At 36.6% G+C, this 57,671-nt stretch carries 55 protein-coding genes, 2 tRNA genes and 1 other RNA gene (2 of these 58 cut by a window edge); 33 read left to right on the top strand and 25 right to left on the bottom strand.

The window, feature by feature from the left end:
* From WBG21_RS05790 to WBG21_RS05775, 4 genes are all read left to right on the top strand, one after another.
* Window positions 1-1,372, top strand: partial view of a 3-hydroxyacyl-CoA dehydrogenase/enoyl-CoA hydratase family protein gene (locus WBG21_RS05790; RefSeq protein ID WP_340075741.1) — the 3' portion only. It extends 1,034 nt beyond the left edge of the window; only the last 1,372 of its 2,406 coding nucleotides appear in the window; its start codon lies off the left edge, out of view; it ends in the stop codon at window positions 1,370-1,372.
* A gap of 37 nt (window positions 1,373-1,409) precedes the next feature.
* Window positions 1,410-1,769, top strand: coding sequence for a four helix bundle protein (locus WBG21_RS05785; RefSeq protein WP_340075748.1), 360 nt, complete (start codon window positions 1,410-1,412; stop codon window positions 1,767-1,769).
* Between the two features lie 35 nt (window positions 1,770-1,804).
* The gene (locus tag WBG21_RS05780) at window positions 1,805-2,995 is read left to right on the top strand and encodes an acetyl-CoA C-acyltransferase (protein ID WP_340075739.1); all 1,191 of its coding nucleotides are present in this window, start codon (window positions 1,805-1,807) and stop codon (window positions 2,993-2,995) included.
* Window positions 2,996-3,079: 84 nt separating this feature from the next.
* A complete protein-coding gene (locus WBG21_RS05775) occupies window positions 3,080-4,882 on the top strand; it encodes an acyl-CoA dehydrogenase family protein (RefSeq protein ID WP_340075737.1) in 1,803 nt (600 codons plus the stop codon).
* Window positions 4,883-5,079: 197 nt separating this feature from the next.
* On the opposite strand, the gene WBG21_RS05770 is transcribed toward WBG21_RS05775, so the two are convergent.
* From WBG21_RS05770 to WBG21_RS05760, 3 genes are all read right to left on the bottom strand, one after another.
* Window positions 5,080-5,153 (bottom strand) — tRNA-Pro (locus WBG21_RS05770).
* Between the two features lie 186 nt (window positions 5,154-5,339).
* Window positions 5,340-6,164: a hypothetical protein gene (locus WBG21_RS05765; RefSeq protein WP_340075735.1), complete on the bottom strand. Its 825-nt coding sequence runs from the start codon at window positions 6,162-6,164 to the stop codon at window positions 5,340-5,342.
* Between the two features lie 233 nt (window positions 6,165-6,397).
* Window positions 6,398-6,472: transfer RNA gene (locus WBG21_RS05760), tRNA-Pro, on the bottom strand.
* 85 nt (window positions 6,473-6,557) lie between these two features.
* On the opposite strand from WBG21_RS05760, the gene WBG21_RS05755 reads away from it, so the two are divergent.
* A complete protein-coding gene (locus WBG21_RS05755; RefSeq protein ID WP_340075733.1) occupies window positions 6,558-7,685 on the top strand; it encodes a PQQ-dependent sugar dehydrogenase in 1,128 nt (375 codons plus the stop codon).
* An 8-nt stretch (window positions 7,686-7,693) separates the two neighbouring features.
* On the top strand, window positions 7,694-8,617 hold the full coding sequence (locus tag WBG21_RS05750) for a BRCT domain-containing protein (protein WP_340075731.1): 924 nt from the start codon (window positions 7,694-7,696) through the stop codon (window positions 8,615-8,617).
* Window positions 8,618-8,620: 3 nt separating this feature from the next.
* Here WBG21_RS05750 and WBG21_RS05745 read toward each other — a convergent pair whose 3' ends face one another.
* Entirely contained in the window at window positions 8,621-9,430 is an 810-nt protein-coding gene (locus tag WBG21_RS05745; RefSeq protein ID WP_340075729.1) for an N-acetylmuramic acid 6-phosphate etherase, read from the bottom strand.
* A 93-nt stretch (window positions 9,431-9,523) separates the two neighbouring features.
* Here WBG21_RS05745 and WBG21_RS05740 point away from each other — a divergent pair, with 93 nt between their 5' ends.
* Genes WBG21_RS05740 through scpA form a run of 5 tightly spaced genes read left to right on the top strand, consistent with a single transcriptional unit; the run spans window position 9,524 to window position 15,121 of the window.
* Window positions 9,524-10,609, top strand: coding sequence for an anhydro-N-acetylmuramic acid kinase (locus tag WBG21_RS05740; RefSeq protein WP_340075727.1), 1,086 nt, complete (start codon window positions 9,524-9,526; stop codon window positions 10,607-10,609).
* Window positions 10,610-10,650: 41 nt separating this feature from the next.
* Window positions 10,651-11,256 (top strand): uridine kinase, encoded by a 606-nt coding sequence (udk, locus tag WBG21_RS05735; protein WP_340075725.1) that lies wholly within the window; start codon window positions 10,651-10,653, stop codon window positions 11,254-11,256.
* A 2-nt stretch (window positions 11,257-11,258) separates the two neighbouring features.
* Window positions 11,259-11,591 carry an FtsB family cell division protein gene (locus WBG21_RS05730; RefSeq protein WP_340075723.1) on the top strand — a complete coding sequence of 111 codons (333 nt, stop codon included), beginning with the start codon at window positions 11,259-11,261 and terminating at the stop codon, window positions 11,589-11,591.
* Window positions 11,584-12,999: a methylmalonyl-CoA mutase subunit beta gene (locus tag WBG21_RS05725; protein WP_340075721.1), complete on the top strand. Its 1,416-nt coding sequence runs from the start codon at window positions 11,584-11,586 to the stop codon at window positions 12,997-12,999. Before WBG21_RS05730 ends, WBG21_RS05725 begins: the two co-directional genes overlap by 8 nt.
* On the top strand, window positions 12,989-15,121 hold the full coding sequence (scpA, locus tag WBG21_RS05720; RefSeq protein ID WP_340075719.1) for a methylmalonyl-CoA mutase: 2,133 nt from the start codon (window positions 12,989-12,991) through the stop codon (window positions 15,119-15,121). Before WBG21_RS05725 ends, scpA begins: the two co-directional genes overlap by 11 nt.
* A 138-nt stretch (window positions 15,122-15,259) precedes the next feature.
* On the opposite strand, the gene rimO is transcribed toward scpA, so the two are convergent.
* The 14 genes from rimO to recR form a co-directional block, all read right to left on the bottom strand.
* Complete coding sequence (rimO, locus tag WBG21_RS05715) at window positions 15,260-16,564, bottom strand: 30S ribosomal protein S12 methylthiotransferase RimO (RefSeq protein ID WP_340075717.1); 1,305 nt, start codon at window positions 16,562-16,564, stop codon at window positions 15,260-15,262.
* A gap of 64 nt (window positions 16,565-16,628) precedes the next feature.
* On the bottom strand, window positions 16,629-18,281 hold the full coding sequence (locus WBG21_RS05710) for an amidase family protein (protein WP_340075715.1): 1,653 nt from the start codon (window positions 18,279-18,281) through the stop codon (window positions 16,629-16,631).
* A 246-nt stretch (window positions 18,282-18,527) separates the two neighbouring features.
* Window positions 18,528-18,974 (bottom strand): hypothetical protein, encoded by a 447-nt coding sequence (locus WBG21_RS05705; RefSeq protein WP_340075713.1) that lies wholly within the window; start codon window positions 18,972-18,974, stop codon window positions 18,528-18,530.
* A gap of 202 nt (window positions 18,975-19,176) precedes the next feature.
* Window positions 19,177-20,130 (bottom strand): signal recognition particle-docking protein FtsY, encoded by a 954-nt coding sequence (gene ftsY, locus WBG21_RS05700; RefSeq protein ID WP_340075711.1) that lies wholly within the window; start codon window positions 20,128-20,130, stop codon window positions 19,177-19,179.
* A 110-nt stretch (window positions 20,131-20,240) separates the two neighbouring features.
* Window positions 20,241-20,393 carry a DUF4295 domain-containing protein gene (locus WBG21_RS05695; protein WP_340075709.1) on the bottom strand — a complete coding sequence of 51 codons (153 nt, stop codon included), beginning with the start codon at window positions 20,391-20,393 and terminating at the stop codon, window positions 20,241-20,243.
* Window positions 20,394-20,401: 8 nt separating this feature from the next.
* Entirely contained in the window at window positions 20,402-20,584 is a 183-nt protein-coding gene (rpmG, locus tag WBG21_RS05690; RefSeq protein WP_340075706.1) for a 50S ribosomal protein L33, read from the bottom strand.
* Between the two features lie 21 nt (window positions 20,585-20,605).
* Entirely contained in the window at window positions 20,606-20,842 is a 237-nt protein-coding gene (rpmB, locus tag WBG21_RS05685) for a 50S ribosomal protein L28 (RefSeq protein WP_340075703.1), read from the bottom strand.
* Window positions 20,843-20,917: 75 nt separating this feature from the next.
* A complete protein-coding gene (locus WBG21_RS05680; protein ID WP_340075701.1) occupies window positions 20,918-22,165 on the bottom strand; it encodes a competence/damage-inducible protein A in 1,248 nt (415 codons plus the stop codon).
* The gene (locus WBG21_RS05675; RefSeq protein ID WP_340075699.1) at window positions 22,165-22,503 is read right to left on the bottom strand and encodes an Hpt domain-containing protein; all 339 of its coding nucleotides are present in this window, start codon (window positions 22,501-22,503) and stop codon (window positions 22,165-22,167) included. Before WBG21_RS05675 ends, WBG21_RS05680 begins: the two co-directional genes overlap by 1 nt.
* A gap of 2 nt (window positions 22,504-22,505) precedes the next feature.
* The gene (locus tag WBG21_RS05670; RefSeq protein WP_340075697.1) at window positions 22,506-23,117 is read right to left on the bottom strand and encodes a fumarylacetoacetate hydrolase family protein; all 612 of its coding nucleotides are present in this window, start codon (window positions 23,115-23,117) and stop codon (window positions 22,506-22,508) included.
* A gap of 31 nt (window positions 23,118-23,148) precedes the next feature.
* Window positions 23,149-23,925 carry a 3'-5' exonuclease gene (locus WBG21_RS05665; protein WP_340075695.1) on the bottom strand — a complete coding sequence of 259 codons (777 nt, stop codon included), beginning with the start codon at window positions 23,923-23,925 and terminating at the stop codon, window positions 23,149-23,151.
* A gap of 71 nt (window positions 23,926-23,996) precedes the next feature.
* Window positions 23,997-25,340 carry a dihydrolipoamide acetyltransferase family protein gene (locus WBG21_RS05660; RefSeq protein ID WP_340075693.1) on the bottom strand — a complete coding sequence of 448 codons (1,344 nt, stop codon included), beginning with the start codon at window positions 25,338-25,340 and terminating at the stop codon, window positions 23,997-23,999.
* An 89-nt stretch (window positions 25,341-25,429) separates the two neighbouring features.
* Entirely contained in the window at window positions 25,430-26,575 is a 1,146-nt protein-coding gene (locus tag WBG21_RS05655) for a glycosyltransferase family 2 protein (protein WP_340075691.1), read from the bottom strand.
* A 6-nt stretch (window positions 26,576-26,581) separates the two neighbouring features.
* Window positions 26,582-27,202 carry a recombination mediator RecR gene (recR, locus tag WBG21_RS05650; protein WP_340075689.1) on the bottom strand — a complete coding sequence of 207 codons (621 nt, stop codon included), beginning with the start codon at window positions 27,200-27,202 and terminating at the stop codon, window positions 26,582-26,584.
* Window positions 27,203-27,286: 84 nt separating this feature from the next.
* Between recR and WBG21_RS05645 the strand changes: the two genes are divergently transcribed.
* The gene (locus tag WBG21_RS05645) at window positions 27,287-28,720 is read left to right on the top strand and encodes a sodium:solute symporter (protein WP_340075686.1); all 1,434 of its coding nucleotides are present in this window, start codon (window positions 27,287-27,289) and stop codon (window positions 28,718-28,720) included.
* On the opposite strand, the gene WBG21_RS05640 is transcribed toward WBG21_RS05645, so the two are convergent.
* A complete protein-coding gene (locus WBG21_RS05640) occupies window positions 28,697-29,056 on the bottom strand; it encodes a CoA-binding protein (RefSeq protein WP_340075683.1) in 360 nt (119 codons plus the stop codon). The genes WBG21_RS05645 and WBG21_RS05640 overlap by 24 nt on opposite strands.
* Before the next feature lie 116 nt (window positions 29,057-29,172).
* On the opposite strand from WBG21_RS05640, the gene WBG21_RS05635 reads away from it, so the two are divergent.
* The 4 genes from WBG21_RS05635 (at window position 29,173) to WBG21_RS05620 (ending at window position 33,021) form a co-directional block, all read left to right on the top strand.
* The gene (locus WBG21_RS05635; RefSeq protein ID WP_340075681.1) at window positions 29,173-31,575 is read left to right on the top strand and encodes a TonB-dependent receptor; all 2,403 of its coding nucleotides are present in this window, start codon (window positions 29,173-29,175) and stop codon (window positions 31,573-31,575) included.
* 139 nt (window positions 31,576-31,714) lie between these two features.
* Window positions 31,715-32,053 (top strand): ArsR/SmtB family transcription factor, encoded by a 339-nt coding sequence (locus tag WBG21_RS05630; protein WP_340075679.1) that lies wholly within the window; start codon window positions 31,715-31,717, stop codon window positions 32,051-32,053.
* A gap of 17 nt (window positions 32,054-32,070) precedes the next feature.
* Window positions 32,071-32,583, top strand: coding sequence for an ArsI/CadI family heavy metal resistance metalloenzyme (locus WBG21_RS05625; RefSeq protein WP_340075677.1), 513 nt, complete (start codon window positions 32,071-32,073; stop codon window positions 32,581-32,583).
* Between the two features lie 18 nt (window positions 32,584-32,601).
* The gene (locus tag WBG21_RS05620) at window positions 32,602-33,021 is read left to right on the top strand and encodes an arsenate reductase ArsC (RefSeq protein WP_340075675.1); all 420 of its coding nucleotides are present in this window, start codon (window positions 32,602-32,604) and stop codon (window positions 33,019-33,021) included.
* Here WBG21_RS05620 and WBG21_RS05615 read toward each other — a convergent pair whose 3' ends face one another.
* Entirely contained in the window at window positions 33,022-34,032 is a 1,011-nt protein-coding gene (locus WBG21_RS05615; RefSeq protein ID WP_340075673.1) for a 3-oxoacyl-ACP synthase III family protein, read from the bottom strand.
* A 462-nt stretch (window positions 34,033-34,494) separates the two neighbouring features.
* On the opposite strand from WBG21_RS05615, the gene htpG reads away from it, so the two are divergent.
* Both htpG and kdsA read left to right on the top strand, forming a co-directional pair.
* Window positions 34,495-36,375 (top strand): molecular chaperone HtpG, encoded by a 1,881-nt coding sequence (gene htpG / locus WBG21_RS05610; protein WP_340075671.1) that lies wholly within the window; start codon window positions 34,495-34,497, stop codon window positions 36,373-36,375.
* A gap of 122 nt (window positions 36,376-36,497) precedes the next feature.
* The gene (gene kdsA, locus WBG21_RS05605; RefSeq protein ID WP_340075669.1) at window positions 36,498-37,316 is read left to right on the top strand and encodes a 3-deoxy-8-phosphooctulonate synthase; all 819 of its coding nucleotides are present in this window, start codon (window positions 36,498-36,500) and stop codon (window positions 37,314-37,316) included.
* Here the strand turns inward: kdsA and WBG21_RS05600 are convergent.
* The gene (locus WBG21_RS05600) at window positions 37,307-37,711 is read right to left on the bottom strand and encodes a DUF1801 domain-containing protein (RefSeq protein ID WP_340075667.1); all 405 of its coding nucleotides are present in this window, start codon (window positions 37,709-37,711) and stop codon (window positions 37,307-37,309) included. The genes kdsA and WBG21_RS05600 overlap by 10 nt on opposite strands.
* 22 nt (window positions 37,712-37,733) lie before the next feature.
* Between WBG21_RS05600 and WBG21_RS05595 the strand changes: the two genes are divergently transcribed.
* Together WBG21_RS05595 and WBG21_RS05590 are read left to right on the top strand one after the other, a co-directional pair.
* Window positions 37,734-38,345, top strand: a complete 612-nt coding sequence (locus WBG21_RS05595) for a Crp/Fnr family transcriptional regulator (RefSeq protein ID WP_340075665.1) — start codon at window positions 37,734-37,736, stop codon at window positions 38,343-38,345.
* A gap of 85 nt (window positions 38,346-38,430) precedes the next feature.
* Window positions 38,431-39,015: a Crp/Fnr family transcriptional regulator gene (locus tag WBG21_RS05590; protein ID WP_340075663.1), complete on the top strand. Its 585-nt coding sequence runs from the start codon at window positions 38,431-38,433 to the stop codon at window positions 39,013-39,015.
* 4 nt (window positions 39,016-39,019) lie between these two features.
* On the opposite strand, the gene WBG21_RS05585 is transcribed toward WBG21_RS05590, so the two are convergent.
* Window positions 39,020-40,225, bottom strand: coding sequence for an NAD(P)-dependent oxidoreductase (locus WBG21_RS05585; RefSeq protein ID WP_340075661.1), 1,206 nt, complete (start codon window positions 40,223-40,225; stop codon window positions 39,020-39,022).
* Between the two features lie 135 nt (window positions 40,226-40,360).
* Here WBG21_RS05585 and ssrA point away from each other — a divergent pair.
* The 3 genes from ssrA to WBG21_RS05570 all read left to right on the top strand — a co-directional run bounded on the left by ssrA (window position 40,361) and on the right by WBG21_RS05570 (window position 42,988).
* Window positions 40,361-40,762, top strand: a transfer-messenger RNA (tmRNA) gene (gene ssrA / locus WBG21_RS05580).
* A gap of 83 nt (window positions 40,763-40,845) precedes the next feature.
* On the top strand, window positions 40,846-41,757 hold the full coding sequence (locus WBG21_RS05575; protein WP_340075659.1) for an alpha/beta fold hydrolase: 912 nt from the start codon (window positions 40,846-40,848) through the stop codon (window positions 41,755-41,757).
* Between the two features lie 250 nt (window positions 41,758-42,007).
* Window positions 42,008-42,988, top strand: coding sequence for an L-threonylcarbamoyladenylate synthase (locus WBG21_RS05570; RefSeq protein WP_340075657.1), 981 nt, complete (start codon window positions 42,008-42,010; stop codon window positions 42,986-42,988).
* A 389-nt stretch (window positions 42,989-43,377) separates the two neighbouring features.
* On the opposite strand, the gene WBG21_RS05565 is transcribed toward WBG21_RS05570, so the two are convergent.
* The gene (locus tag WBG21_RS05565) at window positions 43,378-44,064 is read right to left on the bottom strand and encodes a Crp/Fnr family transcriptional regulator (protein WP_340075655.1); all 687 of its coding nucleotides are present in this window, start codon (window positions 44,062-44,064) and stop codon (window positions 43,378-43,380) included.
* Between the two features lie 115 nt (window positions 44,065-44,179).
* Between WBG21_RS05565 and WBG21_RS05560 the strand changes: the two genes are divergently transcribed.
* The 8 genes from WBG21_RS05560 to WBG21_RS05525 all read left to right on the top strand — a co-directional run bounded on the left by WBG21_RS05560 (window position 44,180) and on the right by WBG21_RS05525 (window position 52,793).
* Window positions 44,180-46,549, top strand: coding sequence for a heavy metal translocating P-type ATPase (locus tag WBG21_RS05560; RefSeq protein ID WP_340075653.1), 2,370 nt, complete (start codon window positions 44,180-44,182; stop codon window positions 46,547-46,549).
* Window positions 46,550-46,621: 72 nt separating this feature from the next.
* Window positions 46,622-46,807, top strand: coding sequence for a cbb3-type cytochrome oxidase assembly protein CcoS (ccoS, locus tag WBG21_RS05555; RefSeq protein ID WP_340075651.1), 186 nt, complete (start codon window positions 46,622-46,624; stop codon window positions 46,805-46,807).
* Window positions 46,808-46,815: 8 nt separating this feature from the next.
* Window positions 46,816-49,014, top strand: coding sequence for a cytochrome-c oxidase, cbb3-type subunit I (ccoN, locus tag WBG21_RS05550; protein ID WP_340075649.1), 2,199 nt, complete (start codon window positions 46,816-46,818; stop codon window positions 49,012-49,014).
* Window positions 49,015-49,017: 3 nt separating this feature from the next.
* Window positions 49,018-49,206, top strand: a complete 189-nt coding sequence (locus WBG21_RS05545; RefSeq protein ID WP_340075647.1) for a CcoQ/FixQ family Cbb3-type cytochrome c oxidase assembly chaperone — start codon at window positions 49,018-49,020, stop codon at window positions 49,204-49,206.
* Entirely contained in the window at window positions 49,203-50,096 is an 894-nt protein-coding gene (locus tag WBG21_RS05540) for a cbb3-type cytochrome c oxidase N-terminal domain-containing protein (protein ID WP_340075645.1), read from the top strand. Before WBG21_RS05545 ends, WBG21_RS05540 begins: the two co-directional genes overlap by 4 nt.
* A 52-nt stretch (window positions 50,097-50,148) precedes the next feature.
* Complete coding sequence (ccoG, locus tag WBG21_RS05535) at window positions 50,149-51,570, top strand: cytochrome c oxidase accessory protein CcoG (RefSeq protein ID WP_340075643.1); 1,422 nt, start codon at window positions 50,149-50,151, stop codon at window positions 51,568-51,570.
* A gap of 65 nt (window positions 51,571-51,635) precedes the next feature.
* Window positions 51,636-52,085, top strand: coding sequence for a FixH family protein (locus tag WBG21_RS05530; protein WP_340075641.1), 450 nt, complete (start codon window positions 51,636-51,638; stop codon window positions 52,083-52,085).
* Window positions 52,086-52,793 carry a sulfite exporter TauE/SafE family protein gene (locus tag WBG21_RS05525; protein ID WP_340075639.1) on the top strand — a complete coding sequence of 236 codons (708 nt, stop codon included), beginning with the start codon at window positions 52,086-52,088 and terminating at the stop codon, window positions 52,791-52,793.
* Window positions 52,794-52,827: 34 nt separating this feature from the next.
* On the opposite strand, the gene hemN is transcribed toward WBG21_RS05525, so the two are convergent.
* On the bottom strand, window positions 52,828-54,192 hold the full coding sequence (gene hemN, locus WBG21_RS05520) for an oxygen-independent coproporphyrinogen III oxidase (protein ID WP_340075637.1): 1,365 nt from the start codon (window positions 54,190-54,192) through the stop codon (window positions 52,828-52,830).
* 174 nt (window positions 54,193-54,366) lie between these two features.
* Between hemN and WBG21_RS05515 the strand changes: the two genes are divergently transcribed.
* Entirely contained in the window at window positions 54,367-55,287 is a 921-nt protein-coding gene (locus WBG21_RS05515; RefSeq protein ID WP_340075635.1) for a polysaccharide deacetylase family protein, read from the top strand.
* Window positions 55,288-55,291: 4 nt separating this feature from the next.
* Here the strand turns inward: WBG21_RS05515 and WBG21_RS05510 are convergent, their stop codons facing one another.
* Window positions 55,292-56,629 (bottom strand): FAD-dependent oxidoreductase, encoded by a 1,338-nt coding sequence (locus WBG21_RS05510; protein ID WP_340075633.1) that lies wholly within the window; start codon window positions 56,627-56,629, stop codon window positions 55,292-55,294.
* A gap of 188 nt (window positions 56,630-56,817) precedes the next feature.
* Between WBG21_RS05510 and WBG21_RS05505 the strand changes: the two genes are divergently transcribed.
* Window positions 56,818-57,671 carry the 5' portion of a hypothetical protein gene (locus WBG21_RS05505; protein ID WP_340075631.1) on the top strand. 322 nt of this gene lie beyond the right edge of the window, so the window shows 854 of its 1,176 coding nt (coding positions 1-854); it begins with the start codon at window positions 56,818-56,820; its stop codon lies off the right edge, out of view.

The raw sequence follows: 57,671 nt of genomic DNA, 5'->3' as shown, positions 1-57,671 counted from the left end.
TGACAAAGTTATTGACCGTTTCCCTATCCTTATAACCGGAAAAGATAAAGCAGGGGATTTCTATCGAAAGAACTTTGCTGCCATGTTTGCCTATGTTCAAAACCGGATCCCTGAAATATCCGATGAACTGTACCGGATAGATGACGCCATGAAAGCAGGCTTTGGTTGGGAAAACGGGCCATTTGAAATTTGGGATGCCATAGGTATTGAAAAAGGAATAGAGTTGATGAAAGCCGAAGGGTTAGAACCTGCAAATTGGGTTACCGAAATGATCTCGGCCGGAAGCAGCTCATTTTATACTGTAAAAGATGGGGCAACCTATTATTATGATATCCCATCAAAAAAACAAGTTAAAAAACCCGGACAAGATGCTTTCATCATTTTAGATAATATCCGGAAAACAAAAGAAGTTTGGAAAAATACTGAGGCTGTTATTGAAGATTTAGGTGACGGAATCCTAAACTTAGAATTCCAGTCTAAAATGAATACTATTGGCGGTGGTGTCCTTCAAGGTATAAATAAAGCTATTGACTTGGCCGAAAAAGATTTTCAAGGATTGGTTGTTGGTAACCAAGCAGCAAATTTTTCTGTAGGTGCCAATATCGGAATGATTTTTATGATGGCTGTAGAACAAGAATATGATGAACTGAACATGGCTATTAAAATGTTCCAAGATACCATGATGCGCATGCGTTACTCTTCCATCCCCACTATCTCTGCACCGCATGGGATGACCTTGGGTGGCGGTTGTGAGCTTTCCATGCATGCCGATAAAGTGGTTGCTGCCGCAGAAACCTATATCGGATTGGTAGAATTTGGCGTTGGGGTCATTCCAGGCGGTGGAGGCTCTAAGGAAATGACATTGCGTGCTTCCGATACCTTCAGGAAGAACGATGTTGAGTTGAATGTGTTACAGGAATATTTCCTTACCATAGGAATGGCAAAAGTATCAACCTCGGCCTATGAGGCTTTCGATATAGGAGTCCTTCAAAAAGGAAAAGATGTGGTGGTGGTAAACAAAGACCGTCAGATTGCGGAAGCTAAAAAACATGCATTATTGCTTGCAGAAGCAGGTTATACACAACCTGTCCACAGAAAAGATATAAAAGTGCTTGGTAAACAGGCTTTAGGGATGTTCTTAGTAGGAACGGACGCTATGGAAGCTAGTAATTATATAAGCGAGCACGATCATAAAATTGCCAATAAACTAGCTTATGTGATGGCCGGGGGTGATCTTTCAGAGCCTACTTTGGTCAGTGAACAATATTTATTGGACATTGAACGAGAAGCTTTTTTATCACTCTGTACAGAACGTAAAACATTGGAACGCATACAACACATGCTAAAAACAGGGAAACCATTGCGCAATTAGATTTGAGAAATTAATATTGAGTAATCAGAAAGAAGCTATGCACAAACTTGAAGATTTAAAAATCTGGCAAAAATCCATAGAGCTTGCAAAACAAGTCTACAACCTTGTTGTTATGCTACCTTCAGATGAAAAATATGGTCTAACATCTCAAATAAAAAGGAGCGCGGTATCCATACCTTCTAACATTGCAGAAGGAGCAGGAAGAAACTCTGAGAAAGAATTTAATTATTTTCTAGGAATTGCAAATGGTTCCGCATATGAACTTCAAACACAATTAATTCTAATAACAGAACTAAAGCTTATATCGGAAAGTGACATTCGATCTTCATTAAACCTATTAACTGAAGTTCAAAAAATGAATTATTCATTACAAAAAAGTTTAAAGGAAAAAACTTAATACTCAATACTAATAGCTAAAATCTATCATAAAAAATGAAAACAGCATATATCGTAAAAGCATACCGAACTGCCGTTGGAAAAGCACCAAGAGGGTTATTCCGATTTAAAAGGACAGACGAATTGGCCGCTGAAACCATCCAATACATGATGAAAGAATTACCACAATTGGATAAAACCCGTATTGACGATGTTATTGTAGGAAATGCAATGCCGGAAGGTTCTCAAGGGTTAAATATGGCCCGGTTGATTTCTCTAATGGGATTAGATATCGTTGATGTTCCGGGAGTAACCGTAAACCGGTTTTGTTCATCTGGGATAGAGACCATTGCCATGGCATCTGCAAAAATCCAGGCAGGAATGGCCGATTGTATCATTGCAGGTGGTGCCGAAAGTATGAGTGCAGTACCCATGACAGGATACAAAACAGAATTAAATTATGAACTGGCCAAGTCTGGCCATGAAGATTATTACTGGGGTATGGGAAATACTGCAGAAGCTGTCGCCAATCAGTTCAAAGTCTCTCGGGAAGACCAGGATGAATTTGCGTACAATTCACATATGAAAGCTTTAAAAGCACAAGCTGAAAACCGCTTTCAAGAGCAAATTGTTCCCATAACCGTTGAACAGACCTATATTGACGAAAACGGTAAAAAAGCCACAAAATCATACACAGTAACCAAAGATGAAGGACCCAGAGAGGGTACAAGTATAGACGCATTGAACAAACTCCGGCCAGTATTTGCAGCCGGTGGGAGCGTTACCGCAGGAAACTCATCCCAAATGAGTGACGGTGCTGCTTTTGTATTAGTAATGAGCGAGGAAATGGTCAAAGAATTGAACCTAGAACCGATAGCCCGCTTGGTAAATTATGCTGCTGCAGGTGTGGAGCCTCGAATTATGGGGATTGGGCCTGTAAAAGCCGTTCCAAAAGCATTAAGACAAGCAGGATTAAGACAAAACGATGTAGAACTTATAGAACTGAACGAAGCCTTTGCTTCTCAATCACTAGCTGTTATAAGAGAACTTGGCTTAAACCAAGATATTGTTAATGTTAACGGAGGGGCTATTGCACTTGGGCATCCATTGGGTTGTACCGGAGCAAAGCTATCTGTTCAATTATTTGACGAAATGCGAAAACGGAACATGAAAGGAAAATATGGAATGGTGACCATGTGTGTAGGGACTGGACAAGGAGCAGCAGGAATTTATGAGTTTTTGAATTAACAGAATTGAGATATGAGAATTGAGTATTGAGAACTTTAATATTAGAGTCTGTATACTCAATACTAACTACTAAAATCTAAAAAAATGGAAGCAATAGAAAAAGATTTAACTAGAGGCGGACAATTTCTGGTCAAAGAAACAAAAGCAGCAGATGTATTCACGCCAGAAGATTTTTCGGAAGAACAGAAAATGATGCGCGACTCGGTAAAAGAGTTTGTTGATAGGGAAATATGGCCTTTAAAAGCGCGATTTGAAAAGAAAGATTATGCCCTTACCGAAGAGATTATGAAGAAAGCCGGTGAACTGGGGCTTCTTGGTATTTCCGTACCAGAAGAATACGGTGGGCTTGGAATGAGTTTTGTAACCACTATGTTGGTTTGCGATTATATTTCCGGGGCTACAGGCTCTGTAGCAACGGCTTTTGGGGCACATACAGGGATAGGCACCATGCCCATCCTTCTTTATGGTACCGAAGAGCAAAAGAAAAAATACATCCCGCGATTGGCCACAGGCGAATGGTTTGGTGCCTATTGTTTAACAGAACCGGGAGCAGGATCGGATGCCAATTCAGGGAAAACCAAAGCAGTACTTTCCGAAGATGGCACTCATTATAAAATCAGTGGTCAAAAAATGTGGATCTCCAATGCAGGATTTTGTAAACTCTTTATTGTATTTGCACGTATAGAAAATGATAAAAACATTACCGGATTTATTGTTGAAAATGACCCTTCTAATGGGATTACCTTAGGTGAAGAAGAGCATAAATTGGGAATTCACTCCTCCTCTACCCGTCAGGTATTTTTTAGTGACACAAAAGTCCCTGTAGAAAATATGCTTTCTGAACGAGGAAATGGTTTCAAAATTGCCATGAATGCGCTAAATGTGGGTCGTATTAAGCTAGCAGCAGCCTGCCTAGATGCTCAGCGTCGGGTTACTACCGAAGCAATCAAGTATGCTAATGAACGCATTCAATTTAAGACCCCTATTGCAAAATTTGGTGCTATCAAGTCCAAAATAGCAGAAATGGCGACTGCTACCTATGTAGGAGAATCGGCATGTTACCGGGCAGCTAAAGACATTGAAGACCGAATAGCTATTCGAAAGGCAGAAGGAAACTCGCACCAAGAAGCTGAATTAAAAGGGGTTGAAGAATATGCCATTGAATGTTCCATTTTAAAAGTAGCCGTCTCGGAAGATTGTCAGGACTGTACTGATGAAGGCATTCAAATTTTTGGAGGGATGGGCTTTTCTGCCGATACGCCTATGGAATCGGCATGGCGGGATGCGCGCATCTCCAGAATTTATGAAGGCACCAATGAAATCAACCGGATGCTTGCTGTTGGCATGCTTGTTAAAAAAGCCATGAAGGGACATGTAGACCTGTTAGGCCCTGCCATGGCGGTTAAAGATGAACTTATGGGCATTCCTTCTTTTGATGCACCTGACTATTCTGAACTTTTTGCAGAGGAAAAAGAAATCATTAGTAAACTCAAAAAAGCCTTTTTGATGGTAGCCGGAGCCGGTGTACAGAAATATGGTCCACAACTGGAAGAACACCAACAACTATTAATGGCCGCTGCCGATATTTTGATTGAAATCTATATGGCTGAATCTGCCATTCTCCGTACAGAGAAAAATGCAAAACGTTTTGGCGAAGAAACACAGAAAGAACAAATTGCCATGGCGCAGCTAAACCTCTTCCATGCTGTAGAAAAAATCAATACAAAAGGAAAAGAAGCCATTGCTTCCTTCACTGAAGGTGACGAACAGCGAATGATGCTGATGGGGCTCAAACGGTTTACCAAATATGCCAACATGCCAAACGTAGTTGCTTTGAGAAATACCATTGCAGAAAAGCTTACGACAGAGAATAAATATTGTTACTAAACAGTATAGAAATATGTCTTTATAAAAATAAAAGCTAGAGAATTCTCTAGCTTTTATTTATTTGTCGGGATGACTGGATTACTTTCAGTGATCCATAAGGAGTTGTTGCAAATTAAAGCGTTGCTTTAATTTAATCTAAAACAGATCGTTCTCTTTAAAAAGTAAACTTTTTACGAGAACTCACTCGCTTTAGCTTGTCGGGATGACTGGATTCGAACCAGCGACCACACGCACCCCATGCGTGTACGCTACCAGACTGCGCCACATCCCGGAAATATAGTCAGAACAAATTATTAACTGTACCTCGTGTATACTATACCCTTTCTATAGCAGAGAGGGCAAATATAATATGCCCCTAATTATTAAACAATATAAATCACAAAATTTCATCTCAATAGAGAAAATGGAGGCTTGAGTTTATATTTAAACTATTAGTTTAATATATACGCTTCATACTTTACCTATACTTTATTTCAGTTATGAATAATGATGGTGGTAAATTAGGAGTTGATGAATTAACAAGAGAATGTTCAATTCTAATTGGTCTATTTTCACTATCAAGAACAAAATTAAAAGAACCCATTGAAGCTGGTTCTTTATTAGGTTCTCTTGCTTCCCATTCGTTTGTTAAATAAACTGTACGATGCATGTTAAAAAGATAAATATTACCAAAAAATGGCGGTAGGCCTGAAAAAGGGTTTAAATATTCCGAAAGTTTATATTCATAAATTAATGTGTTATCTGAAATTAATTTCTCAGTCAATGTATTTTGACCATAAGTAAATTCAGTGACCGATCCACTATCAAGTATTCGCTTTACTCTACCTTGCCTGTCATATTCATATTGTATCTCTCCTTCACTATATGTGTTTGTCAATATATTTAATTTTGAACGATGAACTCTATGTGGTTTATTACTCCCTTCTCTATAAAAGTAAGTTGTTTCTATTGTCTTAATTTCTTCATTTTCAAAAATACCATAGGTGGTCGATTTATTTAATAACCCATTATTGTATTCAAATTCAACCCTTAAAGTTGTGTTATCATCATTAGATGAAAACTCATATGAAATTACATTGCCTCCTTCATCATAAAAAAACTTTGAAACTTGTTTTTCATCAGGTGCAGAAGCTATCCATTCAACATATTCAGAGACTTCAAATTTTTTGGGGTCTGGATAATCAGTAGGGACTGTAGGATCATCATCTTTTTCGCATCCTAGAAATAAAATACATAAAAAGAGGAAATAATTTTTAAATAAGTTTTCCATAATTGTACGCATAAACATTTTTGTTAAAATAGTTTATATATGTAGATGCAGAAAAAATGAAAAGGTTGCGTTAAAATAATAATTATTTTGTTAAAATTCGAAGTCGCACAATCACAAATCACATTTCATAGCGACATAATACTATAAGAGTCATTGCAAATTAAAAACGTTGCTTTAATTTCAATAAACCTCCCTATTTTCTTCAGAAAGTAAACTTTCTACGAAAAACATCCATACTTTATTTGTCGGGGTGGCAGGATTCGAACCTGCGGCCTCCTGCTCCCAAAGCAGGCGCGATAACCGGGCTACGCTACACCCCGAAAAACATGGATTGCAAATATAGCCTTATTTAACATTCATACAAAGTAATTTTATTTGTAAATTGTGTATCAAATGCCTCAGTAGATGAAACTGTGTTATCTATATAAAATCACTCTATTATTTCTTCTGTTTAGCATTTCCTCTTGTGCCCAAAAAAGAGATAATACAATAAAGAAACCTGAAAAAGAAAATTATACTCTTGAAAACATAACAGGCAAGATCAATTTTCCATGGGGTATGGAATTTCTCCCTGATGGCAGCTTATTGGTTACTGAAAAAACAGGGGCACTTTTTCATTTTAAAAATGGAAACAAAACAGCCATTGAAGGACTCCCTGAAATTTATGTAAGAGGACAGGGAGGGCTTCTTGATATAAAATTACATCCTAACTATGTAAAGAATGGATGGCTATACCTTTCGTATGCTTCTTCAGAAAGAGAGGGAAACGGTGGGAATACAGCTGTGATACGAGCCCGTATAGAAAATAACCGGTTAGTTGACCAGGAAATACTTTATAAGGCAGCTCCAAATAGTACAAGGGGGCAACATTTTGGCTCTCGGTTTGAATTTGACAACGAAGGGTTTTTATACTTCTCTATTGGTGACCGTGGAAACCGGGACGTAAACCCGCAAGACATCAACCGTGATGGTGGAAAAATATACCGAATCCACGATGATGGGACAATTCCAAAGGACAACCCTTTTGCCGACCACCCAACAGCTAAAAAAGCAGTTTTCAGCTACGGACACCGAAATCCTCAGGGCATGATAAAACACCCTGAAACCGGAGAAATATGGATTCATGAGCATGGCCCCAAAGGAGGTGATGAAATCAATATTCTGAAAAAAGGCAAAAATTATGGTTGGCCGCTCATTACTTATGGCACCAATTATGATGGTACTTCCATTACAAAGCATACATCTTTGCCGGAAATGGAACAACCTTTCCATTATTGGGTGCCTTCCATAGCCCCTAGCGGTATGACTTTTGTCACCTCTGATAAATATCCGGAATGGAAGGGTGATTTATTGGTAGGTTCATTGGTTTTTCAATACTTAGAACGGTTAGTTATAGAAAATAACCAAATAATCCGGCGAGAAAAACTGTTTGATGGCATTGGCAGGTTACGGAATGTGAAGCAAGGACCGGACGGATATATCTACATCGCTGTAGAAGGAAAGGGGATTATGAAAATCATCCCTAAAAAGTAATTTTCATTATGAAAAATATCATATCGTCACTTATAGGGCTTGCAATGATAATCTATTTAATATCCGTAATAGCTAAAATTGCACGGATTGTTTTAGGGACAACCCCTGATTCTTGGGCAAGTATTAGCGGACATCTAGTAGTTGCTAGTACGCTAATTATTTTAATGATCGTTGGGTATTTTTTGGATAAAAAAGATTCAAAAAAACCTATTCCAGAGAAAAAAACGCAAATTCCTCCTAAAAAAGTAATACAAAAACCAGACTATAACCCTTATGAAGATAAATTGCACCATGCTGTTTACCAACAACATGTTAGAAGCTGGTGGTCTGACAGTGATGGGGATATTCATAGGCATAGCACCATTCATGCTACACTTCGTTTTTATGAAGACGGTACCATTATCGGGATACGTTCTTCAAACATCCCAAAAATAGAAGTGCCCAGTTCTTATACGATGAAAGGAAATTGGACATTGGACAAAAACCGCCTTTCCTTTAACCTGGAAAAGGTATCGGATATAGATGATACTGTAGATATTTATATCTCTGAAGAAGACCGGCGGCAAATGAAATATGCAGGTTCCATTGCAAATGACGATAGCCTCATAAAAGCCGGAAAACACAAAGGAAAAATAAAAGGCACTTTCATATACATTAAAGGTTATACATTCGCAAAAATGGAAACATCAAGACTTATTATTACTGCTTCAGAAGGAGTTTGTAGTACATTAGCATCAAGGTTGAAAAAACATCCCTATGTGATCGATACTTTTGAAGATTCAGGGTATTGGTATTCAAATGGAGAAACAGGTCCTGAATGGTTTACTGCAACCATTGAAACAACTTATAACCACAAAGATGCTGTGGAAAAAGCCGTGGAAGATGAATTAAAAAATATGGGTAAATTTGCTAATAATTTCTATTGGGGATAGGCTTTATCCCTTTGAAGCAATTGCTTTTTTTACGGAGCCATATTTTTTTAACAACGCCTCAGCCTCAGCCTCAGAAACATTTAATTCTTCCATAATAAACCGGATACCACGATCGACCAACTTATTATTGTTGAGTTGCATATTCACCATCTTATTTCCTTCTACCCTTCCTATCCTGATCATCAACGCGGTAGAAATCATGTTCAACACCAATTTCTGAGAAGTGCCGCTCTTCATCCGGGTACTGCCCGTAACAAACTCAGGACCTACTTTAATTTCAATAGGAATAGCTGAAACCATTGACAATGGGGATCCCGGGTTATTGGTAATACAAGCTGTCAAAATACCATGTTCCTTAGCAGCTTTCACTCCACCTACTACATACGGTGTAGTCCCTGAAGCAGCAATACCTACTACGGTATCATTTTCATTGATGTTGTAATTGCTTAAATCTTTCCATGCCTGTCCTGCATCATCTTCAGCAAACTCTACTGCTTTCCGAATAGCACTATCACCTCCGGCAATAAGGCCAATGACCCTGTCGTGTGGCAATCCAAAAGTAGGAGGTATTTCCGAAGCATCTAATATGCCAAGCCGCCCACTTGTTCCCGCTCCAATATAAAAAAGCCGTCCTCCTTTCTTAAATCGCAGTACCAGTTCATCAACAAGTTGGCCAATTGCGGGAATGACTTTTGCTACTGCCTCCGCTACTTTTTTATCTTCTTTGTTGATGTTTAAGAGAATATCGGCGGTCTTCATTTTTTCTAAACTATTGTACAAAGAAGCTGTTTCTGTTATTTTTTTATAGGTCATTCTCCAAAATTTAGCTATCCAAAGAGTTCACAAACAAATCATTATTTTTGTTTGCACGCATCCAATAATACAAATGTACAAACCTAAACGCTTTTGAAAACAACAACTTATAAAGTTATCGGTTTAATGTCGGGGACTTCCTTGGATGGACTCGACATTGCTTATTGCCATATTACAAAAAATAATAATTCTTGGAATTATCAGATTGTAAAAACAAAAAGTGTCGATTATACACCTCAATTTCAAGCACGCTTAAAAACTGCTATTCAATTATCCGCTACTGATTTGCTCGTTTTTCACAACGAATATGGAACGTGGTTGGGAAAACAAGCAGCGCAGTTTATTGCTGAAAATAATTTAGAGGTGGATTTTATAGCCAGCCATGGCCATACGGTACATCACCAACCTGAAAATGGGTTCACTTTCCAGATAGGTTCCGGGCAACACTTGGCAAACGCCTCCGGGAAAAAAGTCATTTGCGATTTCCGGAGCAATGATGTAGCATTGGGTGGACAAGGAGCCCCTTTGGTGCCGATCGGAGACCGATTACTTTTCGGAAATTATGATTTTTGCTTAAACCTTGGGGGCATTGGAAATATTTCTTTTGAAAAGGAAGGAGAACGGATTGCCTATGACATTGCCCCGATAAATATGCTTCTTAACCATCTTGCTCAGAAACTGAATAAGCCATATGATAAAAATGGGCAGCTTGCCCAAAAAGGAGTGCCCAATAATGATTTTTTAGAGCAGCTAAATGCGCTAGCTTACTATCACCAATCACCCCCAAAATCATTGGGGTATGAATGGTTTGAAAACAATATCCTCCCTATCGCAGAAAACATCTCTGATGCTATGGAGAACCTATTGCATACAGCCGTTCAACATATTGCCATACAAATTGCAAAAAGCATTAAAAATGTGCCAACAACTGGCAAAATAAAAACTGTGCTGGTTACAGGAGGTGGGGCAAAAAATGATTTTTTAATCCACGTCTTACAGCAGCAATTGGGCAGTACCTATAAAGTAGTTGTTCCTAAAAAAGATAGCATCGATTATAAAGAAGCGCTTATTTTTGCTTTAATAGGCGTACTCAGGGAACGAAATGAGGTTAATTGTTTGCATTCAGTTACCGGAGCAGCCAAAGATTCCTCATCAGGGGTTATTTACATACCGTGTTAAAAATGTAACTTGCAATCCGTAAATTTGTTAAAAATTCATGTATGCTGATTATCGGAATTGCCGGAGGTACCGGTTGCGGAAAAACAACCGTAGTAAACCAGATCATCAATGAGCTCCCTGAAAATGAAGTAGGCGTTATTTCTCAAGACTCCTATTATAAAGACACTTCACACCTTCCTTATGAAGAACGTACCAAAATTAATTTTGACCACCCCAGAGCCATTGATTTTGACCTTTTGGGTGCACATTTAAAAGACCTAAAAGCAGAAAAACCTATTGAGCAACCCGTATATTCATTTGTAAAACATAACCGTACCAAAGACGTTATACTTACACAGCCCCGAAAAGTGATGATCGTAGAAGGTATCCTCATCTTATCCAATGCTGCCATCCGTGATATGTTTGACATCAAAATATTTGTACATGCCGATTCTGATGAGCGGCTCATTCGCCGTATAAAAAGAGACATTAACGAGCGTGGGCGTGATATTGAAGAAGTACTGTCCCGATATCAAACCACTTTAAAACCTATGCACGAACAGTTTATAGAACCTATGAAAGAATATGCCGATATCATCATTCCACATAATAAATATAACACTGTGGCAATAGATATTGTAAAAACAATCATTAATGACCGGCTTTAACAATGAACCTTAAAAACATCAAAGAAAATAAATGGTTTAAAGTATTTGGCAACATATATGTTATCATACTCACCATTTTTGTAATATGGATGGTTTTCTTTGACACTAATTCTTACTTCATTCACAAACAGTTAAATGAAGAAATTGAAAAGCTTGAAAAACAAAAGCAACACCTTGAAGAAGAAATAGAGCAGGACAAACAAATGATCAAAACCCTTAAAACAGCAGAGGGATTGGAAAAATATGCCCGGGAAAAATACTATATGAAAAAAGAAAATGAAGAAATATACCTCATAGAAGATACCGATAGCATTAACAAAAAAGAAGATGAATAAATATTTTGAAACACTTTCATTTGATGAGTTTGACAATATCAGCGCAAAACAATGGAAACAAAAAATACAAGTTGACCTAAAAGGAGCCGACTATAACAAAACTATGGTATGGAATACCTTGGAAGGCATCGATGTAAAACCTTTCTATACTACTGAAGATATAGAGAAAGTCAAAATCCAAAATAGTGCTCCACCCAACTGGAAAATCTGCCAAAAAATATATGTTGCCAATACAAAAAAATCAAACGAAAAAGCCAGAGATGCCATCCAGCGCGGAACTGAAAGTATTGCTTTTGTTATCCCCACAAAAGAAATTTCCATAGAAAAACTGTTTGGCGGAATTGATTTAAACAAAATTCCTGTTCATCTCCAAATGCAATTTTTAGATAGTGGTTTCATCAAAAACCTAAAAAACTATCTGGAGGACAAAAATGCGGAAATCCATCTCCATATAGACATCATTGGAAACCTTGCACGAACCGGAAACTGGTTTCATAACCTTGATAAAGACCATGAGGTTCTTTCAGATATTCTACAGTATTCCAATACATTTGAAACCATTTTATCTGTAGATGCTTCCCTTTATCAAAACGCCGGGGCTAATAATACACAACAGCTTGCCTATGCCATGGCACATGCCAATGAATACCTTAACTTCGTCAACAACGTCATTTCGAACGACCCGACAACTGCCGGGAGTGAGAAATCTGTCAAAATAAACTTCAACATTGCCATAGGTGCTAACTATTTCTTTGAAATTGCTAAAATAAGAGCACTACGTTTACTTTGGAATACCATTGCATCTGAATACGGGATCACTCATGATTGTCATATTTTTGCACAACCTTCTGAACGCAATAAAACGTTGTATGACTACAATGTTAACATGTTGCGGACCACTACCGAGAGCATGAGCGCTATATTAGGAGGAACTGATACTATTTGTAATCTTCCATATGACAATATTTATCATAAAGACAATGAATTTGCCGAACGAATCAGCCGAAATCAACTGTTGATCCTTAAAAACGAAAGTTATTTTGATAAAACCACCAATCCAGCAGATGGCAGTTATTACATTGAAAGCATTACACAGCAACTTGCTGAAAAAGCTCTCCGTATTTTTAAACAGATAGAAGTAGGAGGTGGTTTCCTAAAGCAACTTAAAGAGCATACAATCCAACGTAAGATAAAAGAGCAGGCAACGGCTGAGCAAACATTATACGATACTGAAAAACAAATACTTGTTGGCACCAACAAATATGTTAATGAACAGGATAAAATGAAAAGTGAATTGGAACTATACCCTTTTGTAAAAACTGATTCCCGAAAAACATTGATCGAACCGATTCTTGAACAACGGCTTGCCGAACAAATAGAACAAAAACGACTGGAAAATGAAGCGTAAAGACTTAAAAAATATTAGTTTAAAGTTAAACGTTGAAAGTGAAAAGTTAGAAGAAAATCAAACTAATACTGACTTTGAAACTGCTGAAAATATTAAGGTAAAATCATTTTACACACCTGATTCTATGAAAACTATGCAGCATCTTGGTTTTGCTGCAGGTTTTCCTCCATACCTTCGTGGACCTTATGCTTCCATGTATGTACAGCGTCCTTGGACTATTCGCCAATACGCAGGGTTTTCTACTGCTGAAGACAGCAATGCATTTTATCGCAGGAATCTCGCTGCCGGGCAAAGAGGGCTGTCTATTGCTTTTGACCTAGCCACCCATAGGGGTTATGATAGTGATCATGAACGGGTAGCAGGTGATGTAGGAAAGGCCGGGGTGGCCATTGATTCTGTAGAAGACATGAAAATCCTGTTCGATCAAATTCCACTCGATCAAATGTCAGTCTCCATGACCATGAACGGTGCCGTATTACCCATTATGGCTTTCTATATTGTAGCTGCCGAAGAGCAAGGTGTTTCTCCCGAGCAACTCTCAGGGACCATCCAAAATGATATCCTGAAGGAATTCATGGTGCGAAATACTTATATCTATCCTCCCGCTGCATCCATGAAAATAGTTGCTGATATTTTTAAGTACACCAGTAAACACATGCCTAAATTTAACAGTATCAGTATTTCCGGATACCATATGCAAGAAGCCGGGGCTACTGCCGACATTGAGCTGGCCTATACGTTAGCTGACGGGTTGGAATACATACGGACAGGTATTGCAGCTGGGATGAACATTGATGATTTTGCGCCTCGCCTCTCTTTCTTTTGGGCTATTGGCATGAACCATTTTATGGAAATTGCAAAAATGCGTGCAGCCCGTATGCTTTGGGCAAAATTGGTAAAGCAATTCCATCCGAAAAAAGAAAAATCGCTGATACTAAGAACCCATTGTCAAACCAGTGGTTGGAGCTTAACAGAGCAAGACCCTTTTAACAATGTAGCCAGAACATGTATTGAAGCAGCGGCAGCAGTTTTTGGCGGAACACAAAGTTTGCATACCAATGCGTTGGATGAAGCCATTGCCCTTCCTACCGATTTTTCAGCACGGATTGCACGAAACACACAACTATACCTTCAGGAAGAAATAAATATTACCAAAACCGTTGATCCTTGGGCAGGTAGTTATTATGTGGAAACCCTGACTAATGAAATTGCTGAAAAAGCCTGGAAACTTATTGAAGAAATAGAAGAGCTGGGCGGTATGACAAAAGCTATTGAAGCTGGCATCCCAAAAATGCGAATTGAAGAGGCCGCTGCCCGAAAACAAGCGCGTATTGACAGCGGGCAGGATATCATTGTAGGTGTCAATAAATACCCTTCCCCTGAAGAAGATTTCCTGCAAATATTAGAGGTAGACAATCAAACCGTTCGAAAGCAACAACTCGAACGTATAGAAAAAGTAAAAAAAGAACGAGACCATCAAAAAGTAACTGCCGCGCTAGAAAAAATAACTGCTTGTGCAAAAACAGGTGAAGAAAATTTATTAGCTTTAGCTGTAGAAGCTGCCAGAAAACGTGCTACCTTAGGAGAAATAAGTAATGCGTTGGAAAAAGTATTTGGCAGGTATAAAGCCACTACGAAATCAATATCAGGCGTGTATTCAAAAGAAATTAAAAACGACGGTAGCTTTGAAAAAGCAAGACAGTTGGCCGATGAATTTGCAGAATCGGAAGGTCGTAGGCCCCGTATCATGATTGCAAAAATGGGGCAGGACGGGCACGACCGTGGAGCAAAAGTAGTGGCTACCGGTTATGCCGATGTAGGATTTGATGTAGATATTGGCCCATTATTCCAAACTCCTGCAGAAGCTGCCAAACAAGCGGTTGAAAATGATGTCCATATCTTGGGAATTTCTTCTTTGGCGGCGGGACATAAAACGTTGGTGCCACAAGTGATTGAGGAACTTAAAAAATACGGCCGGGAAGATATTATGGTGATTGTTGGTGGCGTTATTCCCAAGCAGGATTATCAATTTTTGTTTGATGCGGGCGTAACGGCCGTTTTTGGACCGGGAACGAAGATAAGTGAAGCTGCTATTGAGATTTTAAAGATTTTGATGGATTAGAAATGAGGCTGACTAAAAAAGATTGGGAATAGTGTCATTTCGAATTTCCCGATAACTATCGGGATGAGAAATCTAAATTTGTTGAATCAATTATTTCGACTGCGCTCAATATGACATATCAATTATGTTATATTTTTTTTATACTGCTGGTTCTCCATAAAGATCAAAATCTCCTGCTTCTATAATTTTCACATTCACAAAATCCCCGATTTTTACATACTGTTTGGTAGCGTCAATTAATACCTCATTATCAACATCAGGAGAGTCAAATTCAGTTCGTCCTACAAAATGATTTCCTTCTTTTCGGTCGATGATACATCGGTAGGTTTTCCCTACTTTTTCTTGGTTCAGCTCCCAGGATATTTGCGATTGCAGTTCCATGATCTCTGCGGCACGCCGTTGCTTTATTTCTTCCGGCACATCATCTTCCAGAGTATAAGCATGTGTGTTTTCTTCATGGCTATAAGTGAAGCAGCCCAAACGTTCAAAGCGCATTTCAGAAACCCAATCTTTAAGTATTTGGAAATCTTCTTCGGTTTCTCCGGGATAACCAACAATCAATGTTGTCCGGATAGTCATCTCCGGCACCGTTTTCCTAAAATCCTTTAACAACTTATTTGTTTTTTCTTTCGTTGTACCTCTTCGCATACTCTTTAGCAGAGGATCGGAAATATGCTGTAACGGAATGTCTATATAATTACACAGCTTTGGTTCGTTTTTCATCACCTCTAGCACATCCATAGGAAACCCTGTCGGAAAAGCATAATGGAGCCGTATCCATTCAATCCCTTCCACCTTTACCAAGGTCTTTAATAAGGTAGCCAACTTGCGCTCTTTATAGAGATCAAGTCCATAATAGGTAAGATCCTGGGCAATAAGGATCAGTTCTTTAACACCTTTGGCTGCCAATTTTTCTGCTTCAGTGACCAAATCTTCTATCGGAGTGCTTTTGTGCTTGCCGCGCATTAACGGGATGGCACAAAAAGAACATGGGCGGTCACAACCTTCCGCTATTTTTAAATACGCATAATTTTTGGGTGTTGTGGTCAACCGTTCCCCTATCAGCTCATGCTTATAGTCAGCTCCCAAAGCTTTTAGGAGATTGGGCAGGTCCGATGTGCCAAAGTACTCATCCACATTGGGTATTTCTTTCTCCAAATCAGGTTTGTAGCGTTCACTTAGACATCCTGTTACAAATACTTTATCTACAATCCCTTCCTCTTTCTTCTGAACATACTCTAAAATGGTATTTACACTTTCTTCTTTGGCATTGGCAATAAACCCACAGGTGTTGATCACTACAATATTGCCCTCTTCTTCATGGACCACTTCTTTGTTATTGGCACGTAGCTGTCCCATCAGCACCTCAGAATCGTACACATTTTTGGAACATCCTAAAGTGATTACATTAATTTTATTCTTTTTTAATGATTTGGTACGCATTCCCTATAGATTTTGGTATGCAAAAATACCGGAAATATATGCTATAGTATACTAAAAAATACTTTTACTGATAATTCTTGGGCGCTTTCCGAACCTTTGTTTGCTTTTCAAAAGCATAACCTAGCTTTAACAGGTCATCTTCCGTAAAAGGTTTTCCTATAAATGTTAAGCTTATGGGCTCTCCGGTAGATTTATAACCCATGGGCACGGTTAAACAAGGATATTTGGCCACCGCAGCATATCCTGCGTGGTAATTGTTGATGGATAATACTGCGTCTAACTGGTATTGCTCCATAGGCGTTGCAAAGTATTTTTTGCCATTATCATGAAGGTCGTTCTTAATCCTTTCAAAGTCTTCAGGGGTCGTAGCATCGGATACAATACCTTCAAACAATTGCTGCCCATAGGGTGCCCGAATATCCATATTCGATTGATTGTAGGCAACCACATCCTCAATAGACCGTAGGGTAATATTGTCACTGGCATAATTTTCCAAATACTTCGAAAGGTCATTTTTCATATCAATGTTCAACAAGGTTAAAAATCCATTTAAGGTTATAGATGGAGGATCATACTCGATGATTTCTGCACCAAACTCCCCAAGTTTCTTTACGGTAGTGGCATAAATACTATCTGTTAAAAGCTCTCTTATAACCCCTAACCGCTTTCCTTTTAAGTTGGCATTCTTCAAATTTTTTAAATAATCTTTATTCAAATCCATAGAGGCTGTGTCTAACGAATCCTTCCCTGTCATTGCATTTAGGAAAATGGCATTGTCCATCACATTTTTTGTCATGGGACCGGGCGTATCCAATGTACTGGAAATGGGGACAATACCTGTACGGCTTAATAAACCAACCGTCGGTTTTAACCCTACTACCGAGTTTTGACTGGAAGGTGACAGAATAGACCCTGAGGTTTCGGTACCGACCGCAGCAACCGCATAGTTTGCGGCTACTGCTACACCACTTCCGGAACTGGAACCTCCGGTTTCAAAAAGTTTCCTTCCATACGGGTTTAATGTTTGCCCGCCAATGGCACTATAACCTAGCGGGCATCCATCACAGAAATAATACGCCCATTCACTAAGGTTTGTTTTCCCTAAGATGAGTGCATTATTTGCTTTTAATCTATCTACAATAAACGCATCATTTGGGTTGTTTTCAGCTAATACAGCAGCTCCGGCAGTTGTGTACATACCGGAAGCGCCTACATTGTCTTTTAACAGTATGGGCATGCCATAAAGGCTGTATATTCTTTTTTCATCAAAAGGTTTTTTATCCAGTTCTCTTGCTTCTTTAAGAATGTTTGGGTTTAAGGTGATCACAGCATTTAACGACACTGCATTGTTATGTTCATAGTTTCGGATCCTATAAATAAAAAACAGCGTTAATTCTTCGTAGGTTAGTTTCTTTTCTTGAACACTTTTTTGAATACTTGGAATGTTTTGCTCGAGAATAAGAGGTTTCAGTTTTTCATAGTCATCTTGAGAAAAATTAGCAAGGGCTATTTCAAAAGGTTGCCATAACGTATTTTTATCGGTCAGCTTAGAATTAAGCAACTTAAAACGCATGCGGGCATTCTCATGATTGGCCTGTGCTGCTAATTCTGAAGTTTCGTCATAGGGTTGCCAGATAATTTCTTCAATAGGTTTTGTTTCTTTTTTACAGGAGATAAAACAAATAAAGGCCGTTAGTAATACAACTATTTTTTTCATTTGAAGTGCTTCTTTATTGCTTTAAATATACATAGAAAAAGAGAATAAGGTCAATTTAAAATGTTTAGTTTTTGAAGTATTGTAATTTTGATAAAGACTATTTCATAAACATATACTCACCATTTTCATTATATAATACCAATTTATTTAAAGCAATGAGGGCTCCCCATTTAGGAGAGCCCTCTAATAGTTATCCATATATAGTGATTTTTAATCTTAACTTATATGCAAAATATCCTCTTTCGTTTATTCAAGTTCAAGAACTAATTGTAAATCCCCGGAAATTAAAAATACATGACAGCAATCTGCTCCTACGGTATAAATAGCACTAATAACCTCTTCGCCATTAATAAAGCCTCTAAATTGAACATGTAATTCTTGATTTCTTTCAATGCCACTCATATCACTTACCATTGGATATATCCCACGCTCTTGTATACGTGTAAGAGCCGATGGTGAAAGTGGTATCGTTAAGTCAGCCCCACTAACCATATCTATGGCTTCAAAAGAATCTAAAGAAATAGGGTTTTGATTTTGATCTTCTATAGATACCATAATTGTTACAAATTGTTCAGTACACAATACATAATTGCATTCTGAATCAGAATCATCTTCTTCAAGAATACATGCTGTTTGGAAACTTAATAAAAGTGAGCCTATTATCCATATAGAAAGTCTAAGTATCTTTTTCATGTTTTATTGTTTTACTTAGTAGATGCACAAAACTTAATTTGGTTGCGTCAAATGGTAAAATATTTCAAATCTATGACAACCTTAGTCATTAAAACTTACACAATTTGGGTACTGATGGATATGAAATCTGTTTATTTCATTTTTAAGATTTCTCTCTCGATAAATCGAGATTGAAATGGCATTTTGTTCAGAAGTCAATATATTATTTAAAAAAAGAATCTACAAACTCATACTTGTTAAATACTTGCAGGTCTTCTATGCCTTCGCCCACACCAATATATTTTACGGGAATTTGGAACTGGTCTGAAATACCAATAACAACGCCTCCTTTTGCCGTACCGTCTAATTTGGTAACTGCAAGTGATGTTACTTCAGTAGCTTTGGTAAATTGTTTGGCCTGCTCAAAAGCGTTTTGCCCGGTAGAGCCATCGAGTACCAAAAGTACATCATGAGGGGCATCATCTACTACTTTTTGCATTACCCGTTTTACTTTGGAGAGTTCGTTCATTAGGTTCACTTTGTTGTGCAACCGACCTGCTGTGTCTATAATGACTACATCTGCCCCTTGTGAGACTGCTGATTTTAAGGTGTCAAAAGCTACAGAAGCAGGGTCACTGCCCATTTGCTGCTTTATGATAGGGACACCTACCCTATCTGCCCATACTTGGAGCTGATCAATCGCTGCAGCCCGAAAGGTATCGGCTGCTCCCAGCACCACTTTTTTTCCTTGTTTTTTTAACTGGTAGGCCAATTTGCCTATGGTAGTGGTCTTGCCAACACCATTTACGCCTACCACCATAATCACATAGGGCTTTTTATCATTCGGAACGGTGAATTCGGTTTCTTCCCCTGTGTTGGTTTCAGCAAGCAACCCCGCAATCTCTTCCCGAAGGATTCCGTTGAGTTCATCAGTCCCCAGATATTTGTCTTTGGATACTCGGTCTTCAATGCGTTCAATTATTTTTAAAGTGGTATTTACCCCTACATCACTGGTTACCAATACTTCTTCTAAATTATCTAAAACATCTTCATCTACCTTCGATTTTCCAGCAACAGCTTTGCCTAGTTTTGAGAAAAAGCTGGTTTTGGTTTTTTCCAACCCTTTATCTAGCGTTTCTTTTTTTTCTGAAGAGAATATTTTTTTAAAAAGGCTCATTTTAAAGCTTTTTTATACGGTAAATTATACAGCGCATCAAAGATATGAAAAAGTAAAAGCCACTCCTGACAAGAAGTAGCTTTTTAATAAACGAAAGTTTAACTCAAATTTTATTTTTTATCTAACCATTCATTTACCGCTTCCGGAGCCATTACAGATTCTACAAAAGTATAGGCCCCTGATTTTGGTGACTTCACCATTTTAATAGCTTTGGTTAACCGCTTTGAACTTGTTTGTAATGTTGCTACTGTTTTCTTTGCCATGGTTCAACTTATTTTATTTCTTTATGAACGGTCATTTTTTTAAGGATAGGATTGAATTTTTTGATCTCCAATCTATCCGGCGTGTTTTTTTTATTTTTAGTAGTTATGTAGCGAGATGTCCCTGACATACCTGAATCTTTATGCTCTGTACACTCTAAAATAACTTGTATTCTATTTCCTTTCTTTGCCATCTTGTTTTATTTTTGAAGGTATTATTTCAAAAATCCTTTTTCTCTTGCTTCTTTTAAAACAGCAGAGATACCTTTTTTGTTAATATTTTTAATAGCCGAAGTAGAAACTTTCAATGTTATCCATCGGTCTTCCTCCGGGATGTAAAAACGCTTTTTAGTAAGGTTTACATTGAACCTGCGTTTGGTTTTATTCATCGCGTGAGAGACATTGTTCCCCACCATCGCCTTCTTTCCGGTAAGTTGACACACTCTTGACATCTCTTTTCTTTTGTGTTATTTAAAAACAGGGTGCAAATTAACGAATTTTTTATCTGACAGGCAAATAACGATTGCTTAATTTTTTAAAATTTCTTTTTGAAGCATTTCAAAAGCTTTATTGGCAGTTTTGTTAATGACTTTTTCCCGATGGTTTCCCATGTTTGCCCCTTCTGAAAATACTCTGGATGGAGTGGCTATTGCTATAAAAACCATTCCTACAGGTGTACTTTCATCTCCCTTGGTAGGCCCTGCATTTCCGGTAGTGGCAATAGCATAATCGGTTTTAAATAACTGCTGTACATTTTTTGCCATCGCTTCTGCTACTTTGGCGCTTACTACCGAATATTTTTCAATGAGTTCTTTTGGAATTTTCAGAATAGCTGTTTTGGCTTCAGTTGCGTAACTCACAATACTCCCTTTGTAATAGGCAGAGGCTCCGGGAACACTGGTAATGCATTCCGCTATTTTACCTCCGGTACAACTTTCTGCTGTTGCCAATGTTTTTCTTTTTTCCGTAAGGAGTTTCCCAATAATGTATTCTATGGAATGGTCATTTTCCATTCCGTAAATGATATCACCAATATAATTGTGTAATAGTTTTATTTGCTTCTCAATTGCTGCTTCTATTTTTGTTTTGTCTACCCCTTTTGCTGTTAATCGGAGGCGCACTTTTCCTAAATTAGGTAGATAGGCTAACTTTATAAAATCAGGCAGGTTGTTCTCCCAATCTTCTATTTTATCAGCAATGGCACTTTCTCCCATGCCATAGGTCAATACCGTTTTATGAATTATATAAGGGCGATGGAATTTTTGCTGTATCCTAGGCAGTACTTCATGCTGCATAAGTGCTTTCATCTCATAGGGGACACCGGGAAGGGAAACAAACACTTTGTTGTTTTTTTCTAACCACATTCCGGGGGCTGTACCATAGCGGTTCATTAAAACGGTTGCTTTTGACGGTACCAAAGCTTGCTTACGGTTCACTTCGGATATAGGCGTATTAATGTATTTTTTAAACAGCATTTCTACATTTTCCAGTACAGCCCTGTTCTGTACTAATTTGTCATCAAAATAAGTACAAATAGTATGCTTGGTGATGTCATCTTTAGTGGGCCCCAAACCACCTGTTATGATGATTACATCTGCCCGCATTTCTGCTTCTGAAAGTGCTTCTAGTATGTGATGGGTTTCATCTTGAACAGAAGTGATTTGATATACAGAAACCCCAATTTTATTAAGTTCTTTAGCTATATAAGCGGAATTGGTATCTATAACCTGCCCGATGAGAATTTCATCGCCAATGGTAATAATTTCTGCTTGCATTAGAGGCCAAAGTCGTTTTTAAGTTCTGTAATGGCACTGTTTATAGAGGCTTCTACAGAAGGGAATAGGCTTTTTATAACTTCTATATCTTTATCTTGTTTTCCCTGGTTTTCTATCTCCAATAATTTTGCTCTTGCTCCCTCCATTCCCATAATATCGGCATTGGGTTTTATTTTATGGGCAGATTTGTATATTGCCTGAAAATCTTCTTTTTCTATAGCTTCTTTTAAATCTAAAATATCTTGTGGTGTTTCTTCCAAGAAGACACTGATTATTGAAATCGTAAATTCTTCATCACCTCCTGAAAGCTCATTCACTTTATCCAGATTGTAGTGCATTTTTATTTGATTTTTACGGCAACTGTTTTTTTATTTTCAATGGTACCTTCAAGATAATCATTTTCTTTTACGCTACCAACTCCTTTCGGTGTACCGCTAAAAATAACGTCACCTTTTTTCAATGTAAAATATGTTGATATATAGGCAATGAGTTCATCTATTTTCCATAACATGTGATTTGTATTTCCTTGTTGTACTACTTCGCCATTTTTTAAAAGTTGAAATTTGATGTTGTTAACATCTACAAAGTTACTTTTGGGTTGCCACGTACCAATAACTGCAGCACCGTCAAAGCCTTTGGCTTTTTCCCATGGCAATCCTTTTTCTTTGAGTCTGTTTTGGAGATCTCGTGCTGTAAAATCAATACCCAAGCCAATTTCCTGATAATATTTATGTGCAAACCTCTTGTCTATATGTTTCCCTACTTTGCATATTTTAACCAATATCTCTACTTCGTAATGGATATCATTGGAGAAACCGGGAATGTAGAAATCTTGTTCTTTTGGAAGGACAGCTGAATCAGGTTTCATAAATATAACGGGCTCTTCAGGACGCTCGTTTTGGAGTTCTTCTATATGTGCTGCATAATTTCTCCCTACGCAGATGATCTTCATGTTCTTTGATTAATTTATTGAAAAATGTTTTTTATTTGTGTTTTGTATTAAGCTTCCGCAGTTTAATACCTGTTAACACCTTTTTTGTATATAATGGAAAGTCGGCATTTAGTATCCACCCAAAATAACCAGGCTCTTCTTCCATAACATCTTCTACTTTTTTGCCTTTGTGTTTTCCAAATGAAAAAATCTCTTCTTTTTCTTCATTATAGGTAATAAACCCGGCAAAATCTGCTGTTTCTTTTCGGGTGGTGAAATCAGCTAAGAACTTAATATCGTTCTCAAGTTCTTCATACCTAGCTAATTGCGCTTTTAAGACTTCATAAGTGGCATTGGTATCAGCTTCTGCACTATGAGCATCTTCCAGATTTTTGTCGCAGTAAAATTTATAGGCTGCACCCAACGTACGCTTTTCCATCTTGTGAAAGATCGTTTGTACGTCTACCGACACTTTGTTTTTCATATCAAAATCTATTTCCGCACGTAACATCTCTTCTGCTAACAAAGGAATATCGAACCTGTCGGAATTAAAGCCTGCCAAATCACTATCTTTTATCAAGTTATATATCTCCTTGGAGAGTTCTTTGAAAGTGGGTTCGTTCGCTACTTTTTCATCAGTAATGCCATGTATGGCAGCAGCCGTTTCAGGAATGGGCATTTCAGGATTGACCAACCATGTCTTGCTTTCTTTGTTCCCGTTTGGATAGATTTTTAGTACTGATATTTCAACAATACGGTCTTTCGCAACATCGGTGCCGGTTGTTTCCAAATCAAAAAAACAGATAGACCTATTAAGATTGAGTTCCATTAATACCTACACTTTTAAGGATGTAAATATAAGGAATGTTAGAGGTATTTATGACTTTGTCAAAATGCCGGTTATATTTCTCTGTTTGTATCCCATGCTTCAAGGTAATCAGCTACACATTTTACGAACTGTCCTCCTAAAGCGCCATTGACTACTCTATGGTCATAACTGTGGGAAAGGAACATTTTATGACGGATGCCAATAAAATCGCCCTCAGAAGTTTCTATGACCGCAGGGACTTTACGGATGGCCCCCAGTGCCAGTATGCCTACTTGTGGTTGGTTAATGATAGGGGTTCCAAAAACACTTCCGAAAGTACCCACATTCGTTACTGTGTAGGTGCCATCTTGAATTTCATCGGGTTTTAATTGGTTATTTCTGGCACGGTTAGCTAAATCGTTTACTTTTTTAGCCAATCCTACCAGATTTAACTGATCGGCATTTTTGATTACCGGGACAATAAGGTTTCCGTCGGGCAACGCAGCAGCCATTCCTAAATTGATGTTCTTTTTCTTGATGATTTTATCGCCATTTACTGAAATATTCATCATTGGAAAATCTCTTAACGCTTTGGCCACAGCTTCCATAAATATCGGGGTAAATGTGAGTTTTTCTCCTTCTCGCTTTTCAAACTCTTTTTTATGATGGCCTCTCCACTTTACAATATTTGTGACATCTACTTCTATGAAACTTTGTACATGTGCTGATGTTTGCACACTTTCTCGCATATGATGGGCTATGAGTTTTCCCATACGTGTCATTTCAATAAGCTCATCTGCTCCATTCAAAGAAACAGGCATAGTAGTAGTTGTAGTTTTCTCAACCGTTTTTGAAGTCACAGGTTTTGGTGGCGAATCAACCATTTTTTGCATTGTTGCAGGTGATGGGTCTTTTTTCTGTCTATTTTCTACATATGACAGTATATCATTTTTGGTAACACGTCCATCTTTTCCTGTTCCCGGGATTTCCTCTAATTCTTCAAGGCTTATTCCTTCCTGGTTTGCAATATTTTTTACTAACGGCGAATAGAACCGCTCTGCATTTTTATAATCTGATGTGGTTGTAGTTGTCTCTTTCGCTACTTCTATTGTTTGTTCAACTGCTACTACAGCTTCTTCTTTAACTTCTTCTGTAGTTTTTACAGCTTCTGATGGTTCATTAATATCATCAACTCCTTCTGTTTCAATAATGGCAATGGTTTGTCCCACTTGAACTACATCATCTACATTGAATAATTTCTCTACCAAAATACCTTCCACTTCACTAGGAACTTCACTATCTACCTTGTCTGTAGCAATTTCAACAATAGCCTCGTCCATTTCAATTTGATCACCTACTTCTTTAAGCCATGCAGTTATAGTGGCTTCTGCTACACTTTCTCCCATCTTGGGCAATTTCAATTCAAACTTTGTCATATTTACAATTTAAAGCTATATTTTGATGTTCAAAATGCAAAATTAATAAAAATATCTACTTCTTTTTAAATTATATCTAATAATGGAAATCAAAACACAATGACTTGCCCCCTTGTATCTTTGTGATTGCTACCAATAACAAATTCACTGTTTTTAGGATGTATTTTAAATGTAGCTCCTTTGTTTTTAAGATCTTGAAGTAATTGGATGATTTCTTTGTTTGTTATTATATTGCCATCAAAAATAATTTCTGTTCCTTTTTTAAACTTTTTATATGCTTTAATCTCTTCAACATTTTTTACAGAAACTTTTCCGGTTAACGCTTTTTCAATGCGAGGGCAAGGTGTTTTATCGTTTTTGACTAAAAGATAACATTTCACAATGCCTATTTTTTTTTCTATCGATCTAAATGTTATAAGTTTTGTAAGACCAAAATACCATATCCCTAATTGAAGAAAGGCATCAAAAATAATATTCAGCTTAAAGTATTTCTTATGAAAATAACGCATTGCTTCTCTAAAACGTTTCAAAAACAATTCATCTCTCTGTGTACTTTCTCCTTTATAATGGATAGCTGTTACTTCTGGAAAATAGTAATTTCTATATCCTTTATTTTTAACTCTGTAAGATAAATCTATATCATCTGCATACATAAAACACTCTTCATCAAACCCGGAAACTTCATTAAATAGTGATCGTTTCATAAACATAAAACTCCCTACAAGTATATCCACTTCACCATCACGATCTTCTGAAAGATAAGAGGCGTAATATTTTCCAGCTTTTTTAGGGAATATTTTATATAGCCCCGAGATTTTTGTAAATGCCACCCAAGGGGTTGGCAACCCCCTCTTGCTTTCAGGCAGAAACTTTCCTGCACCATCAATTAATTTAACCCCTGTTATTCCTATATTTTCTTCAGTAACATGCCTTAACAATTTTGTAAATGTATCTTCTGCAATGACCATATCTGGGTTTAATATACATATATACTCCCCTTTTGCTATGTTAACTCCCTGATTGTTACCCTTTGGGAAACCTACATTAGTGTCGTTTTCTATTAATAGTACTCCTGGAAAAAATTTGCGAACCATTTCACAGCTCCCGTCATTGGAATTATTATCAACAACTATAATCTCTCCTTCTATATTGGTTAGGGCTGCTTGCACACTTCTAATACACTGTTCCAGAAAATATTTTACATTATAATTAAGTATCACTACTGACAACTTCATGTGGGGCTATATTTTTTTTAGGGAACCTTCAAAAGGGATCCGGTTTATGATGCTTCTCCCTAATGTTACCTCATCGGCGTACTCTAACTCATCACCAACAGCTATCCCTCTAGCAATAGTAGAAACAGCAATATTAAAAGGTGTTATCTGTTTAAAAATATAAAAATTTGTGGTATCGCCTTCCATCGTAGAACTCAATGCAAAAATAAGCTCTTTTATTTGTGACTGTTTCGCTTTTTCAATTAGAGGAGCTATATGAAGGTCATTAGGCCCAATACCATCTATAGGGGATATTTTACCTCCCAGCACATGATACAGGCCTTTGTATTGATTGGTGCTTTCAATGGCCATTACATCACGGATATCTTCTACAACACAAACAATCCCATTGTTACGCTTGGGATTAGCACATATCTCACATATACCTGTATCAGAAATATTGTAGCAGCTTTCACAATATTTTATTTCATTCCTCAAGTTTTGTAATGAAAAAGAGAGCCGCTCTGATTGCTCCGCAGGTTGGCGCAATAGGTGCAAAATCAACCGTAATGCCGTCCTTTTACCTATACCAGGCAACTGCGCCATTTCATATACTGCATTTTCCAATAGTTTTGAAGAGAATTCCATTGCTACAAATCTACATATATTTTGACTAAACTATTCTAGGTTTTTTAAACAGAGTTTGTACTTTGCAATTCAAATAGCAATCCTATGCAACCCATATATATCCTACTGTTAATAGCTTCTTATTTTGGGCTTCTTATTTTTATTTCTTTTTTAACCGGAAAAGATGACAGTAATGAAACTTTTTTCAAAGCTAAAAGACAATCACCTTGGTATGTGGTTGCTTTTGGAATGATTGGTGCATCGCTAAGCGGTGTTACCTTTATTTCGGTTCCCGGGTGGGTAGAGGCTTCTCAATTTAGCTATATGCAGGTGGTTTTAGGCTATATTCTAGGGTATTTTATTATTGGGGTTGTGCTTCTGCCTCTGTATTACCGATTGAACTTAACTTCCATTTATACCTATTTACAAGAACGATTTGGAGATTACAGTTATAAGACAGGAGCTTCTTTTTTTCTAATATCTAGGGTTATAGGAGCAAGTTTTCGGTTGTTTTTAGTGGCCAATGTGCTTCAAATCATTCTATTTGATGCTATGGGCATCCCTTTTTGGGTAACGGTGGTGATTACTATTCTAATGATATGGCTTTACACATTCAGGTCAGGAATTAAAACAATTATATGGACCGATACACTACAAACCTTATTTATGCTGATTGCTGTCGGAGTAGCTATTTATTCTGTGTATGAAGATTTAGGTATAGAAACTATTGGGATTATAGATTACATTTCACAAAGCGAACTCTCCAAAATGTTCTTTTTTGACAATTTTAAGAGTGCCGATTATTTTTGGAAACAGTTTTTTTCAGGAGCTTTTATTGCTGTAGTGATGACTGGATTGGATCAGGATATGATGCAAAAAAACTTAACCTGCAAAACATTAAAAGATGCCCAGAAGAATATGTTTTGGTTTACCATTGTATTGACTATCGTAAATTTCATTTTTTTAAGTTTAGGATTGCTCTTAACGGTCTATGCACAACAAAATGGCATTGATGCTCATAAAGATGATTTGTTTGCCATACTTGCAAAGGATCATTTAGGAATAGGTGTTTTTATCTTCTTTTTGATTGGGCTTATTGCTGCTGCTTATAGTAGTGCAGATAGTGCCTTAACTTCACTTACCACTTCTTTTAGTGTAGATATTTTAAATATTGAAAGGCTCAATAAAAAAGAACAGGTTGCATTACGAAAACGCATCCATATATTTATTTCACTAGTACTGGTATTAGTAATTATATCCTTTAAATATATTATTCAAAATGAAAGTGTAATAGCAAAGCTATTTGTTTTTGCAGGATATACCTATGGGCCATTGTTAGGCCTCTATAGTTTTGGATTATTTACCAAATGGAAGGTAAAAGATCAATGGGTTCCTGTCATTGCACTGCTGTCCCCTATTATTTCATATTTTGTTTCAGAATATAGTACCCTATGGTTTGGGTTCAATTTTGGATTCTTTATCTTGGTTTTAAATGGATTGATTACTTTCATTGGTTTAATATTGGCCCGTAGAAAGTAATACTAACGTACATGCAACTTCTACCACAATGTCATGTTGTTTTAAAATAGTATAGAATTCTTCATTTTCAGTCCCCGGGTTAAAAATAACACGTTTAGGGTGAAGGGATACAATGTAATCATAAAAAGCCTTTTGATTTTTTGGGTTCAAATACAACGTTACTGTGTCAACATTTTCATAAATCTTTAATTCAGTGTCAATAACAACCCCTGAGACTTTCCCTTTCCGTAATCCATATGCCACTACTTCCTCTCCGTGGTTTACTAACCGTTGCACCGCAATGTTAGAATAACGATGTGGTTTTAAGGAAGCTCCAATAACTAAAGTTTTACTCATATTGTTAAAATAATGTTAATTAAAAGGTGGTTTATGTAACTTTTTCCTGTGCTCGTCGTCAATAATAGTGTCGTTATGACATTATAATTCATCATCAATCAAAAAACAATTACTAAATGAAACAGTTATTGACAGTCTGTGTATTGTTGCTATCTTCATACACACTAACTTCACAAACCGCGCCTATTGATCCATTAAATATAGGGAATATTACAGGAAAAATTATTGACAAAACCCTTCAGCAACCGGTAGCCTATGCAGCCGTTGTAGTTAAATCTTCCAATGATGGGGCCACCATCACCGGAGGTATTACCCTAGATGATGGCACCTTCAAGCTAAAGGACATTCCCGAAGGCACACACATCTTTGAAGTCCAGTTTATTGGCTATAAAACGCATACACAACAAATTGTGGTTTCCCGTCAAAACAGAAACATCGACGTTGGAACTATTGTTCTTGAAGAGGAAGTAGCCAATCTGGAAGGTGTAGATGTAGTTGCAGAACGTTCTACCATTGAGCAAAGAATTGATAGAAAAGTTATTAATGTTGGAAAAGACCTAACTACTACAGGAGCTACTGCTGCCGACATCATGAACAATATCCCCTCTGTAAATGTAGATCAACAAACAGGAGACCTTTCTTTAAGAGGAAATCAAAATGTACGGGTGATGGTAGATGGTAAACTGTCAAATGTTCCTGTAGCGCAACTACTCAGGCAAATACCTTCTACCTCTATCAAAAGTATTGAGTTGATCACCAACCCTTCGGCTAAATACAATCCGGAAGGAATGAGTGGTCTCATAAATATTGTACTACACAAAAATGCGAATATAGGGTTTAATGGAAGTACCAACCTTGGTTATACACAGGGAATTAAGCCCAAGTTCAACGGATCGTTAAACCTAAACTATCGAAGCGGAAAGCTTAACCTCTATGGAAACTATGGAGCCAATATTGGTCAATATATAAATAATGGAAACTTATTAAGACCCGAAGAAAATTCAATACAATTTTACGATTTCCTAAATGATAATGAATCTCATTTATATAAACTGGGCGTTGATTTTTATATCAATGAAAAAAACACATTGTCATTTTTTACAAACCAAAATATTTTTGATGGAGGCGGTGGTGGAAACATAAGGGTCGTATACTTAAATAATGACTTTCCTAACATTACACAATTCAATGATGTAGATACTGAAAATAGAAGTCAACAATATAATTTGGATTACAAATTAGACTTTGCTAAAGAGGGGCATAATATTGAGCTTGAAATAGATCAAAATATTTTTACGAGTGAAACCATATTTGATTTCATGTTAATAGGTTCACCTCTCTCGGATTATACAGATATTGATGAAGTGGATAGGGAACAAACCATTGTGAATCTAGACTATGTAAATCCGCTCGATGAAAAATCGAAACTAGAACTTGGTACCGAAGTGCGACTTTTTAATACGGAGATCGACTATGAATCTACTGGATTATCATTCAACTCAAATGGAGACTTAGTACCTACACCTAGCACCAATTTTATATATGACCAAGAAATTTATTCAGCATATGCCACCTACGGGCAGAATTTTGAAAAATGGTCGTATCAAGTAGGTGTCCGTTTTGAAGATGTAACCGTAAAAGCAGATACCAACACGGTAAGAGCATTTACAGATAAATACACACAATTATACCCTTCAGCATTTGTCAAATACAACCCTAGTGAAAAAAATCAATACCAACTTAGTGTAAGTAGGCGGGTAGACAGACCTGGAATTAGCCAAGTAAACCCCATACGAGAATTTACCACGCCCCTCCTCTCAGCTTTCGGAAACACAGAGTTAATACCCCAGTTTACTAATTCTGTAGAACTAAACTATACCCGAAGGTTAAAAGGAGGAAGTATCACGGCAGGTGTTTTCTACAGAAAAATTGAAGATGAAATAACGCGGGCACTTTTTATAGACCCTTTAGATGAAAATAAGACGATATTAACATTTGATAATTTTAATGACAATTCCTCTTTTGGTTTTGAACTATCAAGCAATTACAAACCAACTAAATGGTGGAGTTTTAATGCCAGCTTTGACCTTTATTCGCAAACACAAAATGGAATTGTAGGAACCGAAACTGTAGAAGTAGATAACACTGCATGGAATGCGCGTATAAATAATAATTTTACGGTCACCAAAAAACTAACACTTTCATTATTCGGGTTTTATAGGGGAAGTGTAAGGACTGTACAATTTGATATAGACCCAATGACGTTCATAAATGTCGGAGCCCGATATTCATTTGCAGATCGAAAGGGAACAATCAGCCTTAACTATAATGATATTTTCCATACAATGCAATTTGCAGTGGATGGCCGGTTGCCTTTTCCACAAACAGGAAGTTTCAATTGGGAGAGCGATACTGTTTATTTAGGGCTATCCTATAATTTCGGAGGTGGAAAAAACCGAGCATTGAGGCGTAAAAATAGGGATGACAACACTAAGCAAGGAGGCGGAGGCTTTTTTTAAACAACCCAGTAGCCATTGTATAGATGTAGTTGATGGTTAATACTAATACTGGCTACAGATGAATTCCGGCAGAAAATTACTGCCGGAATTTTTTGTGATTATAATTATTAATCGTAATATTGCAATATAATAATCATTTATGGGAGTTACTAAATCAGAAATATATACCCTAAACCAAAATAAATTAGCTGAAATTGCCAAAGCCATTGGACATCCGGCACGGATTGCCATTCTACAACATATTATCAAATCAAATTCATGTATTTGTGGCGATCTAGTAGGCGAAATCGGGCTTGCACAACCTACTATTTCACAACATTTAAAAGAATTAAAAAATATTGGGATTATTAAAGGAACTGTTGAAGGAACCAGTATTTGTTATTGTATTCATGAAGAAAACTGGGAAGCATACCGATCAATGCTAACCACATTTTTAGATTCCTATCAAACCTCCTGTACAAAAGAGAATTGCTGTTGACACTAAATAAATGCAATATGAACACAAATACCTTTCCCAGAATGCATGTTTCACTTTACGTAAGTAACCTTGCTGCTACAATTAACTTTTACAATACATTTTTCGGAAAAAATGCCGATAAAATAAAGCAAGGATATGCAAAATATATTTTAGAAAAACCTTCCCTTATTATCTCATTTATTGAAAATAAGGAGCGTGTGCAGTCTAATTTTGGCCATTTAGGGTTCCAAGTAGCTACCAAAGAAGAAATGAAAGAACGACTAGCCATCGCAAAAGAGCAAAATATTGTAAGCAAAGAAGAAATGGGCGCCACTTGTTGTTATGCCATTCAAGATAAGTTTTGGGTAAATGACCCTGACGGAGTCCAATGGGAAATTTATTATTTTCATGAAGATGCTGAATTCAATGATCCTCATTATGAGTTACAGGAAGCTTCTGCTTGTTGTATGCCAACAACACATCAAAAACCAAAAATTGCTTTGAAAGAACTTTCAACAACTAACTGTGAGCGTGAAAGTGGATGTTGTTAAATTTAATATAGTAAGCAAATGAAAAAAAATATCTTAGTCCTATGTACAGGCAACTCCTGTCGAAGTCAAATGGCACATGGCTATTTACAACATCTTGCAGGCAACAAAGCTACTGTTTACAGTGCAGGTATTGAAGTACATGGCTTAAACCCTTTTGCAGTAGGTATCATGACAGAAGACGGGATCGACATCACAAAACACACCTCCAATCATGTAGATGAGTACAACGATATTAATTTCGATTTTGTGATCACCGTATGTGACCATGCCCATGAAAGTTGCCCTATATTCCCTTCTACTGCTACGAAGTTACATCACAACTTTAAAGATCCATCAAAAACATCCGGAACTGCTACAGAGGTAATGGAAGCCTTCCGGAAAACAAGGGACGATATTAAAGACTATTGCCTCACTTTTGTTCGGGAGCACCTAATGTAATTACCACTTCATTATTACGCTTCCCCAAGTAAACCCACTTCCAAAAGCAGCCAATACCACCGTATCTCCTTCTTTAATTTTTCCTTCTTCCCAAGCCTCCGTCAACGCAATAGGGATAGAAGCTGCTGTCGTATTTCCATACTTCATAATATTGTTATAGACCTGATCACCTGATAATCCAAATTTCTTTTGAATAAACTGCGAAATCCGAAGGTTTGCCTGATGCGGGATCAGCATATCAATATCGGCAGGTGTAAGACCATTTGCTTGTAAACCTTCTATGATTACTTCACTAAAGCGTACTACAGCATTTTTAAACACAAACTGCCCGTTCATATGTGGATAATAGGATATATCCTCTGAATCGTTGTCCTTTAAAATATCTGTCACCCATCGTTTTCCCATTCCCGGGGCAATTACGGATAATTCCTCTGCATGTGCCCCCTCCGAATGTAAGTGTGTAGATAGTATGCCTTTTGTAGCATCTTCTTCCCTTGTCAGCACAGCCGCTCCGGCACCATCACCAAAAATTACGGAAACCGAACGCCCACGGGTTGTCATGTCCAATCCCCTAGAATGGAGTTCAGACCCAATTACCAGGATATTTTTATACATCCCACTTTTTATATATTGGTCTGCTACAGAAACAGCATATACAAATCCTGAACATTGATTACGAACATCCAGCGCCCCCACTGTTTTCATTTCAAGGTCGCGCTGTACCAATACCCCCGGCCCTGGAAAATAATAATCAGGACTTAAGGTTGCAAAAATGATAAAATCGATATCATCTTTGGACACTCCTGAGCGTTCAATAGCAATTTTTGCTGCCTTTACACCCATACTCGTAGTAGTGTCGCCACTACCTTCTACTACATATCGGCGCTCCTTAATACCTGTTCGCTCCTGTATCCATTCATCACTGGTATCCATCACTTTAGACAAGTCGTCATTTGTCACTATGTTTTCAGGAACATAGTAACCAAGGCCTACAATTTTAGAGTTGTACATTATCAATATAATTTAGTTTCTATTAGCTGTTCTATTTCCTTCTGCTATCAAAAAGCAAAAAAGTGTAGCAATATAACCAATATTCAGATATCTATAAATAAAGCATTGCAGACAATAGAGTTCAATCTAAAAACAAAAAAGCACACTCAAAAGTAGAGAGTGCGCTTTTTAAACAACCTAACCAATAAATAAACAAACCAATTATAGGTCTTAATATATCTTTAAATGTGATCTTCTAAACAAATTTGGAATTATGTAGGTTTCGTTCATATTTCCAAGTGTAAAAGTATATCACAAATTCTTTATTTCACTTATCATATGCTAATAAATCAACATATATCAAAAAAAGTTCATTTTTTTTAACTCATAAATTTCAAAATGCCAGTTTGTCAGCGTACTTAAAAATGGTACTTTTTTTGAAACACTACTATATTAATCGTAAAAACTTAAAAAACCTTACATATGAAAACCGGAAATATTAATGTATCTGTTGAAAATATTTTTCCCCTCATTAAAAAGTTCTTGTACAGTGACCATGAAATATTCCTCCGAGAGCTTATTTCTAATGCTACTGATGCTACCCTAAAATTAAAACATCTTACCAGCATTGGGGAAGCAAAAGTTGACTATGGAAACCCTATCATCGAAGTTAAAATAGATAAAAAAAAGAAAACACTTCATGTGATAGACCAAGGGTTAGGGATGACGGCGGATGAAGTACAAAAATATATTAATGAAGTTGCTTTTTCCGGAGCAGAAGAGTTTTTAGAAAAATATAAAGACTCTGCCAAAGATTCCGGTATTATTGGCCATTTTGGCTTAGGTTTTTATTCTGCCTTCATGGTGGCCGATAAAGTAGCGATTATTACTAAAAGCTATAAAGATGAGCCTGCAGCACATTGGGTGTGTGATGGTAGCCCCCAATTCACTTTAGAAAAAAGTGATAAAAAAGAACGCGGAACCGAAATTATCCTTCATATTGCAGAGGACTCCAAAGAATTTTTGGAAGAAAACAGGATCCAAGAGTTACTTGTAAAATATAATAAGTTTATGCCTGTCCCTATTAAGTTTGGGACACGTACAGAAACTGAAAAAACAGGTGAAGGGGAAGATGCTAAAGAAAAAGAGGTTCAAGTTGACAACATCATAAATAACCCGGATCCTGCTTGGACCAAACAACCTGCCGACCTGAAAGAAGAAGATTATAAAAACTTCTACCGGGAATTGTACCCAATGCAGTTTGAAGAACCGCTCTTCAATATCCATCTAAATGTAGATTATCCATTTCATTTGACAGGGATATTATATTTTCCGAAACTAACAAACGACCTTAACATACAAAAAGACCGCATCCAGCTTTATCAAAACCAGGTTTTTGTAACAGATAATGTAGAAGGGATTGTTCCGGAATTTTTGACGATGCTCCGTGGGGTAATTGACTCTCCTGATATTCCTTTAAATGTATCACGGTCATACTTGCAAGCTGATGGGAATGTGAAAAAAATTGCCAATTACATTACCCGAAAGGTAGCCGATAAACTCAACTCATTATTCAAAGAAAACCGGGAAGCGTATGAGAAGAAGTGGAATGACATCAAGTTAGTGATTGAATACGGTATGCTCTCTGAAGATAAATTCTTTGAAAAGGCTGAAAAATTTGCTTTATACCCAACAGTTGGAGGCAACTATTTTACTTTTGAGGAGTTACAAAACAAAATAAAAGACACACAAACTGATAAAGATGATAAACTGGTTATCCTTTATGCAAGTGACAAAGAAGCACAACACAGTTATATAGAAGAGGCGAAAGCTAAAGGATATGAAGTATTGTTGCTAGACTCCCCTATTGTATCACACCTCATCCAAAAACTAGAAACTGAGAAAGAGAAAATATCTTTTGCACGTGTAGATGCCGATTCAATTGATAAACTTATCCAAAAAGAAGAGGAGCAAATCTCAAAGTTAACAGATGAAGAAAAAGAAAAACTAAAAACTGTATTGGAAGAAGTGGTGCCAAAAACCAATTATACGGTACAATTAGAAGCTATGGATAGTGTGTCTGCTCCCTTCAAAATTACACAACCTGAGTTTATGCGACGTATGAAAGAAATGAGTGCTACCGGAGGTGGTGGTATGTTTGGTATGAGCAATATGCCCGAAATGTACAATCTGGTAGTCAACACCAACCATGCATTGGTAGGGCAGATACTGAATACCAAAACACGCCCCAAACAAGAACGGTTGATCAAACAATCACTAGACCTGGCACGGCTATCTCAAAACCTGTTAAAGGGGGAAGAACTTACACAATTCATAAAACGTAGTTTTGAGATGATTAAATAACTTTTTATACAAACAGCTATAAAAACCCAAAACCAACTAGTTGGTTTTGGGTTTTTTAATGAATAAATTCTTATTTACCCTCTTTCAAAAACTGTATCTTTGCATTCAAGCATTTTTAGCGTATGAAACTCGAATCCATTCCACAAATAAAGCATCATAGCAGCAACAACTTTTTCTTATTGGCAGGGCCTTGTGCTATAGAAGGTGAAGCTATGGCTTTGCGCATTGCAGAAAAAGTGGTCTCCATTACCAATAAGCTAGAAATTTCTTATGTTTTTAAAGGGAGTTTTAAAAAAGCAAATCGTAGCCGAATTGATTCATTTACTGGGATTGGCGATGAAAAAGCACTAAAAATCCTTAGAAAAGTTTCGGAGACTTTTCATGTTCCTACAATTACCGATGTCCATGAAGTTTCGGATGCAAAAATGGCTGCTGAATATGTAGATATATTGCAGATTCCTGCTTTTTTGGTACGCCAAACAGATTTAGTAGTAGCGGCAGCACATACTGGAAAAATCATCAATCTAAAGAAAGGGCAGTTTATGAGCCCGGAAAGTATGAAACATGCTGTCCAGAAAGTATTGGATTCCAAAAATGAACAAGTAATGATCACTGACCGGGGCACCATGTTTGGTTATCAGGATATGATTGTTGATTTTCGAGGCATTCCTACCATGAAACAATATGCTCCCGTAGTTTTAGATGTAACGCATTCACTACAACAGCCCAATCAATCAAGCGGGGTTACTGGAGGAAGGCCAGATATGATTGAAACCATTGCCCGGGCAGGGATAGCTGCAGGAGTGGATGGGTTATTTATGGAAACACATTTTGACCCTGCTAATGCTAAGAGTGACGGAGCTAATATGCTACATCTGGATCACCTCGAAAAATTGCTCACCAATTTAGTAGCTATTAGAAAGACAATAAATCATTTATAAAATACTCTATGCCTTACATCGTACGCATTTTGTAGCACTGCTATCAAAATTATATCATCAATATCTTCTAGCTTTTTATAACGAAGTGATTTCATTACTTTTCTGCCCACTGTCACCATATGTTCTGTATAAACAGTAAGGCGTGCTGCATGCCAAAAACCCACGTCTACATAATCTTTACTTTGATTGAGGTAACAATATGGTTTTCCTGCTATATAATAAAAAGGAATGTTGTATTTGTATTTAAGGTCTACATCCGGAACCGCATCTTCTATAACAGATTGTATGTGTATCAAAATAGACTTGTATGGTTCTTTTTGATTTAAAATGTATGTTTCAGCCGGATTCATCCTATAAATATAGGATTTTATACCTATTTTTGTTACTGTATTCATGTATATACTTTATATTATTGGTATGTTTGAGAAAAGTTCCCCCGATTTTACCGATGCATATAACCAATTATTAACATTCCACAATGACATAATTGGACCTCCTATGTCTAAAAAAGAGGAAGAAATGCTCCTTGACAGGGCTATACCAATGACTTTTGAGAAAAAAAAAGTTATTGTAAACATAGACCAAGTTTGTGATATGGTTTACTTTATAAATGAAGGCATTATAAGGGAATATTATCTTGCAGAAGGAAAAGAACAAATAATGCGTTTTTATACAAAGAATTCATATGTATATTCTTTTGTGAGTTATGTAAAACAAATCCCTTCTAAACTGATCATCGATACTCTGACAGAATGCAAAGTATTAGCTTTTAAAAGAAAGAGCATTATGGAACTTTATGAAAAAAGTCCTATTTTTATTGACTTTGCCAGAAGGTTAAACCGTGAATCTTTTATTTTTTCTTCAGAGAAAGTAGAGTCTTTTATTCTACAAGATGCTAAAACACGTTATTTAGAGATGCTGAAAAACCATCCTGAAATTATTTTATTAGTCCCTAATTATATGATTGCTTCATATCTGGGCATTACCCCGGAATCTTTAAGCCGTATCAAGAAAAGTCTTTGTAAGTGACCCATTTAAAGTTAACATATGTTAACTTTAAATGAATAATCCATTACATTTGTAGATAAATTAATTATACTATTTGCCTATCTGCATGCATGAACAGTTAATAAAATACCATTATGACCTTACGCCTTCCATGACGAAAAAGGAAGAAGATTTTCTTGTTGAAAGGGCTGTCCCTATGAAGTTCAAGAAAAAGGAAACCATAGTAAGGGAAGGACAAATATGTGACCATGTATATTTTATTAATAGGGGTATTATGCGAAGTTATTATCTTATTGAAGGGAAAGAGCAAGTAAGGCGGTTTTATTTTGAAAATGATTATTCCTATTCTTTTGAAAGCTTCATACAGCAAGTCCCTTCTAAATTAATTATTGATGCTTTAACAGATTGTGAAGTCTTCGCGATATCACATAAGAGTATTCAAGAATTTTATAATTTCAGTTCTGTTTTTATTGATTTTGCCAGGAAATTGAGTCAAAATTTCTATATGTTTTCCTCTGAGAAGATTGAATCCTTTCTATTGCAAGATGCCAAATCAAGATATCTGGATTTATTAGAGAACAGCCCTAAAATTATCCGTTCTATCCCAAATTATATGATTGCCTCTTATTTAGGAATTACACCGGAATCCCTGAGCCGTATTAAAAAAGAAATTGCCAATGGCAATAAATAGTTCTTCATTCACTACTATCTACATAATCTTGCAAATAACGATATTGTTCTGTAAGTTTTCCGTTCTGTGCAATGCAGGCACGTTCTAAAATTCCATCCTTATCATTATTATAAAATGCCGGGATTACATATTTTATAAAGCGCTCACCAAACCCTTCACTGGCATCTTTCGGGAGTTCACAAGGTAAGTTGTCCACTGCCATTACAGCAATGGCATCTTTATTTTTAAAATCCACTTCACTTTCAGTTGCCGGATCGTACCCATAGATAGGTGAAGCTATCGTAGATGGCCTAATAGTTGTTGCTACCGGCCCATTAATATCACAACTAATATCAGCAACTGCCCGGATATTAAAATCGGGTAACTTCACATCGTCACGGGTAAATAAATAAGGAGCTCCGTCCCCATAAAAATGTCCTGCAATATACAAATCGGTTACTTTGGCAAATCGCATAAAATCAGACACGTACATCTGTGGGTTTTGATAAAAATCATTCTTATTCAACTGTTGCCCATCTTTTCGTTTGTTATAATCCAATACATCTATTTGACAGAACACCGGTTCATTAAAATTTTGCGCTAAATAATCATCAACATTTACTTCCTTAAGTCCCATACCGTCTAACATTTCTTTTGCTCCATTCCCTACCCTACCCTTTCCTGTCAATAATATCTTAATGGCAGGAAGTTTGATTTTTCGTAATGCTTCAATCAGTGCTTGCTGATCCGGTAAACTTTCTGCTTTTGGCAGCTCAAACAAATTGTATTTTAGCCCATAAGCCCTTATACCATTATACGCTCCTACAATTCCTGCGTACCTGCCAAATGCCACCAACCGTTGCCCTTTAGCATTTGTAATAGCTTCATGGTCATACAATGTGATATTCTTTTTTAAAATTGCCTGAAGTAGCTTTCTGTTATACGGTTGTTTTTTGATAGTATGTGAAAAGAAAAAATATTTTTTATTCGGGATCAAAGCTTCTATCGGAACTTCTTTTACCCCCAAAAGCACATCACAATCGTCCATATAAGTTATTACCTTTACTCCATGTTTTTCATAGTCCACATCCGGAAAAACACGTATGTCAGATTTTTCTACTTTTATTTTAGCTTCCGGAAAATGTTCCATGACGTATTGACAGGCTATAGGTGATAATACCACACGCCTGTCCGGTGGTGTTTTTCGTTCTTTTATGATCCCAAATAGCATTAATAGTAGTTTTTGGTATGGATTTTGACCCAAATGTAACAGATGTGATTGGGCTCTGCAAAACTTTTGTACTATAAATTTTCGCAGTATTTTTACAGCCTTATCAAAAATTGAAAATGTTCTTTGAAAAATATTGGGGTCGACTGGTTTTGACAGCGAGTCTAATTGGATTGTAAGCATGCAGAGCATTGATGTGTAGCTCTTAAATATCATGCATTAAACCTTTAAATGGCGAGAATAACTACGCTCTTGCTGCCTAATACGACGGAAACATAGTACGTCTTTTGGCCTAGTCCCGCAAGGCGGGAAAGCGAGATGTCCCTAAGCAGCCCTTGTTGATGGCGGCTTGATAAGGGGCACCATAAATATCAACACAGAAGTTGTATAGCTTCAATACAACTTTTAAAACCTTGAAGCTAAGTAAATAATAGGTTGTTTTCGACCGGTTATTTATCGAAAACCAAATGAAAACTAAGCATGTAGAAAGCTTTTTAATTGCTTGTTTGGACGGGAGTTCGATTCTCCCCGACTCCACTAAAAATTGAAAGACAAATTACTTTTGTGATTTGTCTTTTTTATTTATAATATTATGCATCATATTTAATTCATAAAAACAAAAAATGGGGCCTCTATTATTATATATTTCCATAAAGCATAAAAAAAGAAACTTAATCAAAAATTGCATCTTCATCTCTTTATTTATCATTAGTAATGTAATAACTTCTCAAGTTCAAATGAACTTTAATTTTGACACCCCTTATGGAAATAATGAAGCTGTTGGAAAATATTTGGAAATAAATGGTGCCAAGATATATTATGAAGAATATGGGCAAGGAGAGCCATTACTTTTAATACATGGAAATAGAGGTAGCATTAGAGATATGGGAAACCAAATCGATCATTTTAAATCTAAATATAGAGTCATAATTGCAGATAGTAGAGGTCATGGAAAATCAGAGCTAAAAATAGATTCTCTAACTTATGTTCAAATTGCTAAAGATTGGAATATATTAACAAAACGCTTAAAATTAGACTCTATCAATATTATTGGATGGAGTGACGGGGGAATTATAGGCCTATTAATGGGGATTAGCAAACAAGCTAAAATAAAAAAAATTGTTGCTATGGGAGCAAATCTTAGACCAGATGAAAATGCAGTATATAGTTGGGCCCAAGAAGATACTAAAGGCTATGAAAATGAAGTTGATTTGATGATTCAAAAGAGGGATTCATCTAATAATTGGAGGCTAATTAAACAACAGATAGGCTTATTATTATACCAACCTAAAATCACTCATAAAGATTTATTCAAGATAATAGCTCCTGTATTAATTATTGCAGGGGATAAAGACGTAATAAAAGAGGAACATACTATAGAGATATATCAAAACATCCCTAATGCTCAATTATGCATAATGCCAGGAGAAACTCATTTTACTCCGGCGTCTAATCCAAAAATGTTCAACCTGATAGTGGAAAGGTTTCTTTCTGAACCTTTTACCAGACCTGATTCAAATTGGACAAAATGGTAGAATTTATATAGTTATTCTACTATTGAAAAAAGGTATACTTACCATTTTTAAAAACATAAACAGCTTAAATTATAAAGAACTTCTTTAGACAAAGGTAGAGCTGTTTTTAACATTAAAAGTGATCAATCAAGAATCAAAAAATGATTCCTATAAACACTCATAATTACCTAGGTTTTCCAACATCATAAAATAAATTATTAATAACTTCGTCTTAATACAAAATGTAATACTTTTAAGGTTTATTTTATATATGCATACCATCACGCAAAATATTAATAATGCCATACAGTTTCTCAAAAAAGGAAAACTTGTCGCTATCCCTACAGAAACTGTTTATGGGTTGGCAGCCAACGGAACAGATGAGCATGCCATAAAAAAAATATTTACCGCTAAAAACCGGCCTACAAACAACCCATTAATTCTACACTTTGCTTCTTTAGAAGCTGTTTTGCCCTATGTAGCCGAGTTTCCGGAACAGGCTTTAAAATTAGCAAAAGCATTCTGGCCCGGACCCTTGACATTATTGTTGCCCAAATCGGATAATGTACCTGAAAGTATTACAGCAGGGTCTCTACGTGTTGCCGTGAGGGTACCGGACCATCCTGTCACACAAAAACTGCTTTCACAATTAGACTTTCCTCTGGCAGCCCCCAGTGCGAACCCTTCGGGATATATCAGTCCTACACTACCAGAGCATGTGGAAAAACAATTAGGGGACAAAGTGGCTATGATTTTAGACGGTGGTCCTTGCAATCAAGGGATCGAATCAACCATTCTAGGATGGGATACCAGTGAAAAGCCTGTTATTTACCGACAAGGTACCATTACACCACAAGATATTGAAAATGTATTGGGAAGGTGGCCAAAAATAGTGGCCAAAAAACAAAAAAAAATAGAAACCCCAGGCATGTTGTCAACTCATTATGCGCCAAAAACACCTACGCTTATCACCAATAATATAGAAGCTTCCGTAAAGAGACATCCACAAAAAATGTTGGGAGTTATTACGCTCATGCCACATAAACAACTCCCAAACACAGCTAAACAAACATACTTATCGAAAAGTGGGGATTTAACAGAGGTTGCTAAAAACCTTTATTATACCATGCATATAATGGACGCTCAAAACCTTGAACTCATTATCATAGAGCGTGCACCAAATGAAGGTGTTGGTATGGCTATTAATGATCGCTTGGAAAGAGCAGCTTCTTATAAGGAAGATAATCTATAACCTCACAAAGCTTATACTATGTGCTTTTATAGAAAATCAACTGTTAAGAAACAGGATTATGATATAATCCCAACAAGTTTTAACAGTGCTGATACAATAACCATCCCTATGACGGACATTAATAAAAACACTACTACCTTTAGAATCATTAAAAAACTAGTGCTATTTTCGACGTTATACCCCATATAAAAGAATTTTAGATAAAATATGCTTTACTTTTAAAAGGTTCGGGGCATACTAAAGAACAATGGAAAGAAATGAGGGGTTCTGATTTTCAGATAGTTAAAAATACAAAAAAGAATTTTAGTTATTCGTTCTTTTTATGTTTTTTCGATAAAGTGCACCTCTAGGTCACAAAGTTTAAAATTCCAAACACTAATAGAATATTATTATAATCCTTCAGAAATACGTTGCAATTGTTTCTTATTTTTCAATATGATTTTTTTTCCTTCAAAAACAACCCAGCCTTCTTTTTTAAATTCGGAAAGTAACCGTATGGCAGATTCTGTAGCTGTCCCTACAATGTTTGCTATCTCTTCGCGGGACAGTTGCACTGCTATAGCCGATCCTTTATCAGTTCCAAAGGTAGCTTCCAAATAAAGCAATGTTCCTGCTACACGTTGTTTCACATTCTTTTGCGCCATATTAACAATAAGGTCGTCTGCTTCTTTAAGGTCTTGGCACAAATCTTTTACCATACTCATAGAAAAACGTTTGTTGTTCTGAAACGGGGTCATAACCTCTTCTTTAGGAATAAAACATACTTCCATGTTTTCCAAGGCCACAGCACTCAAGTTTACAGCTTCATCACCCATTACACTACGCTGCCCTAAAAGATCACCTTTCTTTATGAACTTGACAATTTGATCTTTACCGTTAGCACTTAGTTTTGTGAGTTTACAAACACCGTCTTTGACACAGAAAATCCCATTGAGATGGTCCCCTTCTTGAAAAATAACTTCTCCTTTTTTTATAATTTGTGAAGTTTTGCACTCTGACATCTTTACAAGCTCTTCTCTGGAAAGTGTTTTCAGAGAACTAAATTGCCTTATGATGCATTGTTCACACTTACTCATACCTATAATTTTCTGAAGAATTAATTGCTCTACGTAAAAATACGAATTGCATGACAATTATCATATTTTTTAATTGGTTTAATTATAACTTTTGTAGCAGGTAAATGAGCAAATTATGAAGGTTTCCTGTTTTCATTGCGGAAATCAATGTATTTCTAAATATTATATCAATGAAAAGGTTTTCTGCTGCAACGGCTGTAAAACGGTCTATGAAATCCTTTATGAGAATAACCTCTCCACATACTATGATCTGGAAAAAAACCCGGGCAATAGCCCAAAAGAAATAGCTGGAAAGTTTGATTTTCTTGACAATCTTAAAATCCAGGAAAAACTCCTTGAATTTAACGATGCATCTATTCAAATTATTACTTTATACATACCACAAATTCATTGCAGTTCATGTATCTGGGTATTGGAAAATCTCCATAAATTAAACACAGCAATAAAGGCTTCGCAGGTAGATTTTCCAAAAAAAACAGTTCGGATTACATTTAATCCTGAAGAAATCAGTTTAAAAGAATTAGTTGTGCTCCTAACTAGAATAGGCTATGAACCCTATATAAGTCTAGAAGATTATGATCCAAAGAAAAAATATTTTAACCGTACTATTTTATATAAATTAGGTGTAGCCGGCTTTGCTTTTGGTAATGTCATGCTGCTCTCCTTTCCCGAGTATTTTGAAGTAAATGAATTTTGGCTCAACCAATATAAACCTTTCTTCAGGTGGCTGATGTTCGGGTTGTCACTTCCCGTTGTTTTCTATGCCGCCTCTGATTATTTTATAGCGGCATACAAAGGTATAAAGTCAAGCATATTAAATATTGATGTTCCTATTGCGTTAGGAATTTTTGTGTTATTTCTAAGAAGTACGCTTGAAATTATTATGAATACCGGACAAGGTTTCTTTGATAGTTTAACAGGATTGATTTTTTTCTTATTGCTCGGGAAATTCTTTCAGCAAAAAACATACAGCTTTCTATCTTTTGAACGCGATTATAAAAGTTACTTCCCTATCGGCGTTACCCGAATAACTCCTGATAAAAAAGAAGAAAGCGTACAAGTATATGATATTAAAAAAGGGGATCGGTTGCTCATCCGTAATGAAGAACTCATCCCCGTAGATGGTATCCTCATACATGGTAAAGCACGAATAGATTATAGTTTTGTTACCGGTGAGTCTGATACTATTACTAAGAATAGTGGAGACATGCTTTTTGCAGGTGGAAGACAATTAAACGGAGCTATTGAAATGGAAGTTTTAAAAGCTGTTTCGCAAAGTTACCTAACTCAATTATGGAGTAATGGCTCATTTGAAAAAAATGGGGGATCACCATATAAAACCATAACCGATTCCATCAGTCAATATTTCACAATTACAATTCTTCTTATTGCTATACTATCCGGAGGGTTTTGGCTTTGGTATGATGCCTCTAAGGCTTTAAATGTTTTTACTGCCATACTTATTGTTGCTTGCCCATGCGCATTGGCCCTTTCTGCTCCGTTCACATTGGGCAACTTGTTACGCATTTTCGGAAAAAAGAAATTTTACCTTAAAAATGCACAAGTTATAGAAAAGTTAGCCAAAATTGACACCATCATATTTGACAAGACCGGAACTATCACATCTAACAATAAGAGCCGTATTGCATATGAAGGGCTTACATTAAACACAAAGGAAACCACTCTGTTGAAAAACAGCCTTCGAAACTCGAATCATCCATTAAGTAGGCAATTGTATAGTATTTTAAAAGCTAACGATATTATTACACTAGATGAATATGAGGAGTATATTGGAAAAGGTATCATAGCAAGCCATGAAAATCAGAAAATAAAAATCGGGTCTGCTGAGTTTGTCGGAAACAATACCTATGCTTCTTCATTAAAAACTAGTGTGCATATTAGTACTAATGATCAATATAAAGGCAAATACACTTTTTACAATCAATATAGGAAAGGTATCGCTTCACTTTTCAATCGCCTAAAGGAACATTTCAATCTGGCTATCTTATCAGGGGACAATGAAAGTGAACGTGAAAACCTTCAAAAATTATTGCCTGCAAAGACCAAATTGTTTTTTAATCAAAAGCCAGAGGACAAATTCAACTATATAAAGTTTCACCAACAAGAAGGTGCAAATGTTTTGATGATCGGCGACGGGTTGAATGATGCTGGTGCCCTAAAACAAAGTAATGTAGGTATCGCTGTATCAGAAAATATCAATGTGTTTTCGCCTGCATGTGATGCTATTTTAGATGCATCGAAGCTTACAGAAATAGATCACTATATAGCTTCCTCTAAGAAAGGGATAGAGGTTATTAAGATGAGTTTTATAGTGTCTTTTTTATACAATATCGTTGGGTTGACTTTTGCCATAAGCGGAAAGCTTTCCCCTGTTATTGCTGCTATTTTAATGCCTTTGAGTTCCATCAGTGTTGTAATTTTCACAACGGTGATGACCAATTATATAAGTAGAAAATTAAAATAATTTTCAAAGCATGATAAAAATCATGTTTTTAAGGAACATGCAAAAGTACATTTGTTATACATTCTAGTAGGTATGAGTGTTATCTATATTTTAATTACTGTGAGTATTGCTGTTGCAATTGTCTTTTTTGTTGCTTTTATAACAGCAGTAAAAAGTGGGCAATATGATGATAGCTATACGCCTTCTATACGCATGCTTTTTGAGGATGAACTAGTAAAAGAGAACAAACAAGAAAAAAATCAAACTAAAAACAAATAATAACCACTATGGAAGTGCAACAATTTTATTACGATAACAAAATTGTAAAAAAGTTTCTCTACGCAACTATACTTTGGGGAGTAGTAGGAATGCTAGTAGGATTGTTACTGGCCTTTTTATTTATATATCCCGGTATTACAGGTGAAATTCCTTGGTTAAGCTTCGGCCGTATAAGACCCTTACATACGAATGCTGTCATTTTTGCCTTTGTAGGGAATGCCCTTTTCGCCGGAATTTACTATTCTTTACAGCGTTTATTAAAAGCACGGATGTACAGTAACTTCCTCAGCAATTTCAATTTTTGGGGATGGCAATTAATCATCGTTGCAGCAGCCATAACACTTCCTCTAGGATATACAACTTCTAAAGAATATGCAGAACTGGAATGGCCTATAGATATTGCCATTGCCCTTGTATGGGTGGCTTTTGGGGTGAATATGATAGGTACTATTCTAAAAAGGAGACAGCGTCATCTGTATGTGGCTGTGTGGTTCTACATTGCTACGTTTGTGACGGTAGCCGTATTACATATTTTCAATAGTTTGGAATTACCGGTAAATGCTTTAAAGAGTTATTCTGTTTATGCAGGCGTACAAGACGCATTGGTGCAATGGTGGTACGGGCACAATGCAGTAGCATTCTTCTTAACAACGCCTTTCCTTGGACTTATGTACTATTTTGTGCCAAAAGCAGCAAACAGGCCTGTATATTCATACCGGCTGTCCATTGTACACTTTTGGTCACTAATATTCATTTATATATGGGCAGGTCCTCACCATTTACTGTATTCTGCTTTACCTGATTGGGCACAGAACTTAGGTGTTGTATTCTCTGTAATGTTGATAGCCCCCTCATGGGGAGGTATGATAAATGGGTTGTTAACCCTTCGTGGTGCTTGGGACAAAGTACGTATAGATCCGGTACTAAAATTCATGGTTGTGGCTATTACCGGATACGGTATGGCTACTTTTGAAGGGCCTATGCTTTCTTTAAAAAATGTGAATGCCATTGCTCACTTTAGTGATTGGGTAATTGCACACGTACATGTAGGCGCACTGGCCTGGAACGGCTTCTTGACCTTTGGAATGATTTATTACTTAATTCCAAGAATGTTCAAAACCAAATTACACTCTGTAAAACTTGCCAATTTCCATTTTTGGATTGGCACTTTAGGGATCATTCTATATGCACTCCCTATGTATGTAGCAGGGTTTACTCAAGCTGAGATGTGGAAACAATTCAATCCTGACGGTACACTAGTTTATGGTAACTTCTTAGAAACTGTTACCCAAATCATGCCCATGTACTGGATGCGTGCCATAGGAGGCTCACTCTACCTTATTGGAGTGTTAGTTGCAGTATACAATATCGTTGTTACTATCAGAAGAGGAAACAAGGTAGAAGATGAATTAGCAGAAGCTCCTGCATTGCAACGTGTTCGAAAAGGAAGGGTGCTTGGAGAAGGCTTCCATACTTGGTTAGAGAGAAGGCCTATACAATTAACCCTTTTGGCTACTGTTGCTATTCTAATTGGTGGAATTGTTCAAATTATCCCAACCCTCATGGTAAAATCAAACATACCGACCATTTCCAGTGTAAAACCATACACCCCACTCGAGTTGGAAGGACGTGACCTATATATTCGTGAAGGCTGTGTAAGCTGCCATTCGCAAATGATCCGGCCTTTTAGAAGTGAAGTAGAACGGTATGGTGAATATTCAAAAGCAGGCGAGTATGTATATGATCATCCTTTTTTATGGGGTAGCAAGCGTACAGGCCCCGACCTTCTAAGAGTGGGAGGAAAATATTCAGATAATTGGCACCTTAACCATATGTACGATCCACAAAGCACTTCTCCGGGAAGTATCATGCCGGCGTATCCTTGGATGATTAGAGACAAACATGATCGGTCAGAAGTAGCTTCTAAAATGCGTACAATGGTTTCACTAGGTGTTCCATATACCAAAGAAGACATTGCCAACGCACAAGAAAATATGGATAAACAGGCTACCGCTATTGAGCAAAACCTATATAATGATCCGGATTTTGCAACAACTTATGAGGATGATAAAAAAGCCGCTCAAGCTGCCGGCGAAGAATTTGTAGAAATGAAAGATCGGGAAATTGTAGCACTTATTGCATACCTACAGCGACTAGGTACAGATATTAAAATAAAAGACGATAATGCAACTGCTGAAAAAAAATAAGTCATGCTAAAATTTATTAAAGATCATATGGCAACCATAGAGGGAATTGAATTATACCCCATTATTTCACTTTCCATATTCTTTTTATTTTTTATAGGCCTTTTTTGGTGGGTTTTTACTGCGAAAAAAGAATATATCAAAAAAATAAGTCGATTTCCATTAGACAATCAAGAAAACAATATAGAATTATGAGAACATTTTCATCATACTTACGAGTCATTATTATCATCACACTCGTTTTTTTAGCCGCAGAATATTTTATTGATTCCGGTGACAAGCCAGCATTCATAACACATCCTGAAGTTATTATTTTCCTTGGGCTTTTCTCCATAACCCTTATTGCTATTGAAATTATGGTTGGTGCTATGCAAGGGCTTGCCGATTCAATAATGACAGAGGAACAGAAAAAAACAATGGAAGCAAAACGCTTGGCCAGAAAAGAAAATATATGGTACAGAAAGTGGTATAAAAAACTCACTAAAGCAAAACCTATAGCTGAAGAAGGTGAAATTATCCTTGATCATAATTATGACGGAATAAAAGAACTAGATAACTCACTACCACCTTGGTGGTTATATGGATTTTACATTACTATTATTTTTGCCGTTGTTTACCTTGCTCATTTCCATATTTTTGGAGGAGACACACAAGCTGTGGAATACGAGAAAGCGGTTGCAGAAGCTAAGATACAAATTGAGGCGTATAAAAAAACAGCTAAAGACCTTGTTGATGTTAACACTGTAACATTGCTTACTGAAGCTTCTGATTTAAACGCAGGAAAAAAAATATTTGAATTAAACTGCATAGCCTGTCACCAAGCAGACGGTGGTGGTGGAATTGGCCCTAATTTAACCGATGACTATTGGATATTAGGTGGAGGCATTAAAAATACCTTTAAAACTATTTATGAAGGAGGGCGTGATGGTAAAGGGATGGTTGCATGGAAACAAACTTTAAAACCTTCTGAAATTCAGCAAGTAGCCAGTTATGTACTTTCTTTACAAGGTACTGAAGCTGCTAATCCTAAAGCACCGGAAGGAGATTTATGGGTAAACCCCGATAGCACAACTGAAGAAAATTAAGAATGATCCCTGTGAAAAAGTTTTGAATTCATAGGGGGCTAAAACCTCCAAAATGGCGGACCAAGAAAAAGAAATATTCAGAGACTCCATAGGAACGATTGATGAAAAAGGGAAAAGGGCCTGGATTTATCCTAAAAAGCCGCATGGACGTTTTTATAAGTACCGAATTTGGGTCAGTTGGCTTTTACTAGTATTCCTCATAAGTGCCCCTTTCATAAAAATTAATGGGAACCAATTTCTGTTGTTTAATGTCTTAGAGCGCCGTTTCAATATTTTCGGGGCTCCTTTTTGGCCACAAGACTTCCATCTCTTTGTTATTTCTATGATTATTGGTGTTATTTTTATTGCGCTATTCACCGTTGCTTTTGGGCGTATTTTTTGTGGGTGGATGTGCCCACAAACCATTTTTCTGGAAATGATCTTTCGAAGAATTGAATATTGGATTGATGGTGACCGTGGTGCTCAAATACGATTGGCCAAACAACCTTGGAATGGAAAAAAAATAAGAAAAAGGGTATTAAAATGGAGTATCTATTTTATCATTTCCTTTCTCATAGCCAATGTGTTTCTGGCCTATTTAATTGGAAGTGACCAGTTAATCAAATATGTTATTGATGGGCCACTAAAACACTTAAATACACTCATCTCGCTCATTATTTTTACAGCAGTTTTCTATTTTGTTTTTGCATGGTTCAGGGAACAGGTATGCATCATTGCATGCCCCTATGGAAGGCTTCAAGGGGTCCTGTTAGACAATAAATCGGTTGTGGTTGCTTATGACCATAAACGAGGAGAACGGAAAAATGGACGAAAAAAAATCCGTAAAGGAGAAGATCGAGAAGCATTGGGCTATGGAGATTGTATCGACTGTTTTCAGTGTGTACATGTATGCCCTACAGGAATAGATATTAGAAATGGCACTCAGTTAGAGTGTGTGAATTGTACTGCCTGTATTGACGAATGCAATACTATTATGGAGAAAGTAGGGTTCCCAAAAGGGTTAATCCGCTATGCCAGTGAAGACGAAATTGAAAAGAAAACTTCATTCCGGTTTACCGCACGCATGAAAGGTTATACCGCAGTATTATTTATTCTTATTGGTATTTTAGGTGGAATGTTATTTCTGCGAAATGATGTAGAAGCTACTGTGCTGAGACTTCCCGGGCAATTATATGAGCATAAAGAAAATAATATCATAAGCAATGTATATACCTATAAATTAGTTAATAAGACAACCGATGTAATTGAAAATGTCGAGTTCAAATTGCTATCCCATCAAGGAGTAATAAATACTGTCCAAAAGCAACTATTTATTGTTCCTAAACAGGGACTCGCAGAAGGCACGCTCTTTATAGAAATAGCAGATAACAACTTAGATGGTGACAAGACCCCCTTAAAAATAGGAATATACAGTAACAATGAGTTAATTGAAACAACAGAAACAAATTTTTTAGGGCCTAGAAGCTATCGATAATTAAAAATTTTATACTGGAATAAACAAACTATCAGCTACAAGCTGTAAACTAAAAACTGAACAACATGAAACTAAACTGGGGAACAGGGATTGTAATTGCTTTCATTCTATTCATTTCTTTCATCATGTATTTTGTCATTACAATGAATACGAATAAAAAATATGATCATGATTTAGTAACAGAAGAATATTATAAAAAAGAACTTGATTTTCAGAATGAAATTGATAAAGAACAATTCGCCATCACTTCGGGAATGGTGCCTTCTGTTCATAAAACCAAAGAGGGTTTACTTATTATTTTTCCCGAAAACATAACAGATTTTTCAAAAATTTCAGGAAAAGTGTTCCTATACAGGCCGTCTGATAAACAACTGGATTTTGAAATTCCGATCTCAATTTCCAATTCACATTTGCTCATACCTAACGCTCGTTTGTTAGGCGGCCGATGGAACATTGATATTGATTGGCAATACAATGACCAATTATTCCTGTCCAAAAAAGAGATAAATTATTAGATGCTGTTAACTGCTGTCATATTTGGTTTATTGGGGAGCCTTCATTGTGTAGGAATGTGCGGGCCTATTGCTTTCATTCTACCTCTTAATAGAAAAAACCCTTACAAAAAATTCACTCAATTATTTTTGTATCATTTTGGAAGGCTTTTCAGTTACAGCTTTATTGGATTTCTCTTCGGATGGCTTGGGAAAGGATTGTTCATTAGTGGGTTACAACAGCAACTTTCTGTCTTCATAGGGGCGTTAATGATTGTTATTGTTTTAGTTCCTTATCATATTCTTCGAAAGTATTCGGTTTCAAAGCCATTATTTAGCATTATAAGTAAGTTAAAAGCCAAGTTGGGCACACAATTGAAGAAAAAAAGCTACAATGCCCTATTCGCTATTGGCATCCTTAATGGATTACTTCCCTGTGGATTAGTTTATATGGCCTTATTTGCAGCTATTGCTACCGGAAGTACTGAAAAAAGTGCATTGTATATGTTGCTATTTGGAGTAGGGACCATTCCTTTAATGACCGGAGCAGGGTATTTGGGTAATTTTTTATCTATTGCTGTAAGACAAAAAATCCAAAAGGTTATTCCGGTATTTATAGTTATAATAGGTACATTCTTTATACTCCGCGGAATGGGGTTAGGAATACCATATGTATCTCCGTCAGATATGACCCTGATGGTAAAAGCTGATGCAGACTGCGTTACCCCGTAAACTATTTCACCTTTCAACTTTTAAACTACAAAACTTAAACTGTCATAGAAAACAATTGTGTATCCGGCTGTTTACGCTGTAATCGAAGATCAAAAGCCATACATACATTTCTAACAAATGGTTTCCCTTTTTCTGTTATTATAATACTGTTTTTTGTTAGCTCCACCAGTCCGTCTTTTTTCATCTCTTGTAATTTCATCAATACTTCAGGCACCTCATTAAATAGCAAATCACCATTTTCCCAAGAAGTTTTGAACCGGCACATTAAATTAAGTATATGCTGACGGATAATCTGGTCTTCTTCACTTAAAAGATGTCCACGGTACACCGGAATACTGTTTTTAGAGACCAAATGTTCATACTCTTCTATATTTTTTACGTTTTGGGCAAAACCATACCAACTATCACTTATGCTAGAAACTCCCAACCCTATCATCAACTTCGTTTTGGAAGCTGTATATCCCATAAAATTCCTGTGTATAGTCCCGTTTTTCATGGATATATGCAATGCGTCTGTTCTCAGGGCAAAATGATCCATTCCTATTTCATCATACCCCATTTCGTTTAACATTTGCTTTCCTTTTTCATACAACTTTCGTTTTTCAGCACCCGTTGGCAGATTATTTTCATCATAACCACGCTGCCCGTTCCCTTTCATCCAAGGTACATGAGCATAGCTATAAAAAGCAATTCTATCGGGCAATAGGGTATTAGTTCTCTCAATAGTTCCTTCTATATTCTTCATAGTTTGAAAAGGTAATCCAAAAACCAAATCATGTCCTACAGAAGTATACCCTATCTCCCTAGCTGTCCGGGTAGTCTCAGCTACACGCTCAAAAGGCTGTATCCTATTGATGGCCTGCTGTACTTTCAACGAATAATCCTGAATGCCATAGCTTACACGCCTGAAGCCCACATCGTATAATGCCTGTAAATGATCTTTGGTTGTATTATTGGGATGCCCTTCAAAGCTAAACTCATATGACGTTGCTTTTTCAGCATAATCCAAAATTCCATTAATTAGTTTTTGTAAATTGTCCGGCGAGAAAAAAGTAGGGGTCCCTCCTCCCAAATGTAATTCTTTAATTTTCGGGGTTTTTCCCAATAAACTCACATAAAGCTTCCATTCTTTTATGACGGCTTCAATGTATGGATTCTCCAATTCATGCCGTTTTGTAATTCGTTTATGACAACCACAGAACGTACACATTTGCTCACAAAAAGGCAAATGGATATACAAGCTAATCCCTTCCATATCATTGCTCTCCCTGAAGGTTTTTTTAAAAGAGGTTACCCAACCCTGATAAGAAAAACTATCTTTATCCCAATAAGGTACTGTGGGATAGCTTGTATAACGAGGGCTTGCTACATTGTATTTTTTGATGATTGAAGAACACATACTATTCATGTTTATAGCTCAAAAATACAAGTAGCTCTGTCTATAAATTATGATAATTGTCAGCTTGGAAAATATAATGGGCTATGAATACTCATAAATACGGATGCATTTGAAAAAATAATTCTTTTATTTGCAATTACATAGCAAAATTCATTAGCAAAACTTCCAATAATTATGAAGTTTCCTTTTCTTTTATTGATTGTATTATTAGCTACGTATCCTGTCTATGCTCAAAAACAAGTGGCGATAACCATAGATGATATTCCTAACACTAAAAACGAAGGTGTTTCTGTTCAATTTTTAAAGGAATTAGACAACTTACAAATACCGATTGCTATTTTTATCAATGAAAATCGTATCTATCACAGTGATACAATTATCGGAAACTATGCTTTATTAAATGAATGGGCGAAAAGAACGTATGTGACCTTAGGCAATCACTCCTACAGCCATTTGCGTTATTCAAAAGTAGGCTATGAAGAATTTAGCCGGGATGTTATCAAAGGAGAAGTGATTACAAATGAATTAGCAAAAAAATATCACAAGGAACTTCAATATTTTCGGTTTCCATACAACGATCTAGGAAAAGACAGTATTCAATCTGATTCTATAAAAACATTTCTTAAAAAGAACCATTACACAATAACACCATTTACCATAGAAAGTGCAGATTGGTTGTTTAATGAACTTTATATTCATTATCTTAACAAGAACCTAACAGAAGATGCTAAAAGAGTTGCCAATGCTTATATTGAATATACTGTCTCATTATTTAAACACTTTGAAAATAGCTCTTTGTCCAATTATGGACGCCATATAAAACACATTTATTTATGTCATGACAATTTGTTGAATGCACATTATCTTAAAGAATTGATTACTAAACTTAAAGACCAAGGCTACTCTTTTATTTCCTTGGATAATGCAATGCGTGACAATATCTACAATGCAACCAATTACTATCATGGGAAATGGGGGTTCTCATGGATCTACCGATGGATGAAAGACAAAAGTGAAAGAAGCCGCTTAATGAGAAGTGAACCTTCCATGATGGATATCTATGAAGAACATCAAAAAATAATGACTAAGAAATAATTCTTTAGAGAAATGACAATATCTTTTCTTCTACCTCTTTACTATTCCACTTTTCCGCTATGTTGGGAATTTTCATTACCTCGTCCATAATTTCTGCCTGCCTGTCACCCATTGCCAGTGCCTCAGCATAAGGCTTTCTTGAAAATGTAACCTGACTGTACAGAGGGATCCATTTATCAGGATGCTTTTCTGAAAACCATTTCTCAATCTTTTTTCGCAATAAAAAATCTTCATCAGCCGTTTTACTGCTCATTTCTATAAAATTCCGATAGCTGAGTTCTGAAATAGCTTCTGCATTAGGCTTTCGTTGTCTCTCATATTCTTTAAAGACAGCTTCCCAATCATCTTCATAAATATTCATAAGTTCGTTAAGCACCACAATATCTTCAAAACCCACATTCATTCCTTGTCCATAAAACGGAACAATAGCATGGGCAGCATCTCCCACCAATGCTACCTTATCCCAATACGTCCATGGAAAACATTTTATGGTGACCAGTGCACTGGTAGGGTTTTTAAAGAAATCGCGGATCAAATTTGGAATATCCTCTGTGATTATTGGAAAGTGTTTTTCGAAAAATGCCTGTACCTGTACCTCTGTTTGCAGTGCTTCAAAAGAACCTTCGCCTTCAAACGGCATAAAAAGCGTACAAGTAAAACTCCCGTCCAAATTAGGCAATGCAATGAGCATAAAACGGCCACGGGGCCATATATGCAATGAATTTTTATCCAATTTATGGCTTCCATCACTATTTGCAGGAATAGTCAATTCTTTATATCCAGTATCTAAAAAACGCTGCGAATAATTGAATCGGCTCCGGCGTTGCATCCTATGGCGGATACGGGAAAAAGCCCCGTCTGCGCCAAAAACAATATCATACTTATGATCGGTCCAGTTTCCTTTTTCAGTTTCCCCTATATGTAATGTGGCCTCCGAAAGTGTAATGTCCCATATGCGCGACTCAAAAATAAAATTTACCCCTGCCCCTTCTGCCAAGTCAATCATCTTTTTATTCAATACACCTCTGGAGATAGAATATATAGCCTCTCCTTCCTTTCCGTAATATTGATAATACATCGGTTTATCTTGCACATGGATTGCCCGCTTCTCCATAGGTATTGCAATCTTTCGGATGTCATCTCCAATCCCCACCTTATCCAATGCATACCATCCACGGGTAGACATCGCTAGGTTGATAGATCTTCCTGAAAATTCAATTTTTCTGATATCCGGCCTACGGTCATACACATCCACTGTATGCCCCCTATGCCGTAAATAAATAGCTAAAAGTGAACCCACAAGTCCACTTCCTACAACTGCAATTCTTTTTGGTGTTTGCATAAAAAGATCAAAAATAAATCCGCACCTCCTATGCGGAATCCATTAAAAAACGATATCAGGTAAAAATACTGATTAATTTTTTATGAAAAAGAATAGCTTCCATTCTGGAATATTTATTCCTATTATGCCTATGATTTTTTTTTATATTAGCATTTGAATAACTTACTTTAGAGCTCACAATACAACTTATGCATACAGAGGATGGGATTACTCAGGAAAACAACCCGATAAGGGAAGAACTGAAAAGCACAAAAGCCAAACTGAAAAAGCAGCGTATTTTTAAATGGCTATTCTTTTCAGCATTTGTAGCCGTTACCAGTATCGCTTCTTATATTATTATCCTTGACGAAATTGAAGACGCTAAAGAAAGAAAACTGGCAGCTATTAAAAAAACAGAAGAGGAACGAATAGCCACTATCAAAAAAGCAATTGAGCGTATGTTACAAGAGGAAGTAAATTATTTACAAGTGGCCTCTAGCAACAACTCTGATTATGTTGCGAAACAAAATGCTGCCCTAATTTACCGGACAAGAACCAACCGGCTATTGGAAGAAATAAACACGCAAATAACAACAGAAGACCTTTCAAATATAGACCCTAATCTTTTAATGGATTATGCACGGCATTTGGACAAATCCGGCGATGTAAAACAAGCCGAAGTGTTATACCAACAAATTGTAAATACCAGTAAAGACACTACCTTAATGACCTATGCCATGCGGTCATTGGCAAAACTATACGCTGATAATTCCTCATCACTCTTCAATGAATCATTAAGCCGTGATTTCAGGAAAAAAAACATACAAATAGTAAAAGAAGACAAAAACCTTACCCGCTATCTACATATGGCTGAGCTCTACGAATTATGGGCAATGGATGAATATACTCAGTTTAAAGACCTTGAAATGGGGAATAAGGTGATAGATACTGCTTTTTATTGCGTGGATAAACTCCCTGACTATAACAAACAAAAGCAAGCAATCCATAAACGGTTAATAGAAGCCTACAACTTCCATAACAATGTACTCATACCGGAAAACAC

The organism is Leptobacterium meishanense (assembly GCF_037645805.1).
In the GTDB taxonomy this organism is placed as follows: domain Bacteria; phylum Bacteroidota; class Bacteroidia; order Flavobacteriales; family Flavobacteriaceae; genus Leptobacterium_A; species Leptobacterium_A meishanense.
The sequence above is the reverse complement of the archived record's forward strand: the minus strand, read 5'-3'. Positions and strand labels throughout refer to the sequence as shown.

Bases quoted from the DNA above. Each gene is read 5' to 3' on its own strand.
- WBG21_RS05785 (WP_340075748.1), top strand. From the start codon at position 1,410: ATGCACAAACTTGAAGATTTAAAAATCTGGCAAAAATCCATAGAGCTT.
- WBG21_RS05780 (WP_340075739.1), top strand. From the start codon at position 1,805: ATGAAAACAGCATATATCGTAAAAGCATACCGAACTGCCGTTGGAAAA.
- WBG21_RS05775 (WP_340075737.1), top strand. From the start codon at position 3,080: ATGGAAGCAATAGAAAAAGATTTAACTAGAGGCGGACAATTTCTGGTC.
- WBG21_RS05765 (WP_340075735.1), bottom strand. From the start codon at position 6,164: ATGCGTACAATTATGGAAAACTTATTTAAAAATTATTTCCTCTTTTTA.
- WBG21_RS05755 (WP_340075733.1), top strand. From the start codon at position 6,558: ATGAAACTGTGTTATCTATATAAAATCACTCTATTATTTCTTCTGTTT.
- WBG21_RS05750 (WP_340075731.1), top strand. From the start codon at position 7,694: ATGAAAAATATCATATCGTCACTTATAGGGCTTGCAATGATAATCTAT.
- WBG21_RS05745 (WP_340075729.1), bottom strand. From the start codon at position 9,430: ATGACCTATAAAAAAATAACAGAAACAGCTTCTTTGTACAATAGTTTA.
- udk (WP_340075725.1), top strand. From the start codon at position 10,651: ATGCTGATTATCGGAATTGCCGGAGGTACCGGTTGCGGAAAAACAACC.
- WBG21_RS05730 (WP_340075723.1), top strand. From the start codon at position 11,259: ATGAACCTTAAAAACATCAAAGAAAATAAATGGTTTAAAGTATTTGGC.
- WBG21_RS05725 (WP_340075721.1), top strand. From the start codon at position 11,584: ATGAATAAATATTTTGAAACACTTTCATTTGATGAGTTTGACAATATC.
- scpA (WP_340075719.1), top strand. From the start codon at position 12,989: ATGAAGCGTAAAGACTTAAAAAATATTAGTTTAAAGTTAAACGTTGAA.
- rimO (WP_340075717.1), bottom strand. From the start codon at position 16,564: ATGCGTACCAAATCATTAAAAAAGAATAAAATTAATGTAATCACTTTA.
- WBG21_RS05710 (WP_340075715.1), bottom strand. From the start codon at position 18,281: ATGAAAAAAATAGTTGTATTACTAACGGCCTTTATTTGTTTTATCTCC.
- WBG21_RS05705 (WP_340075713.1), bottom strand. From the start codon at position 18,974: ATGAAAAAGATACTTAGACTTTCTATATGGATAATAGGCTCACTTTTA.
- ftsY (WP_340075711.1), bottom strand. From the start codon at position 20,130: ATGAGCCTTTTTAAAAAAATATTCTCTTCAGAAAAAAAAGAAACGCTA.
- WBG21_RS05695 (WP_340075709.1), bottom strand. From the start codon at position 20,393: ATGGCAAAGAAAACAGTAGCAACATTACAAACAAGTTCAAAGCGGTTA.
- rpmG (WP_340075706.1), bottom strand. From the start codon at position 20,584: ATGGCAAAGAAAGGAAATAGAATACAAGTTATTTTAGAGTGTACAGAG.
- rpmB (WP_340075703.1), bottom strand. From the start codon at position 20,842: ATGTCAAGAGTGTGTCAACTTACCGGAAAGAAGGCGATGGTGGGGAAC.
- WBG21_RS05680 (WP_340075701.1), bottom strand. From the start codon at position 22,165: ATGCAAGCAGAAATTATTACCATTGGCGATGAAATTCTCATCGGGCAG.
- WBG21_RS05675 (WP_340075699.1), bottom strand. From the start codon at position 22,503: ATGCACTACAATCTGGATAAAGTGAATGAGCTTTCAGGAGGTGATGAA.
- WBG21_RS05670 (WP_340075697.1), bottom strand. From the start codon at position 23,117: ATGAAGATCATCTGCGTAGGGAGAAATTATGCAGCACATATAGAAGAA.
- WBG21_RS05665 (WP_340075695.1), bottom strand. From the start codon at position 23,925: ATGGAACTCAATCTTAATAGGTCTATCTGTTTTTTTGATTTGGAAACA.
- WBG21_RS05660 (WP_340075693.1), bottom strand. From the start codon at position 25,340: ATGACAAAGTTTGAATTGAAATTGCCCAAGATGGGAGAAAGTGTAGCA.
- WBG21_RS05655 (WP_340075691.1), bottom strand. From the start codon at position 26,575: ATGAAGTTGTCAGTAGTGATACTTAATTATAATGTAAAATATTTTCTG.
- recR (WP_340075689.1), bottom strand. From the start codon at position 27,202: ATGGAATTCTCTTCAAAACTATTGGAAAATGCAGTATATGAAATGGCG.
- WBG21_RS05645 (WP_340075686.1), top strand. From the start codon at position 27,287: ATGCAACCCATATATATCCTACTGTTAATAGCTTCTTATTTTGGGCTT.
- WBG21_RS05640 (WP_340075683.1), bottom strand. From the start codon at position 29,056: ATGAGTAAAACTTTAGTTATTGGAGCTTCCTTAAAACCACATCGTTAT.
- WBG21_RS05635 (WP_340075681.1), top strand. From the start codon at position 29,173: ATGAAACAGTTATTGACAGTCTGTGTATTGTTGCTATCTTCATACACA.
- WBG21_RS05630 (WP_340075679.1), top strand. From the start codon at position 31,715: ATGGGAGTTACTAAATCAGAAATATATACCCTAAACCAAAATAAATTA.
- WBG21_RS05625 (WP_340075677.1), top strand. From the start codon at position 32,071: ATGAACACAAATACCTTTCCCAGAATGCATGTTTCACTTTACGTAAGT.
- WBG21_RS05620 (WP_340075675.1), top strand. From the start codon at position 32,602: ATGAAAAAAAATATCTTAGTCCTATGTACAGGCAACTCCTGTCGAAGT.
- WBG21_RS05615 (WP_340075673.1), bottom strand. From the start codon at position 34,032: ATGTACAACTCTAAAATTGTAGGCCTTGGTTACTATGTTCCTGAAAAC.
- htpG (WP_340075671.1), top strand. From the start codon at position 34,495: ATGAAAACCGGAAATATTAATGTATCTGTTGAAAATATTTTTCCCCTC.
- kdsA (WP_340075669.1), top strand. From the start codon at position 36,498: ATGAAACTCGAATCCATTCCACAAATAAAGCATCATAGCAGCAACAAC.
- WBG21_RS05600 (WP_340075667.1), bottom strand. From the start codon at position 37,711: ATGAATACAGTAACAAAAATAGGTATAAAATCCTATATTTATAGGATG.
- WBG21_RS05595 (WP_340075665.1), top strand. From the start codon at position 37,734: ATGTTTGAGAAAAGTTCCCCCGATTTTACCGATGCATATAACCAATTA.
- WBG21_RS05590 (WP_340075663.1), top strand. From the start codon at position 38,431: ATGCATGAACAGTTAATAAAATACCATTATGACCTTACGCCTTCCATG.
- WBG21_RS05585 (WP_340075661.1), bottom strand. From the start codon at position 40,225: ATGCTATTTGGGATCATAAAAGAACGAAAAACACCACCGGACAGGCGT.
- WBG21_RS05575 (WP_340075659.1), top strand. From the start codon at position 40,846: ATGGGGCCTCTATTATTATATATTTCCATAAAGCATAAAAAAAGAAAC.
- WBG21_RS05570 (WP_340075657.1), top strand. From the start codon at position 42,008: ATGCATACCATCACGCAAAATATTAATAATGCCATACAGTTTCTCAAA.
- WBG21_RS05565 (WP_340075655.1), bottom strand. From the start codon at position 44,064: ATGAGTAAGTGTGAACAATGCATCATAAGGCAATTTAGTTCTCTGAAA.
- WBG21_RS05560 (WP_340075653.1), top strand. From the start codon at position 44,180: ATGAAGGTTTCCTGTTTTCATTGCGGAAATCAATGTATTTCTAAATAT.
- ccoS (WP_340075651.1), top strand. From the start codon at position 46,622: ATGAGTGTTATCTATATTTTAATTACTGTGAGTATTGCTGTTGCAATT.
- ccoN (WP_340075649.1), top strand. From the start codon at position 46,816: ATGGAAGTGCAACAATTTTATTACGATAACAAAATTGTAAAAAAGTTT.
- WBG21_RS05545 (WP_340075647.1), top strand. From the start codon at position 49,018: ATGCTAAAATTTATTAAAGATCATATGGCAACCATAGAGGGAATTGAA.
- WBG21_RS05540 (WP_340075645.1), top strand. From the start codon at position 49,203: ATGAGAACATTTTCATCATACTTACGAGTCATTATTATCATCACACTC.
- ccoG (WP_340075643.1), top strand. From the start codon at position 50,149: ATGGCGGACCAAGAAAAAGAAATATTCAGAGACTCCATAGGAACGATT.
- WBG21_RS05530 (WP_340075641.1), top strand. From the start codon at position 51,636: ATGAAACTAAACTGGGGAACAGGGATTGTAATTGCTTTCATTCTATTC.
- WBG21_RS05525 (WP_340075639.1), top strand. From the start codon at position 52,086: ATGCTGTTAACTGCTGTCATATTTGGTTTATTGGGGAGCCTTCATTGT.
- hemN (WP_340075637.1), bottom strand. From the start codon at position 54,192: ATGTGTTCTTCAATCATCAAAAAATACAATGTAGCAAGCCCTCGTTAT.
- WBG21_RS05515 (WP_340075635.1), top strand. From the start codon at position 54,367: ATGAAGTTTCCTTTTCTTTTATTGATTGTATTATTAGCTACGTATCCT.
- WBG21_RS05510 (WP_340075633.1), bottom strand. From the start codon at position 56,629: ATGCAAACACCAAAAAGAATTGCAGTTGTAGGAAGTGGACTTGTGGGT.